53 protein-coding genes (2 of these 53 running past the window's edge) are annotated in these 55,775 nt (G+C 69.7%); 23 read left to right on the forward strand and 30 right to left on the reverse strand.

Translation table 11 applies throughout. From position 1 onward, the window contains the following. The 3 genes in view from AC1DCT_RS09215 to AC1DCT_RS09225 are tightly spaced (each overlapping or abutting the next) and all read right to left on the reverse strand, a layout consistent with a single transcriptional unit that may run on beyond the window. Positions 1–147: the 5' end (the start) of a carbohydrate ABC transporter permease gene (locus AC1DCT_RS09215; protein WP_477428708.1), read on the reverse strand. The gene continues 768 nt to the left of window position 1, outside the view; only the first 147 of its 915 coding nucleotides appear in the window; it begins with the start codon at positions 145–147; its stop codon lies beyond the left edge, outside the window. Continuing rightward, positions 144–1,112, reverse strand: coding sequence for a carbohydrate ABC transporter permease (locus AC1DCT_RS09220; protein WP_477428710.1), 969 nt, complete (start codon positions 1,110–1,112; stop codon positions 144–146). Before AC1DCT_RS09220 ends, AC1DCT_RS09215 begins: the two co-directional genes overlap by 4 nt. Beyond that, positions 1,090–2,397 (reverse strand): extracellular solute-binding protein, encoded by a 1,308-nt coding sequence (locus AC1DCT_RS09225; protein WP_477428712.1) that lies wholly within the window; start codon positions 2,395–2,397, stop codon positions 1,090–1,092. The genes AC1DCT_RS09220 and AC1DCT_RS09225 overlap by 23 nt, the downstream gene beginning before the upstream one ends. 173 nt (positions 2,398–2,570) lie before the next feature. On the opposite strand from AC1DCT_RS09225, the gene AC1DCT_RS09230 reads away from it, so the two are divergent. Then, a complete protein-coding gene (locus AC1DCT_RS09230) occupies positions 2,571–3,998 on the forward strand; it encodes a sulfatase family protein (protein WP_477428714.1) in 1,428 nt (475 codons plus the stop codon). After that, the gene (locus AC1DCT_RS09235) at positions 3,995–5,353 is read left to right on the forward strand and encodes a glycoside hydrolase 5 family protein (protein ID WP_477428716.1); all 1,359 of its coding nucleotides are present in this window, start codon (positions 3,995–3,997) and stop codon (positions 5,351–5,353) included. The genes AC1DCT_RS09230 and AC1DCT_RS09235 overlap by 4 nt, the downstream gene beginning before the upstream one ends. A gap of 288 nt (positions 5,354–5,641) precedes the next feature. Here AC1DCT_RS09235 and AC1DCT_RS09240 read toward each other — a convergent pair whose 3' ends face one another. After that, positions 5,642–6,118, reverse strand: a complete 477-nt coding sequence (locus AC1DCT_RS09240; protein WP_440734325.1) for an adenylyltransferase/cytidyltransferase family protein — start codon at positions 6,116–6,118, stop codon at positions 5,642–5,644. Positions 6,119–6,329: 211 nt separating this feature from the next. Further along, positions 6,330–7,352, reverse strand: coding sequence for a LacI family DNA-binding transcriptional regulator (locus AC1DCT_RS09245; RefSeq protein ID WP_477428718.1), 1,023 nt, complete (start codon positions 7,350–7,352; stop codon positions 6,330–6,332). Between the two features lie 89 nt (positions 7,353–7,441). Between AC1DCT_RS09245 and AC1DCT_RS09250 the strand changes: the two genes are divergently transcribed. Further along, positions 7,442–10,462, forward strand: a complete 3,021-nt coding sequence (locus tag AC1DCT_RS09250) for an alpha-mannosidase (protein WP_477428719.1) — start codon at positions 7,442–7,444, stop codon at positions 10,460–10,462. A gap of 141 nt (positions 10,463–10,603) precedes the next feature. Here AC1DCT_RS09250 and AC1DCT_RS09255 read toward each other — a convergent pair whose 3' ends face one another. Both AC1DCT_RS09255 and AC1DCT_RS09260 read right to left on the reverse strand, forming a co-directional pair. Next, complete coding sequence (locus tag AC1DCT_RS09255) at positions 10,604–11,077, reverse strand: S-ribosylhomocysteine lyase (protein ID WP_440734328.1); 474 nt, start codon at positions 11,075–11,077, stop codon at positions 10,604–10,606. 230 nt (positions 11,078–11,307) lie between these two features. After that, positions 11,308–12,450, reverse strand: coding sequence for an epoxide hydrolase family protein (locus AC1DCT_RS09260; RefSeq protein WP_441978027.1), 1,143 nt, complete (start codon positions 12,448–12,450; stop codon positions 11,308–11,310). A 66-nt stretch (positions 12,451–12,516) separates the two neighbouring features. On the opposite strand from AC1DCT_RS09260, the gene AC1DCT_RS09265 reads away from it, so the two are divergent. After that, positions 12,517–13,473, forward strand: coding sequence for a helix-turn-helix transcriptional regulator (locus tag AC1DCT_RS09265; protein WP_441978026.1), 957 nt, complete (start codon positions 12,517–12,519; stop codon positions 13,471–13,473). A gap of 14 nt (positions 13,474–13,487) precedes the next feature. Here AC1DCT_RS09265 and AC1DCT_RS09270 read toward each other — a convergent pair whose 3' ends face one another. Next, positions 13,488–14,303, reverse strand: a complete 816-nt coding sequence (locus AC1DCT_RS09270) for a serine hydrolase domain-containing protein (RefSeq protein ID WP_477428721.1) — start codon at positions 14,301–14,303, stop codon at positions 13,488–13,490. 107 nt (positions 14,304–14,410) lie between these two features. Between AC1DCT_RS09270 and AC1DCT_RS09275 the strand changes: the two genes are divergently transcribed. Further along, complete coding sequence (locus tag AC1DCT_RS09275; RefSeq protein WP_477428723.1) at positions 14,411–15,007, forward strand: carboxymuconolactone decarboxylase family protein; 597 nt, start codon at positions 14,411–14,413, stop codon at positions 15,005–15,007. Continuing rightward, positions 15,004–15,900 carry an RNA polymerase sigma-70 factor gene (locus AC1DCT_RS09280; protein ID WP_477230236.1) on the forward strand — a complete coding sequence of 299 codons (897 nt, stop codon included), beginning with the start codon at positions 15,004–15,006 and terminating at the stop codon, positions 15,898–15,900. The genes AC1DCT_RS09275 and AC1DCT_RS09280 overlap by 4 nt, the downstream gene beginning before the upstream one ends. Before the next feature lie 353 nt (positions 15,901–16,253). Here the strand turns inward: AC1DCT_RS09280 and AC1DCT_RS09285 are convergent, their stop codons facing one another. Continuing rightward, complete coding sequence (locus tag AC1DCT_RS09285; RefSeq protein WP_477230235.1) at positions 16,254–17,639, reverse strand: glycine--tRNA ligase; 1,386 nt, start codon at positions 17,637–17,639, stop codon at positions 16,254–16,256. 159 nt (positions 17,640–17,798) lie between these two features. Here AC1DCT_RS09285 and AC1DCT_RS09290 point away from each other — a divergent pair, with 159 nt between their 5' ends. Beyond that, the gene (locus AC1DCT_RS09290; RefSeq protein ID WP_477428725.1) at positions 17,799–19,268 is read left to right on the forward strand and encodes a peptide MFS transporter; all 1,470 of its coding nucleotides are present in this window, start codon (positions 17,799–17,801) and stop codon (positions 19,266–19,268) included. A gap of 119 nt (positions 19,269–19,387) precedes the next feature. Here AC1DCT_RS09290 and AC1DCT_RS09295 read toward each other — a convergent pair whose 3' ends face one another. The 4 genes from AC1DCT_RS09295 to AC1DCT_RS09310 form a co-directional block, all read right to left on the reverse strand. Continuing rightward, entirely contained in the window at positions 19,388–20,263 is an 876-nt protein-coding gene (locus AC1DCT_RS09295) for an NAD-dependent epimerase/dehydratase family protein (RefSeq protein ID WP_477428727.1), read from the reverse strand. Positions 20,264–20,346: 83 nt separating this feature from the next. Further along, positions 20,347–20,739, reverse strand: a complete 393-nt coding sequence (locus AC1DCT_RS09300; protein ID WP_477428729.1) for a hypothetical protein — start codon at positions 20,737–20,739, stop codon at positions 20,347–20,349. Positions 20,740–20,984: 245 nt separating this feature from the next. Next, positions 20,985–22,952, reverse strand: a complete 1,968-nt coding sequence (locus tag AC1DCT_RS09305; protein WP_477428731.1) for a M13 family metallopeptidase — start codon at positions 22,950–22,952, stop codon at positions 20,985–20,987. A 105-nt stretch (positions 22,953–23,057) separates the two neighbouring features. After that, the gene (locus AC1DCT_RS09310) at positions 23,058–23,486 is read right to left on the reverse strand and encodes an SRPBCC family protein (RefSeq protein ID WP_440734339.1); all 429 of its coding nucleotides are present in this window, start codon (positions 23,484–23,486) and stop codon (positions 23,058–23,060) included. A 181-nt stretch (positions 23,487–23,667) separates the two neighbouring features. On the opposite strand from AC1DCT_RS09310, the gene AC1DCT_RS09315 reads away from it, so the two are divergent. Continuing rightward, positions 23,668–25,338, forward strand: a complete 1,671-nt coding sequence (locus AC1DCT_RS09315) for a GspE/PulE family protein (RefSeq protein ID WP_440734340.1) — start codon at positions 23,668–23,670, stop codon at positions 25,336–25,338. Between the two features lie 26 nt (positions 25,339–25,364). Here the strand turns inward: AC1DCT_RS09315 and AC1DCT_RS09320 are convergent, their stop codons facing one another. The 10 genes from AC1DCT_RS09320 to AC1DCT_RS09365 form a co-directional block, all read right to left on the reverse strand. Then, positions 25,365–26,603 (reverse strand): type II secretion system F family protein, encoded by a 1,239-nt coding sequence (locus tag AC1DCT_RS09320; protein WP_477428733.1) that lies wholly within the window; start codon positions 26,601–26,603, stop codon positions 25,365–25,367. Continuing rightward, the gene (locus tag AC1DCT_RS09325) at positions 26,603–27,742 is read right to left on the reverse strand and encodes a type IV pilus twitching motility protein PilT (RefSeq protein WP_477428735.1); all 1,140 of its coding nucleotides are present in this window, start codon (positions 27,740–27,742) and stop codon (positions 26,603–26,605) included. Before AC1DCT_RS09325 ends, AC1DCT_RS09320 begins: the two co-directional genes overlap by 1 nt. After that, positions 27,739–28,518: a hypothetical protein gene (locus AC1DCT_RS09330; protein ID WP_477230228.1), complete on the reverse strand. Its 780-nt coding sequence runs from the start codon at positions 28,516–28,518 to the stop codon at positions 27,739–27,741. The genes AC1DCT_RS09325 and AC1DCT_RS09330 overlap by 4 nt, the downstream gene beginning before the upstream one ends. Continuing rightward, positions 28,515–29,177 carry a hypothetical protein gene (locus AC1DCT_RS09335; protein WP_477428737.1) on the reverse strand — a complete coding sequence of 221 codons (663 nt, stop codon included), beginning with the start codon at positions 29,175–29,177 and terminating at the stop codon, positions 28,515–28,517. Before AC1DCT_RS09335 ends, AC1DCT_RS09330 begins: the two co-directional genes overlap by 4 nt. Continuing rightward, complete coding sequence (pilM, locus tag AC1DCT_RS09340) at positions 29,177–30,235, reverse strand: pilus assembly protein PilM (protein ID WP_477428739.1); 1,059 nt, start codon at positions 30,233–30,235, stop codon at positions 29,177–29,179. Before pilM ends, AC1DCT_RS09335 begins: the two co-directional genes overlap by 1 nt. Positions 30,236–30,282: 47 nt before the next feature. Beyond that, positions 30,283–31,149, reverse strand: a complete 867-nt coding sequence (locus AC1DCT_RS09345; protein ID WP_477428741.1) for a prepilin peptidase — start codon at positions 31,147–31,149, stop codon at positions 30,283–30,285. Further along, positions 31,146–32,777 carry a hypothetical protein gene (locus AC1DCT_RS09350; protein ID WP_477428742.1) on the reverse strand — a complete coding sequence of 544 codons (1,632 nt, stop codon included), beginning with the start codon at positions 32,775–32,777 and terminating at the stop codon, positions 31,146–31,148. Before AC1DCT_RS09350 ends, AC1DCT_RS09345 begins: the two co-directional genes overlap by 4 nt. Beyond that, a complete protein-coding gene (locus AC1DCT_RS09355; protein ID WP_477428744.1) occupies positions 32,768–33,301 on the reverse strand; it encodes a prepilin-type N-terminal cleavage/methylation domain-containing protein in 534 nt (177 codons plus the stop codon). The genes AC1DCT_RS09350 and AC1DCT_RS09355 overlap by 10 nt, the downstream gene beginning before the upstream one ends. Further along, positions 33,298–33,708 carry a type IV pilus modification PilV family protein gene (locus AC1DCT_RS09360; RefSeq protein WP_477428746.1) on the reverse strand — a complete coding sequence of 137 codons (411 nt, stop codon included), beginning with the start codon at positions 33,706–33,708 and terminating at the stop codon, positions 33,298–33,300. The genes AC1DCT_RS09355 and AC1DCT_RS09360 overlap by 4 nt, the downstream gene beginning before the upstream one ends. A 72-nt stretch (positions 33,709–33,780) precedes the next feature. Next, complete coding sequence (locus AC1DCT_RS09365; RefSeq protein WP_477428748.1) at positions 33,781–34,182, reverse strand: type IV pilin protein; 402 nt, start codon at positions 34,180–34,182, stop codon at positions 33,781–33,783. A gap of 841 nt (positions 34,183–35,023) precedes the next feature. On the opposite strand from AC1DCT_RS09365, the gene AC1DCT_RS09370 reads away from it, so the two are divergent. Continuing rightward, on the forward strand, positions 35,024–36,637 hold the full coding sequence (locus AC1DCT_RS09370; RefSeq protein ID WP_477428749.1) for an HNH endonuclease signature motif containing protein: 1,614 nt from the start codon (positions 35,024–35,026) through the stop codon (positions 36,635–36,637). 110 nt (positions 36,638–36,747) lie between these two features. Further along, positions 36,748–38,925, forward strand: a complete 2,178-nt coding sequence (locus AC1DCT_RS09375; protein WP_477428751.1) for a M66 family metalloprotease — start codon at positions 36,748–36,750, stop codon at positions 38,923–38,925. Positions 38,926–38,944: 19 nt separating this feature from the next. On the opposite strand, the gene AC1DCT_RS09380 is transcribed toward AC1DCT_RS09375, so the two are convergent. Together AC1DCT_RS09380 and AC1DCT_RS09385 are read right to left on the reverse strand one after the other, a co-directional pair. Then, positions 38,945–40,093, reverse strand: a complete 1,149-nt coding sequence (locus AC1DCT_RS09380) for a sensor histidine kinase (RefSeq protein ID WP_477429648.1) — start codon at positions 40,091–40,093, stop codon at positions 38,945–38,947. A gap of 88 nt (positions 40,094–40,181) precedes the next feature. After that, positions 40,182–40,892 carry a response regulator transcription factor gene (locus AC1DCT_RS09385; protein ID WP_477428753.1) on the reverse strand — a complete coding sequence of 237 codons (711 nt, stop codon included), beginning with the start codon at positions 40,890–40,892 and terminating at the stop codon, positions 40,182–40,184. 143 nt (positions 40,893–41,035) lie between these two features. Here AC1DCT_RS09385 and AC1DCT_RS09390 point away from each other — a divergent pair, with 143 nt between their 5' ends. Next, a complete protein-coding gene (locus AC1DCT_RS09390) occupies positions 41,036–41,509 on the forward strand; it encodes a DM13 domain-containing protein (protein WP_441977990.1) in 474 nt (157 codons plus the stop codon). Next, positions 41,506–42,033: a hypothetical protein gene (locus AC1DCT_RS09395; RefSeq protein ID WP_441977989.1), complete on the forward strand. Its 528-nt coding sequence runs from the start codon at positions 41,506–41,508 to the stop codon at positions 42,031–42,033. Before AC1DCT_RS09390 ends, AC1DCT_RS09395 begins: the two co-directional genes overlap by 4 nt. A 231-nt stretch (positions 42,034–42,264) precedes the next feature. Here the strand turns inward: AC1DCT_RS09395 and AC1DCT_RS09400 are convergent, their stop codons facing one another. Beyond that, positions 42,265–42,828: a DnaJ family domain-containing protein gene (locus AC1DCT_RS09400; protein ID WP_441977988.1), complete on the reverse strand. Its 564-nt coding sequence runs from the start codon at positions 42,826–42,828 to the stop codon at positions 42,265–42,267. Positions 42,829–43,176: 348 nt separating this feature from the next. Between AC1DCT_RS09400 and AC1DCT_RS09405 the strand changes: the two genes are divergently transcribed. From AC1DCT_RS09405 to AC1DCT_RS09415, 3 genes are all read left to right on the forward strand, one after another. Then, positions 43,177–44,691 carry an HNH endonuclease signature motif containing protein gene (locus AC1DCT_RS09405; RefSeq protein ID WP_477428755.1) on the forward strand — a complete coding sequence of 505 codons (1,515 nt, stop codon included), beginning with the start codon at positions 43,177–43,179 and terminating at the stop codon, positions 44,689–44,691. A 269-nt stretch (positions 44,692–44,960) separates the two neighbouring features. Next, positions 44,961–46,292 carry an MATE family efflux transporter gene (locus tag AC1DCT_RS09410; RefSeq protein WP_477429650.1) on the forward strand — a complete coding sequence of 444 codons (1,332 nt, stop codon included), beginning with the start codon at positions 44,961–44,963 and terminating at the stop codon, positions 46,290–46,292. Positions 46,293–46,383: 91 nt separating this feature from the next. Then, the gene (locus tag AC1DCT_RS09415; protein WP_477428757.1) at positions 46,384–46,731 is read left to right on the forward strand and encodes a hypothetical protein; all 348 of its coding nucleotides are present in this window, start codon (positions 46,384–46,386) and stop codon (positions 46,729–46,731) included. A gap of 56 nt (positions 46,732–46,787) precedes the next feature. Here the strand turns inward: AC1DCT_RS09415 and AC1DCT_RS09420 are convergent, their stop codons facing one another. Then, positions 46,788–47,483, reverse strand: coding sequence for a TrmH family RNA methyltransferase (locus AC1DCT_RS09420; protein WP_477428759.1), 696 nt, complete (start codon positions 47,481–47,483; stop codon positions 46,788–46,790). Between the two features lie 136 nt (positions 47,484–47,619). On the opposite strand from AC1DCT_RS09420, the gene AC1DCT_RS09425 reads away from it, so the two are divergent. Further along, entirely contained in the window at positions 47,620–48,909 is a 1,290-nt protein-coding gene (locus tag AC1DCT_RS09425; protein ID WP_440734365.1) for an Nramp family divalent metal transporter, read from the forward strand. An 88-nt stretch (positions 48,910–48,997) separates the two neighbouring features. Here AC1DCT_RS09425 and AC1DCT_RS09430 read toward each other — a convergent pair whose 3' ends face one another. Continuing rightward, complete coding sequence (locus AC1DCT_RS09430) at positions 48,998–49,522, reverse strand: DUF1003 domain-containing protein (RefSeq protein WP_477428761.1); 525 nt, start codon at positions 49,520–49,522, stop codon at positions 48,998–49,000. 382 nt (positions 49,523–49,904) lie between these two features. Here AC1DCT_RS09430 and AC1DCT_RS09435 point away from each other — a divergent pair, with 382 nt between their 5' ends. The 5 genes from AC1DCT_RS09435 to AC1DCT_RS09455 all read left to right on the forward strand — a co-directional run bounded on the left by AC1DCT_RS09435 (position 49,905) and on the right by AC1DCT_RS09455 (position 52,794). Beyond that, positions 49,905–50,255 carry a hypothetical protein gene (locus AC1DCT_RS09435; RefSeq protein ID WP_477428763.1) on the forward strand — a complete coding sequence of 117 codons (351 nt, stop codon included), beginning with the start codon at positions 49,905–49,907 and terminating at the stop codon, positions 50,253–50,255. 112 nt (positions 50,256–50,367) lie between these two features. After that, entirely contained in the window at positions 50,368–51,000 is a 633-nt protein-coding gene (locus AC1DCT_RS09440) for a metal-dependent transcriptional regulator (RefSeq protein ID WP_477428765.1), read from the forward strand. A gap of 226 nt (positions 51,001–51,226) precedes the next feature. Further along, on the forward strand, positions 51,227–52,054 hold the full coding sequence (locus AC1DCT_RS09445) for an HAD-IIA family hydrolase (protein ID WP_477428767.1): 828 nt from the start codon (positions 51,227–51,229) through the stop codon (positions 52,052–52,054). 3 nt (positions 52,055–52,057) lie between these two features. Then, on the forward strand, positions 52,058–52,630 hold the full coding sequence (locus AC1DCT_RS09450) for a YdeI/OmpD-associated family protein (RefSeq protein WP_477428768.1): 573 nt from the start codon (positions 52,058–52,060) through the stop codon (positions 52,628–52,630). Further along, positions 52,627–52,794 (forward strand): hypothetical protein, encoded by a 168-nt coding sequence (locus tag AC1DCT_RS09455; RefSeq protein WP_477428770.1) that lies wholly within the window; start codon positions 52,627–52,629, stop codon positions 52,792–52,794. The genes AC1DCT_RS09450 and AC1DCT_RS09455 overlap by 4 nt, the downstream gene beginning before the upstream one ends. A 107-nt stretch (positions 52,795–52,901) precedes the next feature. Here the strand turns inward: AC1DCT_RS09455 and AC1DCT_RS09460 are convergent, their stop codons facing one another. Together AC1DCT_RS09460 and pyrE are read right to left on the reverse strand one after the other, a co-directional pair. Continuing rightward, the gene (locus tag AC1DCT_RS09460; RefSeq protein WP_477428772.1) at positions 52,902–53,828 is read right to left on the reverse strand and encodes an ROK family protein; all 927 of its coding nucleotides are present in this window, start codon (positions 53,826–53,828) and stop codon (positions 52,902–52,904) included. Between the two features lie 133 nt (positions 53,829–53,961). Then, entirely contained in the window at positions 53,962–54,537 is a 576-nt protein-coding gene (gene pyrE, locus AC1DCT_RS09465) for an orotate phosphoribosyltransferase (RefSeq protein ID WP_441977975.1), read from the reverse strand. A 153-nt stretch (positions 54,538–54,690) separates the two neighbouring features. On the opposite strand from pyrE, the gene AC1DCT_RS09470 reads away from it, so the two are divergent. Next, positions 54,691–55,233 (forward strand): YbhB/YbcL family Raf kinase inhibitor-like protein, encoded by a 543-nt coding sequence (locus tag AC1DCT_RS09470; protein ID WP_440734373.1) that lies wholly within the window; start codon positions 54,691–54,693, stop codon positions 55,231–55,233. A gap of 127 nt (positions 55,234–55,360) precedes the next feature. Next, positions 55,361–55,775, forward strand: partial view of a GlcG/HbpS family heme-binding protein gene (locus AC1DCT_RS09475; RefSeq protein ID WP_441977959.1) — the 5' portion only. 17 nt of this gene lie beyond the right edge of the window; only the first 415 of its 432 coding nucleotides appear in the window; the start codon lies at positions 55,361–55,363; its stop codon lies beyond the right edge, outside the window.

Below are 55,775 nucleotides of genomic sequence, written 5' to 3' on the forward strand. Positions count from 1 at the left end.
GACCAGCACGATCACGAGCAGCACGTAGCGGAAGACCAGCCCGCCCACGGTCGGCTTGCTGATGTCCCCGGCTCCGCCGGTGCGGAACAGCTTCTCCCTGGCCGGCTTCTTCGAACCCTCCTGGACGATGGCTGCGGTGGCGCTCATGAGTTCGCCCTCTTCTCGCGGTTGAGCAGGGCGATCGCGACGAGCGGGATCAGAGTGAGCAGGAAGAGCACGACGGAGATCGCCGCCGCGTAGCCGAGATTGCCGTTCAGGCCGGATCCCGCCTGGCGGATCATCATCACGATCGACATGTCGTACCCGCCGGGTCCTCCGGTGTGATGCGAGAGCACGTCGAGTTCGGTGAAGATCCTCATCGCCGAGACGGCGATGAGGACGGCGATCAGCAGCATCGCCCCGCGCACGCTCGGGATCGTCACGCTCAGGAAACGGCGGAACGCGCCTGCTCCGTCGAGCATGGCCGCTTCGTGCAGGTCCTTGCCGACATTGCCCAGCGCGGCGAGGTACACGACCATGTAGTACCCGACGCCCTTCCAGACGGTCAGCAGGATCGCGCAGGCCAGCAGCCACCAGCGGTCCACGAGGAACGCGACGGGCTTGTCGGTGATGCCCATGAACTGCAGCGTCTGGTTGATGATGCCCTTGCTGTCGAACAGCCAGCCCCAGATCAGAGCGACGACAACGACCGAGGCGATCACCGGGAAGTAGAACGTCGTGCGGAAGAACGCGATACCGGGAATCTTCTTCTCCACCAGCAGAGCCAGCAGCAGCGGCAGGATCGTCAGCAGCGGTACGCACACGATGACATAGATGGCGCAGGTGAGCAGCGCATACCGGAACTGGTCGTCGCCGAACAGCTTCACGTACTGGTCGAAGCCCACGAACTCCGGGGTGCGCAGGGGCCTCGCGTTCGTGAAGCTCAGCACCACCGTGTTCAGGAACGGCCAGAGCGCGAACACCGCCACCCAGATCACCGCCGGACCGATCAGCAGCCACGGCGTGTACCAGCGGTGCGACTGGACCGGCCCGCTGCGCCGGCGGAGGCCGGCGCCCGAGGCGCCGACCGCCGTGCGGGTCAGAGGGCGTTCACTTGTCGATGCGGTTGTCATTCGCGTTCTTCACGATCTTGTCCAGCGCCTCCTTGGGCGTGATGTCGCCGCGCACGGCGAGCGCCATCTGCTGGTTGAGGAACGTGGTGTCGGCACCGGTCCACTGGTAGGGAGTGGCCTTGGCCTCGGGGAGCGCGGCGAACATGATCTTCATGGCCTCGGCCTGCGCGGGCGGCACGTTCGAGTCGCTCTCGACGGCCTTGACGACCTCGTCGGCACCGCTCGCGGTGCCAGGAGCGAAGCCGATCGCGAGCTTCACGAACGCGACCTGGTTCTTCTCGTTCGTCGCGAACTCGGCGAACGCGAGCGCCGCCGCCTTGTTCTTGGAGTCGGCCGAGACGTTCAGCCCCTGCACGAACAGCGGCGGGACCCCCGGACGCGCAGACGCGGCGGTCACGTCGACGAGCGTCGGAGCCTTGGTGCGCAGGTCGCCCGCGAATCCGGATCCGCCGGTGGAGTAGGCGACCTTGCCCTGCAGGTACATCTCCGCGTTGCCGGAGTAAGTGCCGCTCAGCGCCTCCGGCGGCATCGCGCCCGCCTTGTAGGCGTCGGCGTACTTCTGCACGATCTTCTCGGCCTCGGGCGTGTTGAACACGAAGTCGCCCTTGTCGTCCATCACCGGGATCCCTGCCGAGACGAAGGTGTCCAGGCCCGGCATCGAAGAGACCAGCATGACTTTGCCCTGCGAGTCGGTGGCGACCTTCTTCGCCAGGTCGAGCCAGGCATCCGTGGTGGTCGGGAGGTTGTCCTTGGTGACGCCGTAGGCCTTCAGCTGGTCGAGGTTCCACCAGGAGAGGTCGCTGCCCGTGTACCAGGGCAGGCCGTAGGTGCCCTTGATCCCGGTGTAGCTGCTGTACGCCTCCCAGCCGCCCTTGTTGTACTTCGCCTCGAGCTTCGGATCCGCTTCCGCGAGATCCAGGAGCTTGTGCGCAGCGACCAGCGGGTAGCCGATGTCCGGAGGCAGGTTCAGCACGTCCGGCAGGGTGTTCGAGTTGGCCTGGCTGAGGATCTTGTCCTGGTAGCCGTCGCCCGGCTGATCGAGCCACTCGACCTTGACCTTGGGATGCTCCTTCTCGAAGTCCTTGATGAGGCTCTCGAAGTACGGCGAGAACTTCTCGTTCTTGAGCGACCAGGTCTGGAACTTGATCGTGCCGCTCAGCTCGCCGGAGGTGTCGATCGCGCCTCCACCGCCCGCGGCGGAACCGCCGGCGCCCCAGGTGCAGGCCGTCAGAGCGAGGGCTGCGACTGCGGCGATCCCCACCGCGATGCTTGCTCGGAATTTCATGGACATTCTCCTTCGAAGTGGTCCTGCGGGTCCGTCGCCTCTCGGCTTCGGAAGCCCATCGCTAAAACGCTATAGTGTGCCTACTATGCCATAAGGGCAGGACGCCGTCCAACAATTCCGACGCGGGACCCTTCGTCGGACCAAACCCCTTCAGCGCCTCAAGGAGGAACGCGATGAGCAGTCCCCGTCGCCCGAACATCGTGTTCGTGCTGACCGACGATCACGCCTCGAATGCGATCGGCTGCTACGGCTCAGCGGTGAACACGACTCCCGGCATCGATGCGATCGCCGCCGCCGGGATGCGCTTCGACCGCGCCCTGGTGGAGAACGCGCTGTGCACGCCGAGCCGCGCCGCGTTCCTCACCGGCACCTACAGCCACACGAGCGATGTCACGACGCTCACGACGCACCTCGCGAACGACCGCGGGACGTTCATCACCGCGCTGAAGGCGGCGGGCTACCGCACCGCCATCTTCGGCAAATGGCACCTGGGGCACGGCCCCGACCACGACCCCGTCGGGTTCGATCACTGGGAGGTGCTGCCGGATCAGGGCGAGTACTTCGACCCGGAGTTCCACACGCAGGACGGACTCGTACGCTACGAGGGCTACGTCACCGACATCATCACCGAGCACGCGCTGGCGTGGATGGACGCGCAGGGCGATGAGCCGTACTGCGTGCTGGTCTGGCACAAGGCCCCGCACCGCCCGTGGGAGCCGCATCCGCGGCATGCGGACCTGTTCACGGATCCGATCCCGCTGCCCGCCACCTTCCACGACGACTACGAGGGTCGAGGAACCCCCGCGCACCACGCGACCATGCGGATCGCCGACGACCTGAACGACATCGACCTCAAGCAGGATCCGCCGTCCGAGCTCGGCTATGCGGAGCGTGCGGTGTGGAAGTACCAGCGCTACATGCAGGACTACCTGCGTTGCGTGGCCGCGGTCGACGAGAGCGTGCAGGCGCTCACCGGATTCCTGCAGGAGCGCGGTCAGTTCGACGACACCGTCACGATCTACGCCTCGGATCAGGGTTTCTACCTCGGCGAGCACGGCTGGTTCGACAAGCGCTTCATGTACGAGGAGTCGCTGCGCATGCCGCTCGTGCTCAGCTACCCCGCCCGCGTCGCCCCCGGCGGGAGCACCGAGGCCATGGTCTCGAACGTCGACATCGCGCAGACCCTGCTCGACTTCGCCGGTGTCGCGGCTCCCGAGAGCATGCAGGGGCACAGCCTCGTCGACCTGGTGACCGCGGACGACCCCGTACCGGTGCGCGATGCGCACTACTACCGCTTCTACGAGCACGACGACCGATCGCACCACGTGTGGGCGCATTACGGCGTGCGCACCGAGCGGTACAAGCTCATCTACTTCTACGCCGACGGAATGGGCCTGCCGAACACGCGCGATACGACTTATCCTCCGGAATGGGAGCTGTTCGACCTCGAGAAGGATCCGTACGAGCTCACCAGCGTGCATCTCGATCCCGCGTATGCCGACATCCGGCGTGAGCTGACCCTGAAGCTGTGGGATCTCCAGCAGGACCTCGGCGACTCGCCCCACCCGCGCCAGCCCGTCCCGGAAGGACGTACTCGATGACCCTCGGCACCGACGCCGCACTCCCCGCCGTCCCGGACGAGGCCGCCCCGCTGCGGTTCGGCGCGAACTACACCCCGTCGAAGGAGTGGATGCACGCCTGGCTCGATCTCGACCTCGACGCCGTGCGCCGCGACTTCGCCGGACTCGCCGCGCTCGGCCTCGACCACGTGCGGATCTTCCCGCTCTGGCCGGTGCTGCAGCCCAACCGCACCCTGATCCGGGAGAAGGCGATCGCCGATGTGCGGGCCGTGGTCGACGTCGCCGCCGAGCTCGGCATGGACGCGAGCGTCGACGTGATCCAGGGACACCTGTCGAGCTTCGACTTCATCCCCTCGTGGCTGTTCACCTGGCACGACAAGAACATGTTCACCCATCCGCAGGCTCTGAGCGGTCAGGTCGCACTCGTGGAGCGCCTCGGAGTCGCGCTGCACGACGCCCCGAACTTCCTCGGCTTCACGCTCGGCAATGAGGTGAACCAGTTCTCCGCGGCCGTGCACCCGCACCCGTGGCCGGTCTCGCCCGACGAGGCCGCGGGATGGCTGCGCGCGCTGCTGGAGGCGGCGGAGCGCTCCGCCCCCGGGCTGCCGCACGTGCACAGCGAGTACGACGCAGCCTGGTACATGGACGGGCACGGCTTCGTACCGACGCACGCCAGCAGGATCGGCGCGATGACCACGGTGCATTCCTGGATCTTCAACGGCACCGCCCAGCGCTACGGCGGACGCAGCGCCGCGAGCGACCGGCACGCCGAATACATGATCGAGCTGTCCCGTGCGTTCGCGGCGGATCCGCAGCGCCCCATCTGGCTGCAGGAGGTCGGCGCCCCGTCGAACTGCCTGGCGCCGGAGCAGACCCCCGACTTCCTCGAGGCGACGGTGCGCGCGGCGGCGCGCACGGAGAACCTCTGGGGCGTGACCTGGTGGTGCTCGCACGACGTGGGCCGCGAGCTCGCCGACTACCCCGAGCTGGAGTACTCCCTGGGCCTGATCGACCAGACGGGCGCGGCCAAGCCCATCGGGCGTCGGTTCGCGGAGATCATCCCCGAGCTGCGGAAGCGCCGCCCGGCTCCGGCCCGCACGACGGCGATCGTGATCGAGGTCGACGTGCATGAGATCCCGGTCAGCCGCGCGGCGATGAGCCCGGGCGGCGCCATCTTCCAGGCCTGGGTCGATGCGTGCGCAGCCGGCCTCGACGCCACGTTCGTCACCTCGCTCACCGCGGCGGATCCGGCCGCCCTCGCCGCCCGCGGGATCACCGACCTGATCCGCCCCGACCTCGCGACGGGATCCGGCATCTACTCCTCGAACAACACCGTCGTCGACGGCGCGGAGGCCGCCACCGGGATTCCCGCCTGATCCCCCCGGGGATCAGGCGGGATCTGCGCCGACGGCCTCGGCTACGACGAGGTCAAAGATGGATTTCGCTGCTCCGGAACCACCGGGAGCGACGTTTTCCATCTCTGACGCGCGCCCCGCGCCGCGTCGAAGATGGATCTCGTCGCGCCGGATCCCTCGCGAGCCGCGTTTTCCATCTCTCCGCGCGAGCGCGACGCCGGAGATCCAGGCCGCCTCTGGCTCCCGGACGAGGATCCGGACCGGATCCGGGGTCGTCGAGGGAGCACGACCGCAGGCCAGCAGGTCGTGTCAGGCGCGCGCCTCGCGCTCGGCTTCCTTGGCCGCCACGATCTTGCGCAGGCCGGAACTCGAGAAGCGGTGGTCGCGGCTGTTGAAGTACAGCTCGATCCCCGCCTCCTCGCAGTAGGCGCGGCCGGTGAAGTCACGGTTCTCGTACTCGTCGCCGACGATGCGCACGTCGAGCTTGAACGAGCGGAGGATGTCCTCCAGGTCCTGCTCGGTCGAGTACGGCACGATCTCGTCGACGTACTCGCACCCGCGCAGTTGGATGTAACGCTCGACCACGGTCTGGGTGGGAGCGTTCTTCTCCGGGCGGTCCAGGGTGGGGTCCATCTGCAGTCCGCAGATGAGGTAGTCGCACTGCCGCTTGGCCTCGGCGAGCATCATGATGTGCCCCGCGTGCAGCAGGTCGAAGGTGGAGAAGGTGATCCCCACGCGCGGCCCCGGGTTGTAGTCCTGGTGCTTCTTCACGGTCTCCGGCGTCATCTGCGAATCCTCTCGTCGGCCCAGAGCACTCTATCGAACGCGCCCGAATGCACCCTCTGCGGCTGCGTAGCGGGTCGTATCCGGGTGTCGCGCGGTCGACCGCGATCGACCGGACGGCGACGGGGAGCCACACTCGACGAGGGCGGCACCGGAGGGATGCTGCACTCGGCGAGGGCCGCACTCGAGGGGCGCTGAACTCGATGAGCGACACTCAGCGCGACGGCGCCGCCGTGCTCTCCCGGATCGTGAGCGCCGGCGCCGTTCCACGGCGGGACGGCAGCGGCTCCGCGGATCCGATCCGCTCCAGCAGGAACGCAGCGGCCTGCTCACCGAGCGCGAAGGTGTCGCGGGTGAGGCAGGTGATCGAGGGGTGCACGAGCCCGGTGACCACGGAGTCGTCGAACGACGCCACCGACAGCGCTTGCGGGACCGCAACGCCCATCTCCTGCGCGACGCGGAGGCCCGCGATCGCCATCACGTCGTTGTCGTAGACGATCGCCGTGGGTCGCGTCGCGCGGCTGAGCAGCGTGCGGGTCGCCGCGGTCGCGGCGGCCGGGGAGAAGTCGGTCACGAGCGTCTCGCCCGCCGCACCGCGGGCGGCCAGCGCCGAGAGCACATCGGCGCGAATACGCGTGTGCTGGAACTCGGCCGGTCCCGACACGTAGGCGATCTCGCGGTGGCCGAGTGCCGCGAGGTAGTCGAACAGCGCGTGCGCCGCGGCCTCGTCGTCCAGCCAGATGGCGGGCGGATCCCCGGCGCTGTCACTGCTGCCGATCACCACGGCCGGCAGCGGCAGGGTGGGCAGCAGCGTGAGACGCGGGTCGTCATCGCGGGGATCGATCACGATCACGCCGTCGACCTGGTTGGCGCTGCGCCAGCGCCGATAGGTCGCCATCTCCTCCTCGATCGAGGAGACCACGACCAGCTGCAGCGCGACGCCGTGCTGCGCCAGTGCCGACTGCACCCCGGCGATGAGGTCGGTGAAGAACGCCTCCGTGCCCAGGGTGCGCGCCGGACGGTTCACGGCGAAGCCGACCACCCCCGCCCGGGATCCGACCAGGGCTCGGGCGGCCGAACTCGGCTGCCACTGGTGCTCCTCGGCGACGGCGAGGATGCGCTGGCGGGTCTGCTCGCTGACGCCCGGGCGCCCGTTCAGCGCGAAGGAGACCGCGCCGGGGGACACTCCCGCGAGACGGGCGATATCGGCGATGGTGATGCGCTTCGCCTGTGACATAGACTCACCGTACTAGATCGTTTTAGTAGACCCTGCGGAACGGGATTCCCCAGGCGTCCTCACATTCTCGCACCGCGAAGGAGCACCCCGTGCACGAAGAGACCTCGCTCACCGTCGGCCGCGTCACCCGCGTGCTCGGCGAGCGCGTGCGCCCCGCCGTCCACTCCACCCGCATCCCGCTGGAGATCGCCGCGCACGCGCTGCCCGGCGAGCCGATCCCCGCCGCCGACGGACTGGCGCTCGAGTACGCGCCGTTCGCCGCCGGCCAGCAGTGGGGTCCCGCGTGGGGAACCACGTGGTTCCGCGTGCGCGGCACCGTGCCCGCAGAGTGGGCCGGCAAGCGCGTCGAGGCGCTCGTCGACCTCGGCTTCGACATCAACATGACCGGCTTCCAGTGCGAGGCGCTCGCCTACCGCGTCGGCGCCGACGGCGAACCGGTCCCGGTGAAGAGCCTGAACCCCCGCAATCAGTGGCTGCCCATCACGGAGCGGGCCGAGGGCGAGGAGGCGATCGAGCTGTTCCTCGAGGGCGCCTCCAACCCCGTGCTGCTGGACTACCATCCCTTCCTGCCGACGCAGGAGGGCGACATCCTCACCTCGTCCCCGGATCCGCTCTACCGCGTCCGCCACATGGATCTCGCCGTGTTCGAGCCCGAGGTGTTCGAGCTGTCCCTCGACCTCGAAGTGCTGCTCGAACTGCAGGCCGAGCTGCCCGAGACCAGCCCGCGCCGGATGCGGATCCTGCAGGCGCTCGACGACGCGCTCGACGTGCTCGACCTGCAGCGCATCGTGGAGACCGCGGGCGACGCCAGGGCGCAGCTGGCTGACGTGCTGGCCGCCCCTGCCGACGCGAGCGCGCACCGCATCGCCGCGATCGGGCACGCGCACATCGACTCCGCCTGGCTGTGGCCGCTGCGCGAGACCGTGCGCAAGGTCGCGCGCACCACCTCGTCGATGACGACGCTGCTCGAGGAGCAGCCGCAGTTCCGCTACGGCATGTCCAGCGCGCAGCAGTACGCCTGGATGAAGGAGCACCGCCCCGAGGTCTATTCGCGGATCAAGGCCGCGGTCGCCGAGGGCCGCTTCCTGCCGCTCGGCGGCATGTGGGTCGAGTCCGACACCGTGATGCCGACGGGCGAGTCGCTCGTGCGGCAGTTCTCGCACGGCCAGCGCTTCTTCGAACGCGAGTTCGGGATCCGCTCGAAGGGCGTGTGGCTGCCGGACAGCTTCGGCTACTCCCCCGCCCTGCCGCAGCTCATGCGCCGCGCCGGTTTCGAATGGTTCTTCACGCAGAAGATCTCGTGGAACCAGCGCAACGTGTTCCCGCACCACAGCTTCGACTGGGAGGGCATCGACGGGTCGCGGATCTTCACGCATTTCCCGCCGATGGACACCTACAACTCGCAGCTCTCGGGCATGGAGGTCGCCAAGGCCTCGCGCCAGTTCAAGGAGAACCGCGTCGCGACGCGCTCGATCGCCCCGGTGGGCTGGGGCGACGGCGGCGGCGGCACCACCCGCGAGATGACCGGCAAGGCGTCCCGCCTGGCCGACCTCGAGGGCAGCGCGCGAGTGGAGTGGATCCACCCCGACGAGTTCTTCGACGCCGCCAAGGCGGAGCTGCCGGATCCGGCCGTGTGGGTCGGCGAGCTGTACCTCGAGCTGCACCGCGGCACGCTCACCAGCCAGCACGCCACCAAGGCGCTGCACCGCTGGGCGGAGCAGGCACTGATCGAGGCCGAGCTGTGGGCATCGACCGCCGCCGTCCGCCTTGGTGCGGCCTACCCGCACGATGAGCTGGACCGGCTGTGGGAGACCGTGCTGCTGCACGAGTTCCACGACATCCTCCCCGGCACCTCGATCGCGTGGGTGCACCGCGAGGCGGTGTCCGTGCTGTCCCGCGTGCTCGACGAGGCCCGCGCGCTGTCTTCGGCTGCGCGTGCCGCTCTCGCCGGAGACGGGGACGTGGAGCTCGTGTTCACGCCGACGTCGACCGGTGTCGCACCCGGCGCTCGCGCGCTCGGCGCGGCACCCGATCCGGGCACCGCGACCGGATCCGTCTCCCTCTCGGAGACCGGATCCGGCTTCCGCCTCGAGAACGACCTCGTCGCGGTCGTGATCTCGCCCGAGGGTCTGATCACCTCCGCGATCGACAAGGCATCGGGCCGGGAGACCATCCCCGCCGGCAAGTCCGCGAACCTGTTCCAGCTGCACCAGGACTTCCCGAACATGTGGGACGCGTGGGACATCGACAAGTACTACCGCAACCGCGTGGACGACCTCACCGCGGTGTCGTCGATCTCCGCGTCCGTCGACGACGACGTCGCGACGATCGTCGTGGAGCGGCCATTCTCGGTGTCCTCGCTGCGGCAGACGATCACGCTGCGTCCCGGATCGCGCACGGTGCTGCTGCGCAACGAGATCGACTGGCACGAGACCGAGAAGCTGCTCAAGCTCGCCTTCCCGCTGGACGTGTTCGCCCGCGAGACCGCGGCGGAGACGCAGTTCGGCTTCCAGCGCCGGGTCACGCACGTGAACACGAGCTGGGAGGCGGCGAAGTTCGAGACCTCGATGCACCGCTTCGTGCTGGTGCAGGAGGACGGCGGCTTCGGCGCTGCACTCGTGAACGACTCGATCTACGGCTTCGACACGGCGCGCGACGTGGACGGCGACGACGTCACCACCACGGTGCGCCTGTCGCTGCTGCGCGCCCCGCGCTTCCCCGATCCCGACACCGACCACGGCACGCACGAGATCCAGGTGGGCCTCGTGATCGGCGCGGACGCCGCGATCGCGACCGCCGAGGGCATCGCGCTGAACGCGCCGTCGAGCGTCGTGCGCGGCGCCAACGAGGTCGAGCCGCTGGCCGCCGTGTCCGGCGAGGGCATCGTCGTGTCGAGCGTGAAGCTCGCCGACGACCGCTCGGGCGACGTGATCGTGCGCGTCTACGAGTCGCTCGGCCGACGTGCGACCGGATCCCTGTCGGTCGGCTTCGCGCACCGCGGCATCCGCGAGGTGTCGCTCATCGAGGACGAGCTGGACGCACCGCGCACCGGGGAGGCCCTCTCTCTGCGCGCCTTCGAGGTGCGCACGCTCCGCATCGCCCGGGCCTGACGCCGCGTCGCCGCGCGCTCCCCGGTTCGCGCCGAGGCCCCTCGCAGCACCGACGCCCCCTCCCGCTGACACATCCGACAGGGGGCGTCGGCGTGCAGAGGGGGCGTCGGCGCTTACGGGAGGCCCGGACGGCGAAGCAGTTCAGGCCAGGATGCGGGTGAACGCGTCGCGGCTGATCCCCTGCTCGAGGATCCGCGCCGACCATTCGCGTGCGCCGTGCAGGCTGTGGTCGCGGTAGTTGCCGCACTCGATCGCGCTGACGCCGGGGACGTCGCTCCACTCGGCCTTCTCCGCGATGAAGCGCAGGCTGTCGGTGATGGCCTCGACGAGCGCCGGAACCTCGGGGCGACCCCAGGTGATCAGGTGGAAACCGGTGCGGCAGCCGAACGGCGAGATGTCGATGACCCCGTCCACGCGGTCGCGCAGCAGCGAGGCGAGGGTGTGCTCGATCGTGTGCAGTGCCGCCGTCGGGATCTCGCCCTCGTTCGGCTGGACGAAGCGCACGTCGAAGTTGGAGATCTCGTCGCCGCGCGGGCCCTGCTCGACCCCGATCAGGCGGATGTAGGGCGCCTTGACGGCGGTGTGGTCCAGGGTGAAGCTCTCGACCTCGGCCATGGCGGATCTCCTTCGCGGTGCGGGTGGAATGAGGGACGGATACCGATGTCGGAGCCGGCCCGGGTCCGAGGCTACTCCGCTCACCTCGGACGAGGGCCGCCGCCCGCAACACGATGACGGACAGGGTGGCGCCGCTCTGCGCCGTCCCCCAAAGAAGGAAAACGCCGCCGGGGCGCGACGAGCAGCGTTTCCTTCTTTGACCCGGGCGATGGCGGAGCTCAGCCAGCCGCTCAGGCCTCGCGGATCCCCGCGAAGAAGGCGCGGACGTCGCCGGCGAGCAGGTCGGGGCGCTCCAGAGCGGCGAAGTGGCCGCCCTCGTCGAAGCGGCTCCAGTGCACGATGTTGTCGTTGTCGCGCTCGGCGAAGACGCGGATCGTCTGGAAGTCGTCCTTGAAGACGGCGACGCCGGTCGGAGCGTGGTTGACCTGCGGCTCGGCCTGGGCCTGCGCGTTCTCGAAGTAGCTGCGGCTCATGCCCGCCGCGGCGTTCGCGAACCAGTTCACGCTGACCTCGAGCAGGATCTTCTCCAGCGGTACGAGCGAGGTGCCGTTGCCGAAGCTGTTGAACAGCTCGCTGTACGCCAGCAGTCCGATCGGGGAGTCGCTGAGGCCGACCGCGACCGTTTGCGGGCGTGAGGCGTTCATCGTGTTGTAGCCGCCGACCGACTGGAACCACTGCATGTGCTCGAGCCCGGCGTAGTCGGCCGGCTCGAGGCGCTCGAACTCGGATGGGTCGCCCGAGGGGAACGAGAACAACTGCAGCACGTGCAGGCCGAGGAAGCCCTCCGGGTTCAACAGACCGAGCTCGCGAGCGACCATCGCGCCGTTGTCGGACCCGTGCACGCCGTAGCTCTCATAGCGGAGTCCCCGCATGAGCTGGTCGTATGCCTTGGCGACGCGGGGCATCGTCCACCCGGCGTCCGTCACGGGCTGGGAGAAGCCGTATCCCGGCGCGTCCGGGACGACGACGTCGAAGGCGTCCTCCGCGCGGCCGCCGTACGACACCGGGTCGACGAGGCGGTCGATGACGTCGAGGTAGTCGACGGAGGATCCGGGATACGTGTGCGCCAGCAGCAGCGGCGTCGCCCCTTCATGCGCCGAGCGGACGTGGATGAAGTGGATGTCCTGGCCGTCGATCTCGGCGACGAAGTGCGGAAAGGCGTTGATGCGGGCCTCGGCGGCGCGCCAGTCGAAGGCGCGCCAGGCGGCGAGCGCCTCGCGGAGGTAGTCGTTCGGTGTGCCGGTGGTCCAATCGTCGGCGGGGGCCGGCTGCGGCAGGCGGGTGCGCGCCAGACGATCCTGCAGATCGGCGACCTCGGCGTCGGTGACGGAGACGGTGAAGGGGCGGATGACGAGAGCTGCGGTGGTGTTCATGTGTTCCACGGTAGAAGCCCATTAGGCTGTATTCGTTCCTAATGAAAGAACTTCTTCGAGGATCCGATGACAAGCCCGTCCGCCCGCCTGCTCGCCCTGCTCTCGCTGCTGCAGACGGGCTCCGGCCGCACCGGGGCCGAGCTCGCCGCCCGGCTCGACGTGAGTCCGCGGACCGTGCGCGCCGACATCGAGCGCCTCCGAGACCTCGGCTACCCGGTGGACGCCGTGCGCGGATCCGTGGGCGGATACCGTCTCGGATCCGGCGGGCAGCTGCCGCCGCTGCTGCTGGACGACGAGGAGGCGGTCGCGGTGACCGTGGGCCTGCAGATGGCTGCGGGCCTGACCGGCATCGAGGAGTCCGGCGCCAGGGCCCTTGCCAAGATCGAGCAGGTGCTGCCCTCCCGCCTGCGCCCGCTCGTCGACGCCCTCGGCTCGACGATCGACCGCGGCCAGGAGAACGTCGGCACCGACGCCCCCGATCCGGAAGTGGATCCCGCCGTGCTGGCCGCCGCCGCGGCCGCGATCCGCGACGTCGAGTGGCTGCGCTTCGATTACCAGGACTCTCCCGTGCTCGTCGAGCCGTACCGCCTGCTCAGCTGGCAGCGGCGATGGCACCTGGTCGCGCGTGATCCCGTCACCGATGAGTGGCACACCTACCGGGTGGACTGGATGTCGCTCCGTATGCCGACGCGCCGCAGGTTCAACCCGCAGCCGTTGCCGGGCGGCGACTACACGGCGTTCGCGATGCGCACGATCGCCGCGAGCGGATGGGCGGTGCACGCCCGGCTGCGGATCGATGCGCCGGCGCAGGCCGTGCTCGACCGGATCAATCCGACGGTCGGCGTCGTCGAGCCGATCGACGCCGACCACTGCGTGCTGGTCACCGGCGCCGACAGTCTCGACACCGTGGCGGCGTACATCGGGATGCTGATGATGGACTTCACCGTGGAGTCCCCGCCCGAGCTGATCCCGCGCCTGCAGGTGCTGTCGGAGAGGTATGCGCGCGCCGTCGCCGGATCCTGAGGACCGGATCCGGATCAGCCTCCGTAGCGCGTGACGATCTCCTCGGTCAGCGCGGGCCAGATCCGCTTGTGCTCCTCGCCGAACGGGACGCCGGAGAGGAACGCGGCGGCGAGGTCCCGCGAGCGGTCGACGAGCAGGAAGCTGCCGAGGGCTCCGAAATGGCCGGCGGTCTCGGGTGGGAACGAGTCCGCCAGCCAATGCGGCGACTTGACCCCCTTCAGCTCGAAACCCAGGCCCCACTGGTTGTCGGCGTACGAGCCGTAGCCAGGGACGATCCCGCGCAGCCCGGGGTGCGAGACGGTGAGGGCGAGGTCGCGCAGCGCAGCCGGGATCAGTGTCGGCCGCAGTACCTCGCGCCCGAAGATCAGCAGGTCCTCGATCGAGGCGGATGCGCCTGCCGACGGACGTCCGGTGACATCCGTGCGCTCCATGCCGAGCGGCAGCGCGACCTCCCGCAGCATCCAGTCCGCGAAGTCCATGCCGACGGCGTCGGCGACGTGCGCGGCGAGCGCGTCGAAGCCGGCATTCGAGTAGATGCGCCGCTCACCGGGGGCCTTCAACGGCCCCTCCCCCTCCATGGGCAGCCCGCTGGTGTGGTCGAGCAGGTTCAGCACCGTCGCTCCTGCGGGCCCCGCCGGCTCGTCCAGATCGACCAGCCCGCACTCGATCGCGACGAACACGCCCCAAGCGGTCAGCGGCTTGGTCACCGAGGCGAGCGGCAGGACGGCCTGCGGATCCCCCTGAACGGCGAGCGTCCGCTCGGGGCCTGTGACGCCGACCAGAGCCGTGTGCGGGAAGCCGTCGGTCGCTGCGAAGGTCGTCGTGTCCACGGATCCATCGTCCCATGGGACCAATTCGGATCCGGATGTCACACATCGCAGCCGGGCGGTGTCTCCATGTCGAAGGCGCGAGAAGCGCGCCGCAGAAGGAGCAGATCATGACGACCCAGACCCGCGTCCCCGCGACCGAGGTGACCGGACTGTACGGCGCCGTGGTGAAGTTCGCCACGAAGAAGATGTTCGGCCGGGTGCCCGACTCGATCGGGGTGCTCTGGCATCACCGCCCGGTGTTCACCGACATGATGAACTTCGGACGCAAGACCGAGAAGTGGCACGAGCTCGACAAGAGCCTGTCGACACTGGCCACCATGACGGCGGCCGCGACCGTCGGCTGCAGCTTCTGCCTCGACCTGCACTACTTCATGGCGCACGACCACGGGCTCGACGAGGACAAGGCGCGCGAGGTGCCGATCTGGCGCGAGTCCACCAGGTTCACGCACAGGGAGCGGCTCGTGATGGAGTACGCCGAGGCGATGAGCTTGACACCACCCGCCGTCACCGACGAGCTCTCGGACGAGCTGCTCGCGGAGCTGGGCGCCCCGGCACTGCTCGAGCTCGCCGCGAAGGTCGGCTACCTCAACGCGACCGCTCGCGCGAACATCGCGCTCGGGATCCACTCGGACGGCTTCGCGGACGCCTGCGGGCTCGCGCCGCTGGCTACGCTGGCCGAGACCCGCGTAACGTCGCCCGCATGAGCGACGCGAGCCGGCCGGCGCCCGAGGATCCGTTCGTCACGCACCGCGGCCTGCTGTTCACGGTCGCGTACGAGATCCTCGGATCCGCCGCCGACGCCGAGGACGTCCTGCAGGAGTCGTGGCTGCGCTGGGCGTCGGCCGATCGCGACGACGTGCGCGATCCCCGCGCCTATCTGGTGCGCACCGTGACCCGGCAGTCCCTGAACCTGCTGCGGACGGCGTCCCGCCGGCGCGAGGAGTACGTGGGCCCGTGGCTGCCGGAGCCGTTGCTGACGACCGCCGACGTGGCCGAGGACGTGGTGCTCGCCGAGAGCGTGTCGGTCGCGATGCTCACGGTGCTCGAGACGCTGGGCCCGACCGAGCGCGCGGTGTTCGTGCTGCGCGAGGTGTTCGACGTGCCGTTCGACGAGATCGCCGACGCAGTGGGCAAGACCCCGGCGGCGGTGCGGCAGATCGCGCACCGCGCCCGCGACCACGTGGCCGCCCGCCGCCCGCGCATCGCGGTCGACGCCTCCGAGCACGATCTCGCCGTGCAGCGCTTCATCGCGGTGATGAACTCCGGCGATGTGCAGGGGCTCATGGACGTGCTCGCTCCCGACGTGGTGTCGGTCACCGACAGCGGCGGGCTCGTGCGGCACGCGGCACGGCGTCCGCTGCACGGCGCCGATCGTGTGGTGGCGTTCCTGCAGGGCAGCATCGCCAAGCTCGACACGGCCTTCGCGGTGATCCCGCTGCGGGTGAACGGCATGCTCGCCGCGGGGATCCAGGTGGGTGGCGAGCTACTCGCGGCGGTGAGCTTCACCGTCGAGGAGAGCCGCATCACGCAGGTCTTCTCGGTCGCCAACCCGGGCAAGCTCTCCGGGCTGGACGCCGAGGCGCCGCTCGCCCGCTGATCCCGGTGCAGCCCCCCGACCCGCCACAGCGCGAGGCCGGGTACCTGCGACCATCCGCCACGTCTCATTCCTTGCACATTGCGAAGGATCCCAGGTTCTTTCACGACAGATCGCCCAGAAGGGCGGGCGAATGCACCGGAAACTGGATCCAAGCCCCCCTGTCTACAAGGAGCATCTCCATGGAACGCGACCCCGAACTGTTCGACTCCGACGCGCTGCTGCACATCGGCCGCCCCGTCTGGTTCGAGAAGCACCCCTCACAGGCCGAGGGCGAAGACTTCTGAGCGCCCGACGCTGAGACGGCGAAAGGGCCGCGATCCACACGGTGAATCGCGGCCCTTCGTCATGCCCGGTCAGGCGCCCTTGAGGCGCTCCGACAGATAAGTGTCGAGCTCGGCGAGCGGCACGCGCTCCTGCGCCATCGTGTCGCGGTCGCGGACGGTCACCGCGTCGTCGTCGAGCGAGTCGAAGTCGATCGTGACGCAGAACGGGGTGCCGATCTCGTCCTGGCGGCGGTAGCGGCGGCCGATCGCACCGGCGTCGTCGAAGTCGATGGCCCAGTGCCCGCGCAGCTTGTCGGCCACCTCGCGGGCCAGCGGCGAGAGGCGCTCGTTGCGGCTGAGCGGCAGCACCGCGACCTTGACCGGCGCGAGGCGCGGGTCGAGCTTCAGCACGGTGCGCACGTCGGATCCGCCCTTGGCGTTCGGCACCTCCTCCTCGACATAGGCGTCCACGAGGAACGCCATCATCGAGCGGGTGAGGCCGAACGACGGCTCGATCACGTAGGGGGTGTACTTCTCGCCCGAGGCCTGGTCGAAGTAGGTGAGCGAGGATCCGGAGGCCTCGCTGTGGTTGGTCAGGTCGAAGTCGGTGCGGTTGGCGACGCCCATGAGCTCGCCCCACTCCTTGCCCGCGAAGCCGAAGCGGTACTCGACGTCGATGGTGCCGGCGGAGTAGTGCGCGCGGTCGTCCTCCGGCACATCGAACTGACGCATGTTCTCGGGGTTGATCCCGAGGTCGATGAACCAGTCCCAGCACTCCTGCACCCAGTGCTCGAACCACTCCTGCGCCTCGGCGGGCGGCACGAAGTACTCGATCTCCATCTGCTCGAACTCGCGCGTGCGGAAGATGAAGTTGCCGGGCGTGATCTCGTTGCGGAACGCCTTGCCCACCTGGCCGATGCCGAACGGCGGCTTCTTGCGCGAGGCGGTGAGCACGTTCGAGAAGTTCACGAAGATGCCCTGCGCGGTCTCCGGGCGCAGGAAGTACACGCCGGACTCGTCGTCGACCACGCCGAGGTAGGTCTTCACGAGACCCGAGAACGCCTTGGGCTCGGTGTACTGGCCCTTGGTGCCGCAGTTGGGGCAGGGCACGTCGGCCAGGCCGTTCTCGGCGGGACGGCCCTTGCGGGCCTCGAAGTCCTCGATGAGGGTGTCGGCGCGGAAGCGCTTGTGGCACTGGAGGCACTCGACGAGCGGATCCGTGAACGTCGCGACGTGGCCCGAGGCCTCCCACACCCGCTTGGGCAGGATGATCGAGGAGTCCAGACCCACCATGTCGCCGCGGCCGCGCACGAACGTCTGCCACCACTGCCGGCGGATGTTCTCCTTGAGCTCGGTGCCGAGGGGGCCGTAGTCCCAGGCCGAGCGTGAGCCCCCGTAGATCTCACCCGCCTGGAACACGAACCCGCGGTGGCGGGCGAGGGCGATGACCTTGTCAAGACGGGACTGTTCGGCCACGGTGGCTCCAATGGTCGCGATGATGCGGGGAATGCGCACGAAGAGGCGCGACTCAATCCTATCCGGGACCTCTTGTCCTCGACGCGGGGTTCGTGCTCGGGGCGGTGGGCTGAGTCGGGCCTTTCCGCGGCGCGCGCCGGCGCGGCTTACGCTGGAATGATGAGCACCGCACAGGAGACCGAGAAGCACGGCGACCACGACACCCGATTCTTCGGGCAGCCGTGGGCCCTCGCCCACCTGTTCGGGGTGGAGATGTGGGAGCGGTTCAGCTTCTACGGCATGCAGGGGATCCTGCTCATCTACCTGTACTACTCCGTCACCGACGGAGGGCTCGGCCTCGACAAGGGCATCGCCGGCGGCATCGTCGGCGCCTACGGCGGATCCGTTTATCTGGCCACGATCCTCGGCGCCTGGGTCGCGGACCGTATCCTCGGATCCGAGCGCACGCTGTTCTTCAGCGCGATCGTGATCATGGCGGGCCACATCGCCCTGGCGCTGCTGCCGGGCGTCGTGGGCGTGGGCGTGGGTCTGGTGCTCGTGGCGATCGGATCCGGAGGCCTCAAGGCCAACGCCACCTCCGTGGTCGGCACCCTCTACGCGGCCGAGGACCCGCGGCGCGACGCCGGCTTCTCGCTCTTCTACCTGGGCATCAACCTCGGCGGATTCTTCGGACCGATCCTCACCGGTCTGCTGCAGTCGACGCTGGGCTTCCACTTCGGCTTCGGCCTCGCCGCGATCGGCATGGCCGCCGGCCTCGTGCAGTACTCGTTCGGACGCCGTGGGCTGCCGGCCGAGGCCAGCCGCATCGCGAACCCGCTGCCGCGCAACCGCTATCTGACGGCCGTGATCGTCGCGATCGCCGCGATCCTGCTCATCGTCGTGCTCGTGCTCGTCGGCGTGATCCGCGCGGACAACCTGTCGACCATGGTGATCATCGCGGCCACCGTCGCCGCGATCGCCTACTTCGCGGTGATCCTCACGAGCCGCCGCATCGACGCGACAGAGCGCTCCCGGGTGTGGGGGTTCCTGCCGCTGTTCATCACGAGCGTGGCGTTCTGGTCGCTGTACCAGCAGCAGTTCACCGTACTGACGGTGTACTCGGACGAGCGCCTGAACCGCGACCTGTTCGGCTGGGAGATGCCGGTGTCGTGGGTGCAGTCGATCAACCCGGTCTTCATCATCGTGCTGTCGGGGGTGTTCGCCGCGATCTGGACGAAGCTCGGCGCTCGTCAGCCGTCGACGCCGGTGAAGTTCGCGCTGGGCGCCATCATCATGGGTGCCGCGTTCCTGCTGTTCCTGCCGTTCGCCGGCGGCGCCGCGAACTCGACCCCACTGCTGGCGATCATCGGGATCCTGTTCGTCTTCACGGTCGCCGAGCTGCTGCTGTCGCCGATCGGCCTGTCCGCGGCCACGAAGCTCGCGCCGGCCGCGTTCCACACCCAGATGGTCGCGCTGTTCTTCCTGTCCGTGTCGCTGGGCACCGCGATCTCGGGCTGGCTCGTGCAGTTCTACGACCCGCACAACGAGGTGCCGTACTTCTCGATCCTCGGCGCGATCGCGATCATCGTCGGGATCGGGCTGCTGGTGTCGGTCAAGCCCGTTCTCGCGCTCATGAAGGGCGTGCGCTGACGCGGACGCCCGGCTCCCAGGGCTCTAAGCGCCCTTCGTCTTGCTCCGCTCGCTCACGAACCTGTGCGTGAGCCGAAAGGCGGGGCCGGGCGATCAGCGCCCAGCCCCGGCCTTCGTGCTCAGCGCGCGGAGACGCTCTCGCCGAGATACTCGCCCTCGGCGAGCTGCGCGACGAGCGGGCGCGCGGTCGGCGCCCATCCGAGCTCGGCCCGGGCCTTCGCGCCGGTGGCCTGCTCGTCGAGCAGGAGCGCATCGGCGAAGGCCTCGCCCAGACGCTCACGGGTCTCCGTGACGCTCTCGGCGCGGACGCCCTCCGTCACGCCGTAACCGGCGGCGATCGCCTCGCCGAGCTCGCGCACGGTCGGGTTCTGCCCGGACGCCCCGATGTACGTCTCGCCCCGGCCGCCCTTCTCGAGCGCGAGCACGTACAGCGCGGCCAGGTCGTCGACATCGACCGTGGTCCAGTGCTGGCTGCCGTCGCCGATCAGGAGCACTCCGCCGTCGGTCTCGTCGGTGAGCAGCCGCACCAGTCCGCCACCGCGGCCGTACACCGTCGCGGGCGCGACGACGGTCCCGCGGAGGCCGTCCGCGCCCAGGACGCGGGCCTCTCCCGCTCCACGCCAGGCCGTGAGGGCGGGCCGGTCGAGGGCCGTGTCCTCGGTGATGTCGTCCGAGGAGCCGTAGCTCCAGATGCCGCCGGTGTGCACGAACGGCTTGCCGGTGCCCTCGAGCGCGCCGAGCACGGCGTCGATGAACGCCGCGTCGCCTTCGGGCGTGGAGGCCGTGTGGATGACGCCGTCGACCGCGCGCACCGCTTCTGCGATGAGCGTCGCGTCGGTGACATCGCCGACCAGCCCTGTCGCCCCCGCTTCTTCGACCACGCGTGCCTTCGCCGTATCGCGGACCAGGGCGGTGACCGCGTGCCCCTCCGCGAGCAGCCGGTCGAGGACGGAAGTGCCGATGTATCCGGTCGCGCCGGTGAGAAGAACCTTCATACGTTTCGCGAACGCGCCGCACGCAGGGTGGTATTCCCGTCCGCGGCGCGTCGGATCCGTTCCGGTACGGAATGGCGTGCCGGTCAGCGGGTGATCGTGCGCCCGTCCGGATCGTCGGGGCCGAGCGGGCGCAGGCGCGCCGGAAGCGGCCACGTCAGCGTGTACTGCTGCGTGGGCGGGCGTTGCATGTCGCCGAAGTCGTCGACCTTGACCGTGATCCGGCCGTCGCCCTCCGGCACGACCTCCACGATCTGCACCCGCAGCGGCTCCGGTCCCTCGCCCTCCAGGATCCACGGATCCGCGAGCCAGCGGATCCCGTGCTCCTCGAGCGCCGCCTCGGCGTCGAGCCAGTCGATCTCGCCGGTGACCTCGCGCCCGAGCACGTCGACGGCGAGCCAGTCGGCGCCCTCGGGGCGGATCCAGCCCAGGAGTTCGCCGTCCTCGCGGCGATGCGGGGTCCAGTCTGCGGGGATCATGGGGCGAGCCTAGTCGGCGCTCCCGGTCGTTGAGCGAGCCCCGAGCGCAGCGAGGAGCGAGACGAAACGCGGTGCCCAGGGCCTCGAGAGCACATGCTCCCCGCGAGTGCACATGCCCACCGCGCGACGGGGATGTGCGCTCGGCGAGAGGATGTGCTCTCGGCGGGGCGGGGCGGGCAGTGCAACCGCCGAACGACAGAACGCCCACCCCGGAGATCGGGGCGGGCGTTCGCGCGGTCAGACGATCACCAGATCGTGACGCGCTCCTCGGGGGCGAGCCAGAGCTTGTCCGACTCGGTCACGTCGAACGCCTCGTAGAAGGCGTCGATGTTCCGCAGGATCTGGTTGCATCGGAACTCGTTGGGCGAGTGCGGGTCGATGGTCAGCAGGCGGATCGTCTCGGCCTCGCGGCTCTTCTGCTGCCACACCTGGGCCCACGACAGCAGCAGGCGCTGCGCGCCGGTGAGGCCGTCGATGACGGGCGCCTCCTCGCCGCCGAGCGCGAGCTCGTACGCCTTGAGCGCGATGCCGAGGCCGCCGAGGTCGCCGATGTTCTCACCGATCGTGAGGGCGCCGTTCACGTGGTGCTCGGCGCTCAGCCCCTCCGGCACGAGCGCGTCGTACTGCGCGATGAGCGACTTCGTGCGCTCCTCGAACGCGGCGCGGTCCTCGTCCGTCCACCAGTCCTGCAGTTTGCCGTCGCCGTCGTAGCGGCTGCCCTGGTCGTCGAAGCCGTGCCCGATCTCGTGGCCGATGACGGATCCGATTCCGCCGTAGTTGGCCGCCGCGTCGCGGGAGGCGTCGAAGAACGGGTACTGCAGGATCGCCGCGGGGAACACGATCTCGTTCATCAGCGGGTTGTAGTACGCGTTCACCATCTGCGGCGGCATGAACCACTCGTCGCGGTCGATGGGCTTGCCCACCTTGCCGATCGTGCGGTCGTGCTCGAACTGCGCGGCGCGACCGGCGTTGCCGATCAGGTCCCCGGCGTCGACCGTCACGGTTGAGTAGTCGCGCCACACCTTGGGGTGCCCGATCTTGGGCGTGAACGTGTCGAGCTTGGCGAGCGCCTTCTCGCGGGTCTCCGGGCTCATCCACTCGAGCGTCGTGATCGACTGGCGGTACGCCTCGAGCAGGTTGCCGATGAGCTCGTCCATCGCCGCCTTGGCGGACGGCGGGTAGTGCCGCTCGACGTAGACCTTGCCGACCGCATCTCCGAGCGAGCCCTCGACGAGCGAGACGCCGCGCTTCCAACGCTCCCGGATGGTGGGCACGCCGGTGAGCTCGGTGCCGTAGAACGAGAAGTTCTCCTGCACGATGTCGTCGGTGAGGTAGGCGGCGAGACCGTGCACGACCTTGGCCCGCAGCCAGGCCTTCCAGTCGTCCAGGCGCTCTGCGGTGAGCAGGGATCCGAGTCCCTCGAAGAAGCTCGGCTGGTAGACGACGGCCTCGGCGAACGCGTCGGCTCCGGCCGGGCCCGCGACGGCGTCGCGCCACGAGGCGAGGTCCACACCGACGAGAGTCTGGAACTCGTCCCAGCTCTTCAGGTTGTACGTCTTGACCGCGTCGCGGCTCTCCACGTTGTCCCAGTGGTGCCCGGCGATGTCGTGCTCGAGCGCGAAGGCGCGGTCGGCCTGCCCTGCGGCGTCCGCGACGCCGGCAAGGGCCAGGATCCGCTCCAGGTGGGCGCGGTAGGCGGCGCGGGTGCCCTCGAAGCTGTCCAGGCGGTAGTAGCTCTCGTCGGGCAGCGAGATGCCGGCCTGCACCACGAACGGCACGTAGCGCTCGGGGTTGCCCGGATCCGGCTCCACGAACACGCCGATCAGTGCGGCGATGCCCTGGCGGTCGAAGGATCCGACCGTCGCGAGGAACTCGTCGATCGTGGTGATCGCGTCGACGGCCGCGAGCGGTTCGGCCAGCGGAGCGGTGCCGAGCGCGGCGATGCGCTCGGTGTCCATGAAGCTCGCGTACAGGTCGCCGATCTTGCGCGCCTCGGTGCCGGGCTCAGCGCCCTGGGACTCCTCGATGATCGCGCGCACGTCCTTCTCGGACTGGTCGGCGAGGAGGTGGAAGGATCCCCAGCGCGCCTTGTCTGCGGGGATCTCCGTGGTGGAGAGGAACGTGTGGTTCACGTGCCGGTAGAGGTCGTCCTGAGGGCGGATCGCGGGGTCGAAGTCGCCGGTGGCGAGGCCGGAGGGAAGAACGTCGGTCATGAGGCCCAGCCTATGCGGACGCCCCGACAAGAGGAGAGCGGATCCGTGCCTCGGCTGTTCGCTGGTCGCGGACTGCGGGGAGTGCTGCCGGATCCGGTGTCCCCGTCAGGACTCCAGGAGCGCCTTCGCCTTGTCGAACGCGGCCATCTCGCCGTCCATGCTCTTCTGCACCGGCCCGCTCATGAGCAGCTTCTTGAGGCCGCTCAGCTCGACCGACAGCTCGAACGTGACGAGGGTGCCGCTCGGCACCTCGGCGAAGGTGTAGCTGCCGAGGGGGCGCACCGGGCCGGCGATCGTGGCGAACGCGTAACGGCTGGGCGCGGAGTACTCCGTGATCCGGAGATCGGCGTCGATCGATCGTCCGCCCGGGCCCGCGATCACCTGATGCACGGTCGCGCCCACGCCGGGCGCGCCCTCGGCCCGCATCTCCTTGACGGCTGGGCGCCAGGTCGGGTCATTGCTCGGATCGGCGAAGAACCCGAACACGGTCTCGATGGGAGCGGCGATCTCGATCGTCCGCGATGCGGAAGGCATGTGCCCAGTATCGTGCTCCGCTGGCCGGCGGTACAGGACCGGAGCGAGAGATTCCGGACCCGCGATCGCACGCGGAGGCCGCGTCGGGCTGCCGACCGGAATATCGCCCTCCCGCTCGAGCCCGTGCGGCCCTAGGATGAGCACAAGAGCGGCGTTTGGGGCGCTGCGGGATGGGGATCCCATGCGTGGTCTGGGGCAGATGCTCGTGCTGACCGGCGCTGCGCGCGCCGAAGACGTGAACTCCGCGATGTCGGCGGTGGGCGACGGAGACGCCCTGCCCGACTATCTGCTGCGGCACGGCCTGGTGAACGAGGTGCAGCTGGCCGAGGCCGTCTCGGTGGCGACGAGCACGCCGTACGTCGATCTCGGCTCGTATCCGCTGGATCCCGAGGTCATCTCGCTCGTGCCGGGTGTGATGTGCCGGCGCTACCGGCTGCTGCCGCTGCGGCAGTACCGCGACCAGCTGACCGTGGCGATGCTGGATCCGACCGACATCATCGCCCTCGACGACGTCGCCAGCATCACGGATCTGCGGGTGAGCCCGGTCGTGGTCACGGGCGAGGCCCTGAACCAGGCGTTCGAGCGGTTCCTGCGCTCGGATGAGGAGCTCACCGACCTGTCCGAGCAGATCGGCGAGGCGTCCGGATCCTCCTCGCACATCGTCTTCACGGAGCAGCTCGACGATCAGGACGCGGACGCGCCCGTGGTGCGGTTCGTGAACCTGCTCATCACGCAGGCGATCAACGACCGCGCGAGCGACATCCACATCGAGCCGGGCGAGCATCGGCTCACGGTGCGGTTCCGCATCGACGGTGTGCTGCACGAGATGCAGCGCGCCGACCGCAGCATCCAGGACGGCGTCATCTCGCGGCTGAAGATCATGTCGTCGATCGACATCGCCGAGAAGCGGGTGCCGCAGGACGGGCGCATCTCGGTGCTGCACGAGGGCCGCAGCGTCGACCTGCGCGTGGCGACGCTGCCGACGGTGTGGGGCGAGAAGATCGTGATGCGCATCCTCGACAACAGCGGCCAGGTGATGCTGATGTCGGATCTGCTGTTCTCCGACACCAACGCCGAGCGCTTCACGCAGGCGATCTCGCGCCCGCACGGCATGGTGCTGGTGACGGGCCCGACCGGATCCGGCAAGTCCACGACGCTGTACACGGCGCTGCGGGCGGTGGCGAACCCGCGCGTGAACGTGATCACGGTCGAGGATCCGGTGGAGTACCGGATCCCGGACATCAACCAGATCCAGGTGAACCCGCGGGCCGGCCTCACGTTCGCGACCGCGCTGCGGTCGATCCTGCGCGCCGACCCGGATGTGGTGCTGGTCGGTGAGATCCGCGACCGCGAGACCGCGGCGATCTCGATCGAGGCGGCGCTGACCGGCCACCTCGTGCTGTCGACCCTGCACACCAACGACGCCCCGAGTGCGCTCACCCGGCTGGTGGAGATCGGCACCGAGCCGTTCCTCGTGGCGACGGCGCTGAGCGCGGTGATCGCACAGCGGCTCGCGCGGCGGCTGTGCACGAAGTGCCGCCTGCCGATCGACGACGACCGGGCGATGCTCGAGGCCGTCGGCATGCCGGTCGAGCTCATCGACGACGCCACCGTGTTCCGCGCGGTGGGGTGCACGGCGTGCTCCAGCACCGGCTACCGCGGCCGGGTCGCGCTGCACGAGGCGATGGAGGTCACCGACCGCATCGAGCAGGCGCTCGTGGGCCGCGCGACCGGCGGCGAGCTGCGCGAGATCGCCCTGGAGCAGGGCATGATCCCGCTGCGCGACGATGGCTGGGCCAAGGTCGCCCAGGGCATCACCACGATCGAAGAGGTGCTGCGCGTCTCGGTGTGACGCCCGGAGGCGCGCACCGAGCCCGTTCAGTGCTGCTTGGCCAGGTCGCCGTACAGCGTGAAGATCGGCAGGTAGAGCGAGATCACCATGCCGCCGATGACGACGCCGAGGCCGACGATCAGCACGGGTTCGATGAGCGACGACAGCTGCTCGGTGGCGGTCTCGACCTCGTCCTCGTAGAAGTCGGCGATGCTGGCGAGCATCTCGGCCAGCGTGCCCGATTCCTCGCCGACCGCGACCATCTGCGACACCATGGGCGGGAACACCTCGGCCGCGGCCAGCGGCGCGGCGAACGAGCGCCCGCCGCGGATCGACTCCTGGATGTCGCGCACGGTCTGCTCGATCTTCCAGTTGTTCGACGCCTGGCCCACGATCGACAGCGCCTGGATGATCGGCACACCCGCATCGAGCATCATCGACAGGTTGCGGGTGAACCGCGCCACGGCCATCTTCGTCAGCAGCTTGCCGAAGATCGGCAGCTTCAGCAGGAACGGATCCACGACCTTGCGGTACGCGTCCGTATAGCGGTTGCGGGCCCACCAGATCCACACGATGATCGCGAGCACCGCGACGGACGGCAGGATCCAGACCATGTTCTCCGAGATCGTGACCAGGATCTGGGTGGGCAGCGGCAGGGTGGTGCCCAGCCCGGCGAACATGTTCTTGAACACCGGCACGACGAACGTCAGCATCGCCGCGACGCCGAGGACCGCGATGATCAGCACTACCAGCGGATAGGTCGTCGCGGAGCGGATCTTCGCGTGCAGGTCGGCCTGCTTCTGGTAGGTCTCGGCGATCGAGTTGAGCGCCTTGCCGAGGAAGCCGCCCGCCTCGCCGACGCGGATGATCGACACCATGAGCGGCGGGAACACCTGCGGGTGCCGCGCCATCGACGCGGAGAGCGACGATCCCGACTCCACGTCGGTCTGCACGACGATGAGCACCTGCTGCAGCTTCTTGTCGTCGGCCTGCTCGGCGAGCACGGTGAGGGTGCGCAGCAACGGCAGGCCCGCATTGATCAGCGCCGCCATCTGCCGGGAGAAGATCGCGAGCGTCTTCGCCGGAACGCCCTTGCGCAGCGACGGCAGCGAGATCTCCCGATGCAGACCCGTCTTCGCGACGGGCTCGACACGCAACGGCGTGAGGCCCTGGGCCTTGAGCTTGGCGGCGACGGCGCTGTCGCTGGCCGCGTCCATCGACCCCTTGACGGTCTGCGCCGTCGCCGGATCCAGCGCCTGGTATTCGTACTCCTGCACCCCGGCCATCAGGATCCCCATTCGTCGAGCTGCGCTCCGGCGGCGAATGTCGACCACGACTCCGCGTCGAGGTCGGCAGGCTTCACGTGCACGCCGTCGATCGACTTCGGATCGACGGCGAACGTGCGCGCCACGTGCGCCGCGATGAGCCCCTCGCTGACGAGACGGCGCAGGTCCTGGTCGAGCGTGTGCATGCCGACGGATTGGCCCGCCTGCATCGTCGAGTAGAGCTGCGACACCTGCCCCTCGCGGATCAGGTTGGCGACAGCCGGGGTGTTGATGAGCACCTCGGTCGCGATCGTGCGGCCCGCGGTCTGCGCGCGCGGCAGCAGCGTCTGGCTGATGATGCCCTGCAGCGTGTCGCCGAGCTGGGTGCGGATCTGATGCTGCTGATCGGCGGGGAACACGTCGACGATGCGGTTCACCGACTTCGCCGCGCCCTGGGTGTGCAGGGTGGAGAGCACGAGGTGGCCGGTCTCGGCGGCGGACAGGGCGGTGGAGATCGACTCCGGATCGCGCAGCTCGCCGACGAGGATCACATCGGGGTCCTGCCGCAGCACCCGGCGCAGCGCCTCGGCGAACGACTCCGTGTCGGATCCGACTTCGCGCTGATGGATGAGCGCACGGTTGCTGGTGTGATGGAACTCGATCGGGTCCTCGATGGTCACGACGTGCACGGGCCGGGTGTTGTTGATGATGTCGACCATCGCGGTCAGCGTCGTCGACTTGCCGGATCCAGTCGGGCCGGTGAGCAGCACCAGCCCGCGCGGGCGCAGCGCGAGGTCGTGCGCGATGGCGGGAGCGCCGAGCTCCTCCAACGTGAACACCCTGTCGGGGATGTACCGCAGCGCCATCGCGATCTCGCCCAGCTGGCGGAACACGTTCACACGGAAGCGCCCGATGCTCTCCGCCGCGTGCGCGAGGTCGACCTCGTGGTTCGACGCGAACTCCTCACGCTGCGCGTCGTTCATCAACCCGTATGCGGCTCCCTCGACCCAGTCGGCGCCGAGCGGTTCCGCATGCCGCGGCACCGGGATGAGGTCGCCGTCGACACGCATGAGCGGGGCGGCACCGGCCGTGATGTGCACGTCGCTCGCCCCGGCACGGGCGCCGATCGCGAGGATGCGCGTGAGCTCGGTGGCGCTCATTTCGAGGCCCCCGCCGTCGGAGTCGCGGTGAGGAACACCAGCAGATCGACGCGGATCTCCAGTCCGCCGTTGCCGGGGGTGAGCGTGGCCTTGTCCACCGCGAGCAGTCGGGCGGATCCGCGCAGCCCGTCGAGGAATGCCTGCGCCGCGACCGCATCCGGGACGCTCGCGATCACGGCGACCGGGATCTGTTCCCGGGCCGCCGTGGCGACACCGCCGCCGGTGGGCGCGCCCGTTCCGCTCTGTGCGGCGGTGCCTGCCCCTGCTTGAGAAGTCTGGGCCGCGTTGGCGTCAGCCTGTGCAGCGACGTTCTTCGCATCGCCGACCGGACCCGTCCCCGTCGTCGGCTGGGGCGTGGGCTGCGGCTGCGGCGCGGCCTGCGCCTTCTGCTGCGCGGCAGCACCTGGACCCGCAGGAACCGGTGCAGGGCGCGAGGCGAAGACGGCGAGGTCGCCGCGGGTGGCGCTGGTGAGGATCGCACCCGAGGCCTGCGCCGACGTGGCGATGATGTCGAACACCTGATCGAGTTCGGGTGAGGCCGGGATCTGGCTGCGCAGCGCCTCGACCGAGGCATCGATCTCGCTCTTGCGCTGTTTCTGCTTCTGCAATTCCGCGATCTGCGCCTGGTACGCAGCGTTCGTGGAGGCGACCTGGCTCGTGCTGCCCAGCGCCGTGAACGATTGGCCGACCAAGGGGAGCACGCCGAAGACGACGGCGAGCACCACGATCGCGATCGAGACGAGGGCACCGATGAGGGTGATCAGCTGCTTGCTCACTTCGTGGCCTCCTTGCCGAACTGGCCGGAGTACACGGTCTGGTTGAAGGTGATGTCGACCGTGTACGTGTAGCGGCCTGGCGACTGCTGGCTGGCGGTGTTGGCGCTGCCGTCCGCGGCGAGAACCCCGTCCACGCCGCGCAGCGTGCGAGCCAGGACGCCGAGGTCGATCGCGTTCGGGCTGTCGATGGTCAGTGTGCCCGTAAGACCCACGGCCTTCTTCGCCGCATCTTTGTCCTTTGTCGCAGCGTCAGGTGCCGCGCCGGGAGTGAGCTCGAACCCGGTCACGGTGGTCCCCGGGGGGAGGGCGCCGCGAACCCGGTCGAGAACTTCGCTCCAGGCGAGATCGGATCCCATCGCCTGGCTTCGGAACGCGTTCAGCTCGCTCTCGGTCGCCAGGGCGCTGCTGACTTCGTTCAGTTGCCCGATTTGACCGATCAGCTGCGTCGAACGCGCCTGCTCGGCGGCGAGCTGCTGCTGTGTGAACTGGTTCCAGACGAACGCGCCGCCGATGAGCACGACGGCGAGCAGCACAGCCAGTAGCCCCACCCGCACCCAGGCGGCGGAGAGCTTCTCGCGTTCCCGGCGATCGATCTCGGAGCGGGGCAGCAGATCGACCCGGGGCGCACCGCCCGGGGTCGCCACGATGATGCGGGCCATCAGCGGTCCTTCCCGAGGGCGAGTCCGGCGGTGCTCACGAGGTCGAGCGCGAGCTCACCGGTGGGTTCGGCACCGCGCGCCGGCATGAGGTTCTGCAGAGTGAACGTGCGCACCGGCATCTCGACGGCCTCTGCGAGGCCGGACGCGACGCCGTCGACGGCGGATCCCGCGCCACTGAGCAGCACCTGCTCGATCGGCGGCGAACCCGGCTTGTTCAGGTAGAACGCGAGGGTGCTCCGCATCCGTCCGATCACATCGACCACGGGGCGCAGCGCGACGTCCACGCGGAGCGAGCCGCGAGCCACGATCCCCGCGGTCCCGGTGAGATCGTCGGTGAACGCGCGGGTCGGGTCCACCGCTCCGTCGGTGATGAATGTGCCGTCTCCGATGCCATCAGGGGCGAGCATCTGCGACGCTCGGCGCCGCACGGCGCCGGTCTCGAGGTCGACGGGCGTGATCCGCACGAAGTCGGGGATCCCGTCGCGCAGGATCACGATCTGCGTGGTGTGGTCGCCGATGTGGATCGCGGCGGTCGTACCCGTCGGTGCGACGAGCGCGGCGGACCGAGCAAGCCCGAAGGCGGCGAGGTCGACGCCGTCGATGCGGATCTTTGCACGCGCGAAAGCGCCGATCATCGCTTCGACGGTGTCGGAGACGGCAGCCACGAGCAGGCCGTGAAGCTGATCGCCCTGCTGCGAGGTCGGGTAGTAGTCGAGAACCGCCTGGGCGACCGGGACCGGAAGCAGATCCTGCACCTGGAACGGCAGTGCCTGCCGCAACAGCTCGGGAGCCATTGCCGTGGTGGTGTGCTCGCGCACCAGCACGCGCCTGCTCGCGATGCCGAGCGTGGCGGATTTCGACTTGATGCCGGCCGTCCGCCAGAGCTGCTGGATCGCGAATGCGACGGCCCCCTGGTCGAGCACCTCGGAATCGTGCGCGGCGTCGGGCGGCAGCGCGACCTCGCCGAAGGCGGTCACCTGCGGTTGGCGCTCGTTGCTTACCTCGACGGCGCGCACGCTCTCTTCGGTGATCTCGACACCGACGTGACTTTTCGCCATGTTTCTCTCCCCAAGTCCCCAGTGCTTCTCCTGCCCCCACGGCAGATTCAGCTCAGTCCCAGCATTCCGACATACCAGCGCCCGACAGGCTCACCCACTGCGATCCCAGCCCAGGCGCCCGCGATCATCCACGGCCCGAACGGGATCGCCGTCTTGCGTTTCGCTCGGCGGAGCAGGATCAACCCGATGCCGAACACTCCGCCGAACACGAACGCGGCGAACGCTCCGACCACGAGCGTTGCCCAGCCGCACCACCCGAGGTACAGGCCGACGAGCGCCGCAAGCTTTACGTCTCCGCCGCCCATCCCGCGGGGGCTGACAACCCGCACGACGTAGTAGAACGCGTAGAGAATCGCCGCACCGGCCAGCGCCCGCAGGAACGTCCCCCAGTTGGTCGCTGAGCCTGTCGAAGCGCCCACCGCGGCAGCGATGCCGAGCAACGCGATCCCAACGGCGATGCTTGGCAGCACGATCACGTTCGGCAGCCGCTTCGTGTCGAGATCGATCAGCGTCAGTGCGATCGAAACGGCCGCGAAGGACAGAAAGGCGACGAGCACGACCCAGAACACCGGATCCGTGACCGCTGCCCAAACGGGGTCGTTGAGCGAGCGAAGCGAGACGAAACGCCCACCCACGGCCCACCACATCACCGCGACGAACGTCACACCCGTGAGCGCCTCGACGATCGCATACCGCCCGCTGATCGGCGCGGCGCAGTTCGCACACCTGCCCCGCAGCAGCACCCACGACAGCACGGGCACGTTTTGCCACCATCGGATCCCCGCGTCGCATTCGGGGCACCGGCTCTCCCGCATGAGGGAGATCCCGGCGGGCACGCGGTATGCGACGACGTTGAGGAAGGATCCGATGACGAGCCCGAACAGACCCGCGAAGACGAGGAGGAAGGCGGTCATGGCGCGACCTCCTGCTCGGAGGTCAGGGTCGGCGGGAGGATGGTCGTGATCGTGGATCCGGGTGAGCCCGCCGCCGTCGCCACCTTGCAGCCGAGGTCGATGACAGGACTCCAGGTCATCGGCGTGCAGGTGAAGTCGGGGTGCACCCAGTGCGGCGTGCCGTCGTTGTTGGCGTAGTACTGCCCCTGGAAGATCAGCCCGTTCTGCGAGCTGTTGTTGAGCCCGCAGGGTGTGTAGAACATCAGCCGCGCCTGCACCGTGCTCGGCAGGGTCAGCGCATCGCTCGCCGATCCGGATCCGCAGCTGGGCGCGGTGTCGGTCAGGTTCGCGTCAGCATGGATGAAGAACAGCTGCGGCGCCGTCGCCAGCGAAGGGGCGCTCGAGGTGAGCGGCCCGGAGACGTTGACGTTCATCGGCGACCCGGACGCGATCAGCATGACGGCGTCGTTGACGAGCCCGGTCGCGCCGATGTTCACGGTGACCGTGCCGGTGCACGAGCTGAAGTCGATGCCGACGCGCGTGTTGGGCGGAGTCGGCGCGGCCGCGAGCAGGGCGCTCACGTTGGATCCGTTGCACGGTCCGGTGGTCCACTGGATGTTCGATCCCCACGCGGCACGTGCCGAGCCGAGGTTGCGCCAGGTGGTCATCGCCGTCACGGCGACGAGCGTCGGGTTGGTGCGATTGGTGCCGGGCTTCGCCGCGGGCGTTCCGCAGAGTGAGGCGTTGGCCGCAGGCGTCGGGCTCGTCGAGCAGTTCGCGACCGTTTGCGCGGGCTTTCCCACGACGCCGGCGCCGCTGAACCCCTTGCCGATCGAATAGCCGCCCATGATGACGGGCTTGTTGCCCAGGGTGAACGTGCCGTCGGCGTACACGAACCCCGAAGTCGGGACGGCCGAGTCCCCGAGCGAGAAGCCGTTCGCCACGAGGTTGACGTTGCCCGCGGTGATCAAGTTTCCCTTCACGGTCGCCGCGTTTCCGCCGCTGGCCGTGATGTCGCCCAGCGCGTAGACGTTGCCGTTGACTGTGCAGTTCGCGCTGAGATCGACGGCGCCGTTGGGCACCCAGAGGTCGCCCGTGATCACGGACGACGAGTTGCAGCTGTAGTTGCCGCTGCGGATCACCAGATCGCCGGTGTAGTTGGCGTGGGTGGCGAGGAACGATCCGTCGAAGTACGACATCGTCCCGCCCGGCGTGTTCGAGAGGGAGATCGGCCGCTGATAGAGCGCGACGATCTTCGTCGCCGAGCCGTCGGGTCCCTTGCCGCTGGCGGTGATCTGGATCGTCGAGGTCGCGGTCGCGCTCAGGCACGCGTCGGTCAGATGATCCTTGTCGGGCCCGAACAGCGCGCTGACCGAGTAGTAGAGGGGTGCGGACCCGGCGTCCGGGATGGACTTCGTACACGGGTTGGCGAGCACCCTCGCAAGCATCTGGTCGCGTCCCGACTCGGCGGCGACGAACGCCTGGGTCGTGCTCTTGTTCTTGGCATTGGACTGGATCGTGAACATCACGGTCGCGGCCACCAGCACGGCGGCGACCACGCCGACCACCATCACGATGAGCACCGCGACCAGCGCCGCACCGCGGTCGTCACGGTCCGCCGTCTCGAGTCGATCCCGGATCACCAGCATGGGCTGAGGCTTCCTGCTGCGGAGTTGCGCATGTAGGCCGTGCCCTGGAAGTGCACGGGCGCCGCCACCGCCTGGGCCCCCGACTTGCTGAGCGCATCGAAGTTGTACGCGACGCTGTTGCCGCTCTGTGAGATGAACGCCCCGGATCCGGCGGCGACGTCGGCCTGCCAGACGGGCCAGCCCGAGGAAGGGGCGGGCGAGGAGGAGACAGTCATGTGCAGACCGTCCGCGGCGAGCTGGAACGCCTGGCACTGGAGCCCGCCGCCGAGCGCGGTGTTGACCCGGATCGTCGATCCGTCGGCCGAGACGTCGAAGGCCACTGCATTCCGCATCGCTCGCTCCACTTCTGATGCGACCAGCTGCCCCCGGGTCGTCGCCTGACTCTGTGCTTTGACGGCTTCCTGCGAGCGCCAGATGTTGCTGAACAGCGTTCCGAGCACCAGTCCGACGATGCCGAGGATGACAACGACCACCACCAACTCGATCATGGAGAGACCCGCGTCGTCCCGCGTTCGGCTGGTCATGGGAGGGTCACCGCATCGGGCGGAATGATCACCAGCGCATCCGCGGTGGCGAGCGTTGTGCCGCTCTGCGTCGCGGTGACACGGATCGACACCGTCGAACCCTTGGCGCAGGATCCGATCGCCGCCTGAGTCGTGAAGCGGTTGCCACGACCATCGAGGAATGAGCGTGGCGTCGCCGAGGTGCCTAGGACCGAACCCAACGTTCCGCAGTCCGGATTTTGCCTGACCTGGTCGATAAGGCCATTGATCTGCCGTGTCGCAGTCGCAACGGACGACTGCTGAGCGGAGAGCTGCAGTCCATTCATCAATGCCGGAAGGATCGAAACAGCGATGAGGGCGAGCAGGAACATCGCGATGACAACCTCAACCAGGCCGAGACCGTCGTCGTTACGCAGTCGAAGCGGCATGTGAACCCCACAGTGCGAGTGCGGCTGTGGAGGCCCTTGCTACTGCGGGGCCTCCACAGCGGAGTGGGTGGATTAGCAGCCGGGCCCTGAGGTTGCGGTGGCAGCCCCCGCAAGCGCCTTGCCCGCGACGGGGGCCGCCGTAACACAGAAGCCATCCAGGGTGAAGGTGCCGCCGATCGTCAGCGTGGCATCCGCCGACTTGTAAACAGTCGTCGGCACAGCCCCCAGTCCCGTTACTGTCGGCGGCTGCAATGCCATCCCGGCCGCCACTGCGGACGCGGCGCTTGCCGCGATCGACTTCATCGAGTTGTCCTTCGCCTGCTGTTGAATCCCGGCGAAGATCGGAATCGCGATCGCGACCAGGATGCCGAGGATCACCACGACGATGATCAACTCGATGAGTGAGAAGCCGGCCTCTTCGCCGTCTTCCCGTGCCTTCTTCTTCGCCTCGAGGGCGCGCTGAATAGCGAGCATTGCTTGTCCCCATTTCAGAGAGTCGTTTCGGGTTAAAACGCACTCTGTGAACCGGCGCGTCCCCTGCGCCAAACGAACAAGCTCCGGTTGGTTCCGGTCCCCAGATTCGGAGTCGAGCTGTCCCATAGCTCTCGTCCTGGACAAAGGATGGACCCAACGGGGCACCGACGCAAGACCTATGTCGAAACCGCTATTTCGGCATACCGAGACGCAACGGGGCTCCGGAGTCCCACGAGGCACAACCGATCTCCATGGTGTGCGCCCGCCGGACTACCGCTAGGGTGCTCCCCATGGACTTCTGGGGAGTTCTCCGCACGGCCGAAGCTGGGTATCTGTACGCCGGGGCCGTGCTCGGCGCGCTGGTCACGCTCGCCGTCTTCGTCATTGTCAACGCGATCGTTCGCGACTCCCCCGCGCGTCGGATCCGTCGCGCCGAGCGCGCGAAACGTCGCCTCGATCGTGCCGTGCGATCAGCAGCTCGGCACGGAATCGTTCCGCGTCCGGCACAGTCCGCGCCGCGTCCGTTCTCGAAGAGGGTCGGCACCATCGGTCCTCTGGATCGCACGGGGTTCGTGGATTCCGGCGCACCGCAACCGGGTCCGCGCGATTGGGCACCGGGCGGGCACTGAGCAACCACCTTGCCGCGGCTGAAGCCACTGCCGAACTCCGCGCGCGCGTGCAGCGAGCGGTCCGAGCACTCGACCCGACGCGGGCGTTCCCGCAAGGCGGTAGCTAGTCGTTCCGTCCTTCACAGGGAGCGATCCCGACGAGTTCTCCACAGATTCAGTAATCCTGTCTGATCTGGGGTTCAAATGTCGGTGCCCCTGAGTTGAATAGGGGTATGGCATCCACGACGCGAGAGCTCCTGGAGCAGGTCGAGCACCTGCTCCAGGAGGTCGCTGCGTCCGAGGAGATGGGCGCTCAGTTCGACCGCGTGACGGACGGCGAGACGATCGAGACGCTGAAGGCGTTCGGCCGGGTGCAGCGCCTGCTGGATGGCCAGATCACCACGATGACCGTGCACGCCCGGCAGCGAGACGTGGGTGCCGCGTCGACGACGATCAGCACGGCGGCGGGGTGCACGGATGTGACCGAACTGCTGCGCCGGGCGCTGCGGGTCGACGTGGCCACGGCTCGCCGATTTGTGCGCGCTGCGGAAGGGGTGGGCAGGGAGTTCCTGTTCTCCTCAGGCGCGCACGGACCAGCCCGCTACGAACGGCTCGGGCAGGCGCTGCGGGACGGCGTGCTCTCGGTCACCGGACTGCTCGCCGCGATCGGTCCTGTGGAGGCGGCTCGTGCCCGAATCGGTGACGACGCCCGCGAGGCGGTCGACGTGCTCCTCGCGACCACCGCTCGGGGCCTGGATCTGCCCGACGAGCACGGCAACCCGGGGCCCGTCCCGTCGACGGACGAGCTTGCCGACTACGCGAGGGCATTGATGCTTGCGCTCGACCCCGATGGTGCCGAACCGGCGGATCGGAAGGCCGAACGCAACCGCGGGGTCACGATCGGACGCCTCAACGCGAACGGCGTCCATCCGGTGCACGGCGGGTTGCTGCCCGAAGTCGCCGGGGCGCTGCAGCGACTCTTCGACGCGTTCAACAATCCCGCTGCGGCGGACGCACCCGATCTCGATGGGCGGCTCGACCAGGATCCAGAGCGGGGATCCAGGGGGGCGCATCCCCGCGACGGTCTCGACGACGCCGATCCGGAGAAGACGTTCTCCGCAGGCGACGGTCAGGATGAGACAGCCGGGAACGTCCGTTTCGCCGCGGACGACGAAGATGCAGCCGAGTCCGTGTTCCCCGGCGGTCCGGCCGCCCCGGTCGACACCCGCACGCGGCCGCAACGCAATCACGACAATCTCGCCGCGATCCTGCACGCCGCCGCCGGATCCGGTACCGTCCCCGACCTGGGCGGGGCCGCACCGACCCTCGTGGTGTCGGTCACCGCCGAGGCGTATGTGACCGGGGTGGGCCGGGCATTCATCGAAGGCACCAGCGACGACGTTCCCCTCAGCGCGGCACGGCATGCCGCGTGCGCCGGCGGGATTCAACGGGTCCTATTCGACGAGCACGGGCAGATCGTGTCCATCGGCACGACCGCCCGGATCTTCACCGCCCTGCAACGCCGTGCCATCCAGCTGCGGGACCGGGAATGCCTCATCCCCGGCTGCCACGTGCCCGCGACCTGGTGCGAGATCCACCACGTCCAGGAATGGGCCGAGGGCGGCGCGACTCACACCAGCAACGGGGCCGCCCTCTGCTGGCACCACCACCGCACCCTCGAGGTCTCCGGATGGCAGATCCGCATGCGCCACGGAGCACCGGAGCTTCGCGGACCGCGCTGGTGGGACCCCACGCGCACCTGGCATCGTCCCCGCACCCGCGGCGGGGGCCCGCAGCACATCCACCGGATCCCCGCCGACGTACACGCCGGAGCGCCGCCGGGCTGACGCCGGAGCACTCCCGGCTGAGGCCGCCGTCGGCGCCAGATCCGACACATGTATCACCGCGCCCATCGCCGCCTCCTCACCGTCACACACCCACGGATGGAGGCTGCGCCATGCCCGACTTCAACGATCTCGTCCAGACCCTCGAGCGCCTGCGCGATGTGATCGATATGCGCTCGCCCCTGCTCACGCAGCGCCCCACTGGCATCGAGGTGACCCAGGCGGTGCAGTACTACCACGCGTCGGAGCATCTGACGGATCCGGGCGATCGCAAGAAGGACAATGCGGCGCTTCTGGTCGCTTACAAGCCCGCGCTGGTACGCGTGTACGTCGCGCCCTCGGCCCTCGTGAGGACGGGCGACCCGATCGGCGGCACGCTGCTGCTCGAGCGCCGTCAGGGCCTGTTCGGACCGTGGCGCACGATCGTGACGATCGCGCCCTGGCTGCTGTCCACCGTCACGCCCATGGACGACGGCTACGACGACGAGCGCAGCCGCTTCGACCGGACGCTGAACTTCCGGATCCCGGCGGAGCAGTTCTTCGGCGACATGCGACTGACGGCGACGCTGGACGACGGGCAGCAGTACAGCACCACGGTGTCGGCACGTCTCGTGCAGACGCTGCGCGTCCGCGCGATCCTCGTCAGCTACCAGGGCCCCAGTACGGCCAACCCGGCACCCGGAACCATCGCGCCCACCATCTCCCTTGCCGCCCCGACGCTCGCCGACGTGCAGACCACCGCGGCGCTGGCGTTCCGGATGATGCCCGTGCAGCAGACCGGATCCTTCATGACCGCCGGCACCCTCGCCTGGACGCAGCCCCTCGATGACGTGCGCAGCTCCCCCGGCGCCTGCTCGACGAACTGGGGCGCCCTGCTCACGGCGCTGGGCAACATCCGCACGAACGACGGCAACCGCGCCGATGTCGTCTACTACGGGATCCTGCCGTCGGGGATCCCGCTCAACGTTCCCGGCTGCGGCAACGACGGACTCGGAGCCGGCGCCGCGGGTGACACCGCCACGTTCGTGCACGAGATCGGACACGGCTACGGCTTCCCCCACGCCCCTGCAGGCAACGCGGGAACCACGGATCCCGACTACCCCGTCTACGAGCCGAACATGTCCGGATCCATCGGCGAGTACGGCACCGACATCCAGACCGGCGCCGTCTTCAACCCGGCGACCTCCACCGACTACATGAGCTACGGCGCCAACCGCTGGATGTCGCTCTACCACCACGCGAAGCTCATCGAGCATGACCGCCTCGCTCCCAGTTGGATGTCGGAACCGAACCCGTTCGACCGCACCGCCGTGGAATTCGATCCGAAGCACCTCTGGTGGCCCAACCCGCCGTGGAGCCGCGACGAGATCGAGAAGTACGCCACCCACCGGATGATCGTGATGAGCGGCGTCATCGACGAGGCCGGCGTCGTGACCGTCGACTCGGTGGCTCGCGTCGAGGCGAACTCCGCCCTGATCGGTCCGCCGATCAGCTGGTCCGCCCAGCTCGTCGGCGCAACCGGAGAGATCGCTTCGCGCGTGGTCATGGCGCGGGAGCTGCAGTACGGCGAAGACTGCGGCTGCGCTCCCTCGCATGGCGACGACGACCCCGACCGGCTTCCGCTCCGTTTCCGCGCGCTCATGCCCGACACCGAGCTCGGCTCGGCGCTGCGCATCGTCGACGGACGTGGCGTGGAGGTGTGGGTCAGGAAGGCTCCTGCGGATCCGGCGCGGTTCACCCGGGTCACGGCCGAGGTCGTCGAAGGGCGCGCCGTGCGACCGCGCTGGGACATCGCGGGTGAACCCGCGACGGACGTGTGGGCGCAGGTCAGCACAGACGGCGGGCAGACCTGGCGCGGACTGGCGGTGGGGCTCGGAGGCGGGTTCGGTGAGGGACTCGCGGATCTGGACCTCACCGGCCTGCCTGCCGGAGAGGCGCATGTGCGCCTGCTCGCGCACGATGGGTTCAGCACGGCCGTCTCCGACACAGCGTCGATCGACGTGCCCGAGCTCGCACCCTACCCGGCGATCCTCTTCCCGCCCGACGGCAGCGATGTGCCGGCCGGCGTGGAGATGGAGGTGCACGGTAGCGCCGTGAACCAGACCGGGGATCCGATCGATGACGAGCTGCTGAGCTGGGAGGTCGACGGGGAAGCATTCGGGCGCGGTCGCATCGGCACCCTGCGGCTCGAACCGGGCGAACACGTGCTGACGCTGCGCTGCGAGACCCGCCTCGTGGCGGATGCCTCGGTGCGGATCACCGCGCTGCCATTGCCTCGCCGGACGCGGTGACGACGGACCTGCCCGGACCTCAGGATCCGGGCTCGCCCACCGGCAGCAGCACCTTCAGGCAGAAGCCGTCGTCGGTGTGCTCGGCGAACACGTCGCCGCCGTGCGCCCGGGCAAGACCCCGCGCGATCGCGAGGCCGAGACCGGCCCCCGACGCCACTGCATCCGGCGCGGTGCCGCTGGTGCGGGACGGATCCGAGCGCCATCCCACCTCGAACATGCGGTCCAGGTCCTCCACGGCCACACCGCTGCCGTGGTCGAGGACGGCCAGCACCAGCCGGTGCGGCGACGGCGATTCGGCGAAGACGAGGATCTCGGATCCCTCGGGCGCATGCCGCACCGCGTTGGTGAGCAGGTTCACGATCACGCGCGTGAGCTGATGCGGATCCGCCCACAGCACGTGGCCGTCGATGCCCTGCTGCACGATCCGTACGTGGTGCTCCCCCGCGGCGGCGCGCACGTCGGCGACCGCGTCCGAGACCACGTCGAGCAGTTCGACCTGCTCGGTGCGCAGCCGCAGCGAGCCCGAGGTGATCCGCGACAGCTCGAACAGGTCGTCGACCATCCGGCCCATCGTCTCGACCTGTGCGCGGACCTGACCGGGGAACGCCTCCGGATCCGCGAGCCCCTCCTCCGCGGACTCGGCGAGCGCGCGGATCGCGGTGAGCGGGGTGCGCAGGTCGTGCGAGATCCACGCGAGGAAGCGCCGGCGGTCGGAGTCCAGCCGTTCCAGCTCGGCCCGCGCGTCGCTGAGCTTCGCCGACACCTCGGCGAGCTCGACGGACAAGTCGTCGAACTCGCGCCAGCCGCTGGATCCGCGGTCGACGACATCGCCCTCGCCCACCCGACGCACGGCCGCCGACAGCCCCCGCACCGAGCTCCGCGCCGCGCGCGCCGTGATCCACGCCGTCGCGAGCGCGCACAGCAGCGCGGCGCCGAGAACCCACACCAGCACCGTGAAGTCATGCGCCGACAGGTACATCTCGGCCGAGATCGCGAGCACGCCCGTCGCCAGCGCGAGCACCGATGCCACGCCGACGACCACCAGGCGCAGGGTCAGCCCTGCCCGGCGCGCGCGGCGCAGCACCAGCACGGCCGCGCACGTCACGACCGCGGCGCAGACGAGTGCGGTGAGCAGGATGAGCAGCACATCCGCGAGGCCGAGGGGCATCACGAGCCGGATCCGCTCCGCTGCTGAACGCGCACAGCCCGCCCGGGCACGCGCCGGGTCCGCCCCGCAACCGAGCGCAAGCGCACCATCATGAGCCGGATCCGTCCGCCGAGAACCGGTAGCCGGCGCCCCATTCCGTGAGCAGGTGCAGGGGGTGGCGCGGATCGTGCTCGATCTTCTCCCGCAGCCGGCGCACGTGCACAGTCACCGTGCTGGCCTCGCCGAACGACCAGCCCCAGACCTCGCGCAGGATGTCGTCGCGCGAGAGCACCTCCCCGTCGTGCTGCACGAGGTGCGCGAGCAGCTCGTACTCTCGGGCGGCGAGCGGCACCTCCTCGCCGCGCACGTGCACCCGGCGCCGGGCCGGATCCAGTCGGAAGTCGCCGCGCACGATCTCCCGCGTCGGCGCGGACGCCGCCAGGGACCGGCGCAGCAGCGCGCCCACCCGCAGCAGCAGCTCGCGCAGCGCGAAGGGCTTCACGAGGTAGTCGTCGGCGCCGGTCTCCAGCCCCTCGATGCGCTGCTCCACCTCGCCGAGCGCGGTGAGCATGATGATCGGCACGGCTGAGCGCGCCCTCGCATCGCGCGCCAGCTCGTCTCCGCTGATGCCCGGCAGCATGCGGTCGACGATGAGCACGTCAGGCGGATCCGCCTGCACTGCGCGCTGCGCCGAGACGCCGTCGCCGAACCCGTCGACGCGGTAGCCGTTCGCTGCGAGATAGCGCTCGACCGCGGCCCGCACGGTGGGATCGTCTTCGACGAGCACCACCCGGGGCAGAACGGATCCGGGCATCTCCATGCTCAGAGGCTAGCCCCGGCGACCGAGGCGGATCCGACTTCCTTACGGCCCCGAAAGAACTCCCCCGCGGCGATTCCGGCCGTTCTAGCGTCGCCACTGTCCTCGAAACCATGTGGCGGATCCCGCCACGGAATGGAGCAATCATGCGCAAGACCGCTTTCGTCCCCGCCTCGCTCGGCGTCGCCGTCCTCGCCCTGGGCCTGACTCTCGCGGGCTGCAGCTCGACCCCCGCGGCCTCACCGACCTCCGGCGACACCATGTCGTCGTCCACCCCGATGCCGTCCTCCTCGCCGATGGCGTCGGACATGCATGACATGTCGAAGACCGGCACGTTCATGGGCCTGAACGGCAAGAACGTGAAGGGCACCGTGACGATCTCCGGATCCGAGCTGACCCTCTCCGGCTTCTCCTCCGACGAGGGCCCCGACCTGCACGTCTACCTGACCAACGGCACCGATGAGGCCGCGGTCTCCGCCGGCAAGCAGATCGACCCGGTCGCCTTCGACAAGGACTCGCAGACGTTCATGCTGGACGGTGTCGACGCGTCGATGTACACCGACGTCGTGATCCACTGCGACAAGGCCAAGGCGGTCTTCGGGGCCGCTGCGCTGTCATGACCGCGACGGCGGTGCGGACCGGCACGGGGACGCCGGCCCGCACCGCGCCTTGGCTGACCGCCTCGGCGTTCCTCGGTGCGGTGGCTCGGATCGCCGCGGGCGTGCTGTGGCTGAACGAGGGGATCCTGAAGTACCGCGCCGGGTTCGGATCCGCCGACATCCTGCTCGTCTCGCAGAGCGCCGCGGGCAACACGCGGGTGCCGTTCTTCTTCCACCCGCTGGGGGCGCTCATGCAGTCGGCGCCGGGGCTGTTCGGGATCGCGATCCCCGTACTCGAGGTGGGGCTGGGCGTGCTGCTCATCCTCGGCCTCGGGCGGGTGCTCACGACACTCGTGGCGCTCGGATCCGTCGCCACGCTGATGCTCTACTGGTCGTCGGACCAGCTCATCGCGCAGTATCCGGCGATGGTGCTGCTGTCTGCCGTCGTGCTGGCGCTGCCATGGTCGGGGCGCATCGGCGTCGCGTGGTGGTGGGAGCGGCGGCGCGGGCGGGGCTCGGCTACGCCGGCTTCGTCCAGGCGGTGAGGGAAGCCGTATCCGGCCGGGGGCAGGTGGGGCTGGGAACCGCGTTCGGCTGGGTCCGGGAGGTGAGGCTGGAACCGCATTCGGCCGAGTCGGAGCGGTGAGGCGTTCGCTGGTCGCCAGATGCCCTTTCGCGAGGGACGAAAGGGCTTCTGGCGTCAGGTGAGCGCCTCGTTCCAGTGGGGTCCGGAATCAGCGTCCCGAGTGCGGTGACACGGATCCGGATCCGGTCCGTCAGGCTTTCCGGAACCAGCGCTTCTTCCGCTCGGCGGCGGGGGCGGGCTCGACCCTGGCTGCCTCCCGGCGGTCGCGCCGCTCGTGCCAGGCCTCGAGCTCAGCCTCCACGTCGCGGGGCTTCGTCACGACGGGTGGCCCGCCGAGCAGCTGACGCCTGGCCTCGATCACGCGGCGATTGAAGTCCTCCACCACGGCGCGCACGTCGTTCTCGCTCCGCAGGTCGTCGAGCTGCGAGTCGAGTTCGCGGTCCTCGACGCGCAGCATCAGCGCCGGCGGACCGAGGCCGGTGAGGTTCTCCCGCTCGATCTTGCGCCGGATCCACCAGTCCGGATCGTGATGGTCGCCGAGCCCGGGGATGGGCTTGCCCGCTCCAGGGAGGTCGTCGAACTGACCCTGACGGATGGCCACCTGGATCGCGGTCTCGACGATCGCCGGCATCGTCTCGGCGTTCAGGACCGCGGGCGGGGCGGTGGGCGGCGTGGTGGCCGCGCTGGACTCTGGGGGCGTGCGGCCTAGCAAGCGCTCGGCATGCGAGCGGCGCCGGTGCGCTTCATCCGTCATGACGCTCCTCCGGTTCTGGTCGGACCTCGGGTCCTTCCAGACTACGGGGATGCGGGTGGCGCGGCGTCGGGTTCGTTTCGCCCCCTCCTTCTGCGCCCGTTCCTTCCATCCCTCGTTCCTTCATACTTCGTTCCCCCTTCTGTTCGTTTGCCCGCCTGCTCCGCGCGTTTGTCCCTCCGCTCAGTGGTCGCGAATTGCGGTTATTCGGGTCGGAGAACCGCAATCTGCGACCACCGAACACGTCCGGTTCGTCCTCCACAGGTGCGGATTCTGACGAGATCTCCACAAGTTTGGTTCTGCGGCCTGATCTGGGGTTCGAATGTCGGTGGCCCGGAGTTGAATGAGGGTATGACATCCCCGTTGCGTGAGGCTCTGGAGCAGGTTCAGCACCTGCTCCAGCAGGCGAGCGTGCGGAGTGAGCTCGACGCCCAGTTCGAGGGGACAGAGGATGCGGAGACGATCCGGGTCCTGCGCGAGTGCGGGCAGGTGCAGCGCCTGCTGGACGCGGCGATCACCAGCGCGGTGGCGCGCGGGCGCCACCGCGACACGGGGTTGCCCTCGGAGAAGATCACCACCTTGGCTGGGTGCCGGGATGTCACGGAGCTGATCCGGCGGGCGCTGCGGGTCGACGCCGGCACCGCGCGCGGGTATGTGCGAGCCGCCGACGCCGTGGGCAAAGACTTCCTGCTCTCCTCGGGCGAGCACACCGCAGCCCGCTACGAACATCTCGGGCAGGCGCTCAGGGACGGTGAGCTCTCGGTCACGGGACTGCTCGCCGCCATCAGCCCGGTGGAACGTGCCGGTACCCGGATCAGCACGGACGAGCGGGAAGCGGTGGACGCCCTGCTCGCGAACACCGCACGCGGGTTGGACCTGGCCGATGAGCACGGCCGGCCAGGGCCGGCACCGTCGACGGACGAGCTCGCCGATTACGCACGGGCGTTGATGCTCGCCCTGGACCCGGACGGTGCCGAACCCGACGACGCCAAAGCGGACCGGTCCCGCAGTTTCTGGATCGGGAAGCTCCGTGACGGCACGCACCCGTTCGGCGGGCGCGCCCTGCCCGAGGTCGCCGGGCTGCTGCAACGGCTGATGGACGCCTTCAACAACCCCGCCGCACCCAGCTCCCCGAACCTCGACTCCGGGACAGTCACCTTCGAGACCGACGACACGGACCCGGCGGGTCCTGATCCTGCGGTTGATTCGGATCCTGGTCTCTTCGACGGTCTCCCCGCTCCCGAGGACCCGCGCACCCCGGCACAGCGCAACCACGACAACTTTGCCGCGATCCTGCACGCCGCAGCCGCCTCCGGGGCCACCCCCGACCTGGGCGGGGCGGCACCGACCCTGGTCGTGTCCGTCACCGCGCAGGATTACGCCGCCGGGCGCGGGCGGGCGTTCATCGAAGGCACCGGCACCGACGTGCCGTTGTCCATCGCCCGGCACACCGCCTGCACCGGCGGGATCCAACGGGTCCTGTTCGACGAACACGGACAGATCGTGTCCATCGGGACAACCGCCCGTATCTTCACCGCGATCCAGCGCCGCGCCATCCAGCTCCGGGACCGGGAATGCCTCATCCCCGGCTGTCACGTCCCCGCCACCTGGTGCGAGATCCACCACGTCCAAGAACACGCCCACGGCGGCCCGACCCACACCAGCAACGGCGTCGCCCTGTGCTGGCACCACCACCGCACCCTCGACACCTCCGGATGGCAGATCCGCATGAACGCGGGCGTCCCCGAAATCCGCGGACCAGCCTGGTGGGACCCGCACGGCACCTGGCACCGACCGCGCATCCGCGGCGGCGACCCGCAGCACATCCGCCGGATCTTCGCCGACGCCCTCGGCCCACCCGGATGACCGCACGACGGAGACTGCATATGACGCCGGCCGCCGAACCCCACGGGGCGGCCCGCCGACGCGGACGAAGCGGGACGGCGAGACCGATGCGAAGCCGACGCGGGACCGAGGGCGGACCGATGCGGGTCGATGGAGGACCGGCGGAGGCGGACGCCGGACCCGCGCGGGCCGCCGCCGGCCCGCCGCAGACCCGTGTCCCCGCCGGCCCCTAGGCTCGTACAGTGCCCTCCCCGACGCCGAACCCGCAGCCGGGCGACACCCCGCGTGGTGTGCCGCACCCGGACTCGGCGCCGACCCTGAACCGCGAGATCATCCGCCTCGCCGTACCCGCCCTCGGCGCGCTCGTGGCAGAGCCGGCGTTCCTGATGGTCGACGCGGCGCTCGTCGGGCACCTCGGCACGACGCCTCTCGCGGGGCTCGGCATCGCGTCGGCGGTCCTGCAGACCATCGTCGGGCTGATGATCTTCCTGGCCTACTCGACCACGCCGGCCGTCGCACGAAGGTTCGGCGCCGGCGAGCATGGCGATGCCGTGTCGGTCGGCATCGACGGCATGTGGCTGGCGCTCGGCCTCGGTGCGGTGCTCGCGGTGATCGGGTCCCTGCTCACCCCCGCGGTGATCCCGCTGTTCGGCGCCACTCCCGCAGTCGCAGCGCAGGCGGCCGCCTACCTCGCGCCGTCCATGTGGGGGCTGCCCGCGATGCTCGTCGTCTACGCGGCGACGGGCCTGCTGCGCGGCATGCAGGACACCGTCACCCCGCTGTGGATCGCGGGCATCGGCTTCGCCGCGAACGCGCTGCTGAACTGGCTCTTCATCTACGGCTTCGGCTGGGGCATCGCCGGATCCGCGTTCGGCACGGTCGTCGCCCAGTGGGGCATGGTCGGGGCGTACGTGCTCGTGATCGGGCGTCTGGCGCGCCGGCACGAGGCCTCGGTCGCACCGGAGCTCGCCGGAATCCGCGGATCCGCGCGCTCCGGCGGCTGGCTGTTCCTGCGCACCGTGAGTCTGCGAGTGGCACTGCTCGCGACGGTGGGCGTCGCGACCGGTATCGGCACGCGCGAGCTCGCCGGCTGGCAGGTCGTGTTCACCATCTTCTCCGCCGCGGCCTTCGCGCTCGACGCCCTCGCGATCGCCGCGCAGGCGCTCATCGGCAAGAGCCTCGGCGCGACGGATCCGAACGGTGCCAGGCACGTACTCGCCCGCACCGTCGCGTGGGGCGCCTGGTTCGGCGTGATCGTCGGAGTGCTCATCGCGGCGCTGTCCACCGTCATCGGGCTCGCCTTCACCGGCGACCCGGCCCTCGCCGCGCTGATCCAGCCCGCACTCATCGTGCTCGCCGTCGCCCAGCCCATCGCGGGCATCGTGTTCGTGCTCGACGGCGTGCTCATGGGAGCCGGCGACGCGCGCTACCTCGCCCTCGCCGGCGGACTGAACCTCGTACCGTTCCTGCCCGCGCTCGCGATCATCGCGGCGACCGGGGTGAACGGCGTCGCGGGCCTGATCTGGCTCGCCGTCGCGTTCTTCGGCGTCTACCTGTGCGCAAGGCTGGCGACCCTCGGCCTGCGCGTGCGCACCGGACGCTGGCTCTCGATCGAGGTCTGAGGAGGACGGCCTCCGCGGCTCGATCCGGATCCGTCCGCACAACCCGGAAGTTCGCCGAGGTGTGCACCGGTCCCGCGATGCACGGCGCGCGATGCCGTCAGTCCTGGAAACCTGGACGGATACGCGCGAGACTGGAGGGGTGCTGACCATGAATGAACCGCAGGTGTGGACGCTGATCGGCGTGTTCGCAGCCGGAATGTTCGGCATGGTCACTGTCGTGACCACCATGTTCACGCGCGTGCTCCGCAGCGAGATCGGTGGCCTGCGTGCGGAGGTCAGCGGAGAGATCAATGGCCTTCGTGCAGAGTTCAAAGGTGACCTCGCAGAACTGCGCACCGATCTGAAGGGCGAGATCGGTGGCCTTCGTACCGAGATCCGTTCGCTCGACCGAGACGTCAGCGCCCTCATGAAGCACACCTTCGGCATCGACCGCGACTGACCATCGATCCGGATCCGTCCGCACCCAGAGGCCGGCGTGCGACCAGGCGGATGCTCTCAGCCGGCGTGCCTCCGGCACCACTCGTACATGATCACGGCCGCGGCCGCTCCGGCGTTGATCGAGCGGGTGGATCCGTACTGCGTGATCTCGACGTGCCCTGACGCCGCCGCGAGCGCCTCGTCCGACAGCCCGGGCCCCTCCGCGCCGAACAGCAGCACGCAGCGCTCCGGCAGATCCGCCCGGTCCACGGGCACGGCGCCGTCGAGGTTGTCCACGGCGATGATCGGGATGCGCTCGGCCTCTGCCCACGCGGTGAACGCCTGCACGGTGTCGTGGTGCATCACGTGCTGGTATCGATCGGTGACCATGGCTCCGCGCCGGTTCCAGCGCCGTCGTCCGATGATGTGCACGGTGTCGGCGAGGAACGCGTTGGCGCTACGCACGATCGAGCCGATGTTCATGTCGTGCTGCCAGTTCTCGATCGCGACGTGGAAACCGTGCCGCCGGGTGTCGAGGTCCGCGACGATCGCCTCCATCCGCCAGTACCGGTAGCGGTCCACGACGTTGCGCCGGTCGCCGTTCGCGAGCAGCTCGGGATCGAGGTGATCTTCGGCAGGCCACTCCCCCTCCCACGGGCCGACGCCGTGCGTGGGCTCCGGTTCGGGCGCGGGCTCGGGAGCACGCGCTGGCTCGGGTGCAGCAGTGGACTCGGGCGTGGGCTCGGACTCGCCGACGACCTCTGGATCCTGCATCCCGCCAGCGTATCTGCGCGCGATCCCCCACCCGGCGCTGTCGAGCGGGCGCGCCCACCTCGGGTCGTCGAGCACGCACGCCCGCGAACGGGATCCGACTATTTCGGCGCACCTAAAAGTGGGGTAGGTTTTCGGTGTGCCTAAATCCACGGTGACCTTCGCACCCTCGCGCGCCGATGCCGCGGCGTCCGCCCGCGGTGCGGCGCTGCTCGGCCCTGCGCTGGTGGCAGGAGTCGCCTATGTGGACCCGGGCAACGTCGCCAGCAACATGACGGCGGGAGCAGGCTACGGCTACCTGCTGGTCTGGGTGGTCATCGTGGCGAACGTGATCGCGTGGCTCGTGCAGTACCTCTCCGCGAAGCTCGGCGTCGTCACCGGGCGCAGCCTCCCCGAGCTGATCGGCGACCGGCTGCAGCACCGGTTCGCGCGGCGCGCGTACTGGCTGCAGGCCGAGCTCGTCGCGATGGCGACCGACATCGCCGAGGTCATCGGCGGCGCGGTCGCGTTGCAGCTGCTGTTCGGGATCCCCCTGCTGCTCGGCGGCCTCATCACGGGCGCGGTCTCGATGGCGCTGCTCGCCGTGCAGGGCCGACGCGGCGCCCGGCCGTTCGAGTTTGTCGTGATCGGCCTGCTCGCCGTGGTCACCATCGGGTTCCTCGCCGGGCTGCTGGTCGCCCCGCCGGATCCGTCCGCCGCCCTCGGCGGGCTCATGCCGCGCTTCACCGATTCCGGATCCGTGCTGCTCGCCGCCTCGATCCTCGGCGCGACGATCATGCCGCATGCGATCTACGCGCACTCCGCCCTCGCCAGGGACCGATTCGGATCCGCCCCCGTGCACCCGGGCGGAGACCCCGAGCCGACCACGCGCACCCCGATCGCGCGGCTGCTCACCGCCACCCGATGGGATGTCACACTGGCGATGGTCGTCGCGGGCGCCGTGAACCTGGGCATGCTGCTGCTGGCCGCCGCCACGCTGCCCGGCGTGGACGGCACCGACTCCCTCGAAGGGGCGCACGCCGCGATCAGCGCGCAGCTCGGTCCGCTCATCGGCACCCTGTTCGCGGTCGGCCTGCTCGCGTCCGGCCTGGCCTCGACCGCGGTGGGGGCGTACGCGGGCGCCGAGATCATGCACGGCCTGCTGCGGATCCGCATCGCGATGCCGGTGCGGCGACTCATTACGCTCATCCCGGCGCTGCTGATCCTCGGGCTCGGCGTCGACCCCACCTTCGCCCTCGTGCTCAGCCAGGTGGCGCTGTCGTTCGGGATCCCGTTCGCGCTCATCCCCCTCGTCGCGCTCACCGCCCGGCAGCGCACGCTCGGGCGCTACGCCAACCGACCGTGGACCACGATCGCGGGCATCATCGCCGCCGCCCTGCTCATCGCGCTCAACGCCGTGCTGCTCTGGCTGCTGCTGAGCGGGTCCTGACACCGGACCGGATCCGGCGTCCGCGTTTCCTGACCGCGAGACTGCAACGGAGTAACGAGACAGCGACTCAGGCGTGCAGTCTCGTTACTCAGTTGGAGTCTCGCGGTCGAAGGGACCCGGATCCGGATCCGTTCTCGGACACGGCCGGTGAGTCGCTTCCGTCCTCCTGGACGTGCGCCTCCGCCCGGACTTCGGCCCGGGTCTCCGCCGCTCTCGCCGTCGCCTTCGCGGCGGCCACCTCGGTCGCGACGTCCTGCGCATCGACGTCCGTCGCGGCCGCCCCACCGGTCTGCGCCGGTACCAGTGCGCGGGCGATCCCCTGCAACTCGGCGATCATCTCGAGCTGGCGACGATTGATCTCCAGCAGCGCCTCGATGTCGACCCTGGCGGCGACGTTGGTGTCGAAGTCGTGCTGAGCGAGCGCGGCGGAGATCGCGTCCTGCCGCTTCGCGGCGATGAGCAGGATCGCGCCCTGCAGACCGGCCAGCATGCTGAGGAACAGGTTCAGCAGGATGAACGGATAGGGATCCCACGCCGTGCTCTTGATCGTATTGAGGATCCACCACACCGCCATGAACAGCACGAACCCGCCGACGAAACCCCAGCAGCCCATCGCGTTGCGCAGGCGATCGGCAGACCGCTCCCCCCAGTGTGAGGTGCTCCTGCGCCTGTTCGTGCCAGGTGCTCTCCGGCAGCGGGCGTGCGCTGCTCTCCGGCAGTCGCCCGAGGAACGCATCGAGGTCCTCGCTCGAGATGGCCTGCTGGCTCGACATGGTCTGCTCCCTCGCCCGCCCGCGCCGTCGCGGGGTCGGACCCAGTCTCCTGCGTCGTCCCGGCATGCCATGGCGGCGCGCTGGGCGGGGCGACGCGGGGGTCCTGGCGGATCCGGCCCCGTCCCCGGGGCCGGGCCGGGGCGCAGCTCACACGCCCGGGATCCATCGGACGGACGATACGGCGCAGGCAGGACGCACAGCCTCCGCCGGTAGGCTCGAGGGATGGCCAGATCCCGCCGCCCGTCCGCCGCGCAGCGCGCCGCCGAGAAGGCCGAGGCGCAGGCATCCGCACGCCGGGCCGTACGCATCTGCACGTGGGCATCGCTCGTCACGGGCGCACTCGGGATCCTGCTCCTCGCCGTTCCGAAGCTGCTGCCGGCGGGCGGCCCCTGGGTGCAGCTCGCATTGGGTGCCCTGACCCTGATCCTGTCGTTCCGCGCTCGCGCGATCGGCATGCGCGGCGTCGAGGGCTTCGACGGGCGCCTCTCGCTGCTCGGCGCGTTCGCCGGCTTCGGGATCATGTTCTTCGCCGGCCAGGCCGCGTTCGCCGTGCTCTCCGCGATCGGCCACTGACCTCGTTCCTCCGGGGCCCTCGCCCCGCGTGGCCCCGGGGGCTGAGCGCCGGGCGCCAGTCGCGCTCGCGGGGCCGGCTCGTGCCGAGAGCCGTGCCGGTTAGGCTGGACCCGTGGCATCCCCTGCGGCCGACGACTACCTGAAGACGGTGTTCGCGCACACCGAATGGCAGCCGGCGCCGATCACGCCGTCGCAGCTCGCCGCGAAGCTCGGCATCGCCCCGTCCAGCGTCACCGAGATGGTGAAGAAGCTCGCCGTCGCCGGCCTCGTCTCGCACGTACCCTACGGCGCAGTGCGCCTCACCGAGGAGGGGGAGCAGCGCGCCCTCGCGATCATCCGCCGACACCGCCTCATCGAGACCTGGCTCGTGCGCGAGTTCGACTACGCGTGGGACGAGGTGCACGACGAAGCGGAGGTGCTCGAGCACACCATCAGCGACCGTCTGCTGGAGGGCATCGATGCACGCCTGGGACGGCCGCGATTCGATCCGCACGGTGATGCGATCCCCGACGCAGACGGCCGCATCGAGCGCGAGCCGTTCGTGCTGCTCGCCGACGCCGCCACCGGCCACGCGGGCCGGGTGCTGCGCGTGGACGACCGTGATCCCGAGCTGCTGCGCGCTCTGGAATCCGCGGGCCTGGTGATCGGCGGCGAGGTCGTCGTCACCGGCGACGGACTGCGGATCGAGGGTACGGACGTTCCGCTCCCCTCCGACGGCGCCGACGCGGTCTGGCTGTCGGCCTGACGGCGGTCATCAGATCCACGGCACCGGTTCTGCAGCACCCAATCCGCGGCACCGGATCCACGGCGGCCGCTCGGCGGCAGCGGGTGTCGGCGTGCCGTATTCAGGACGGATCTCGCAAGATGGCGTGAACATGGCCGGATCCGGGCCTCCAGAGCAGATCCGACCTGAATTACGCACGGGGCCACGCTGTCATCCCCCCGTAATCCGGGGGTCCTAGGCTGGGCGCATGGCACAACGCGACGACATCGAATGCTGGCTCACCGACATGGATGGTGTGCTCGTGCACGAGAACGACGCCATCCCCGGAGCGTCCGAGCTGCTCGCCAACTGGGAGAGCAGTGGCATCCCCTACCTGGTGCTGACGAACAACTCGATCTTCACCGCGCGGGATCTGTCCGCACGTCTGCGCACGAGCGGGCTGAACGTGCCGGAGGAGCGCATCTGGACCTCCGCGCTCGCGACCGCCGATTTCCTTCAGCAGCAGCTCCCCGGCGGATCCGCGTTCGTGATCGGCGAGGCCGGGATCCTCACCGCCCTGCACGACGCGGGCTTCATCATGACTGAGACGAACCCCGACTTCGTCGTGGTCGGCGAGACCCGCAACTACTCGTTCGAGGCGATCACGAAGGCGATCCGCCTGATCAACGACGGCGCCCGGTTCATCGTCACCAACCCGGATGCCACGGGCCCGAGCGCGGACGGACCGCTGCCCGCCACCGGCGCGATCGCCGCACTCATCACGAAGGCGACGGGCAAGGATCCGTACGTCGTCGGAAAGCCGAATCCGATGATGTTCCGCTCGGCACTCAACAAGATCGGCGCGCATTCCAAGCGCACCGGCATGATCGGCGACCGCATGGACACCGACGTCGTCGCGGGCATCGAGGCGGGCCTGCACACGATTCTCGTGCTCACCGGGATCAGCGACACCGCGGAGATCGAGAAGTACCCGTTCCGCCCGGACGAGGTCGTGCAGTCGGTCGCCGACCTGCTCCCCCGCATCACGGAGACGATCCGCACGATCCCGCAGAAGGCGCCGAAGACGAAGGGCTGATCCATGGGCGCACTCGACGAGGGCGAGCGGGTCGTCGCCACCGACGCCGCCGCCTGGCGGACCTGGCTCGCGGAGAACCATGCGACCGCGACCGGCGCCTGGCTGGTGCGGCCGCGGCCGGGGAACGAGGACGTGCACGTCGGGTACGAGGAGGCCATCCTGCAGGCGCTCTGCTTCGGATGGATCGACGGTCCGGTACGCAGCTTCGATGAGCGGATCGGCGGGCTCTGGTTCGCGCCGCGCCGCGCGTCCAGCGGCTGGGCGGCGACGAACAAGGCCCGCATCGCCCTGCTCGAGGAGGCCGGCCTGCTCGAGGCCGCGGGGATCCGCGCGATCGAGGTCGCCAAGGCCAACGGCGCCTGGAGCGTGCTGGACGGTCCCGAGGCCGGCATCGAGCCGGACGACCTCATCGCCGCGCTCGACGCATCCCCTGCCGGGCGCGCGGGATGGGACGCCTTCCCGCCGTCGGCGAAGAAGGTCGGCCTGACGCAGATCGCGATGGCGAAGCGGGCCGAGACCCGGGCCGCGCGCATCGCCAAGATCGTCGCCGACGCGGCGGAGGGGAAGCGGCCATGACGTCGAATCCGATCATCTGGGTCGCGGCCGTCATCGCGCTCGGCACACTCACCGCGTGGATCGTGCAGTTCGCGCGCAACTGCCGCGGCGGCTCCGCCCGCGACCGCGGCGCGTGGTGGGAAGGCCCCTGGGATGAGGACGACAAGGGCTCACCCGGTCGTTGAGCGCCCCTCGACCACCGGACCGGTGAGCGCGCCATTCCACAGGACTTTCGCACTTCTGTAGGACGGATCCGTGGATTCCGTCCTACAGAAGTGGAGCCTTCCTGGATCTATGCGCGCAGCACGAGCGCCGCGGCGCCGATGAGCGGCCCCTCGTCGCCGAGCCCGGAGCGCACGACGCGCGTGCGGCGGGAGTAGTCGTGCTGCGCGCTCTCGGTGAGCGCCGCCCGGACCAGGTCGATGTAGTCGTCGGCGACGCGGGAGAAACCGCCTCCGATCGCGACGACCTCCAGATCCACGAGCGTCGAGGCGTCGGCGAGCGCCGCACCTACCGTGCGGGCGGAGCGCTCGATCGCGGCGCGCGCGATCGCATCCCCCGCCTGCGCGTCGCGGGCCAGATCCTCGCCCTGCTGTCCCGACCATCCCTGCGTGCGGGCCCAGGCCACGCTCGCAGGACCGGAGGCGACCTGCTCCACGGTGAGCTCGGGTGTCGCATGCACCTGGCCGAGGTGGCCGGCGTTGCCCGAGGATCCGGGCAGGTAGCGGCCGTCCACGACGAACCCTCCACCGACGCCGGTCGACACCACGATCGACAGCGACGCCGCGGCGCCGCGCGTGGCGCCGTACCGCGACTCGGCCAGCGCGAGGCAGCCGCCGTCGTGCGCGAGCACGGTCTCGACGGCGTTCCCGTGCACCTCCTCGGCGGCGGAGCGCACGGCGTTGCGCAACCCGAAGCCGTGCGCTCCGGGCATGTTCACCGGGACGATCGTGCCCTGCACGCGGTCCACCGGGCCCGCGCTGCCGATGCCGGCGCCGACCAGCTCGTCATCCGCGCTCAGCCCGGTGAGGGCGTGGGCGACGACCTCCCCGACCGCGGCGCGCAGCGAGTCGAAGGTCGCGTCGGGGCCGGTCGGGCGGCGGCTGCGCGTGCCGTCCACCACGGTGCCGTCGGCGCGCACCAGGGCGGCCTCGAGCTTGGTCCCGCCCACGTCGACGGCGAGCGCGACCCGGCGGTCTGCGGATCCGGATCCGGTCATGCGATGCTCCTGATGTCGGGGACGGATGCACGATCCGGGGACGGATGCAGGACGGGATCCGGGATCCGATCGTGCAGACGTCGCAACGTCGTGCAGACGTCGCGGAGAGCCGCGGCCGAGGTCGCGGCGAAGGTCACTGCGGGTCGAGCCCGAGGTCGTCGAGGTCGATCGCGGCGAGCCACTGCAGGCCCGCTGCCTCGATCGCGGCCTGCGCGCCGGTCTTGCGGTCCACGATCGAGATGACGGCGACCGGCTCGGCGCCCGCGGCGCGCAGCACCTCGACGGCTTTCAACGGGGATCCGCCCGTGGTCGAGGTGTCCTCGACCACGACGACACGCTTGCCCGTGACGTCGGCGCCCTCGATCTGACGCCCGCGGCCGTGGTCCTTGGGCTCCTTGCGCACCACGAAGGCGTCGACCGGAGCTCCGGCGCGCACCGACTCGTGCAGGACGGCGTTGGCGATCGGGTCGGCGCCGAGCGTGAGACCGCCGACGGCGGCGATGTCGCCGAGTCCCTGCATCAGGTCGAGCACGATGCGGCCGATCGCCGGCGCCGCCCGGTGATCGAGAGTGAGCCGGCGCATGTCGACGTAGTACGTCGCCTGCTTGCCGCTGGCCAGCGTGAAGTCGCCGTGGAACACCGCCTCATCCTTGATCAGGGCGATGAGGGCCTGGCGGTCGGCTTCGAGTTCGGGGGTGCTGAGCGTCACGGCACAAGTCTAGGGCGGCGCTCCCCGGCCTCAGGAGCTCCCGGCGGATCCGGATCCGCGCTGGTCGCGTCCGGCAAGACGGTGCGAGGATGGGCCGTGGCCGCCACGGCGCCGCGAACGACGCGACGGCGCGGCCGTGACTGGAGGTTCCGCATGCTCGACGTCGACACCTACGCCGCCCTCGCCCGGCTCAAGCCCGTGCCTCCGCTGGAGCTCTCCAGCCCCGACTTCGACGCGGACGGCCCGCTGCCGGTCTGGGCGTGGTCCGCGTCCCGCGGCGGGGACGACCGCTCCCCCGGCCTGGTCTGGGGCGAGCCGCCGGCAGGTACGAAGAGCTTCGCCCTCTCGATCTACGACCCCGACGCCCCGACCGGATCCGGCTTCTGGCACTGGGCCGTCGCGAACCTCCCCGCCGACGTGCGCTCGCTGCCCGCGGGCGCCGGCGACGGCGAACCCGGATCCCTTCCCGCCCCGGCGATCACGGTGCCGAACGAGGCCCGCCTGCAGCGCTACATCGGCGCCGCCCCTCCCGCCGGCACGGGCGTGCACCGCTACGTCATCACGGTCGATGCGCTGGACATCGAGCAGATCGACCTCGACGGCGACGAGACGCCCGCCTACCTCGGCTTCAACCGGCACTTCCACGTGCTGGCGCGCGGGATCCTGGTCGGGACGGCGGACCCCGCCGTTCGCTGAACGAACCAGATGGGATACCAATTTCCGCCTCCTTCTTTCGAGATGTGGAACTTAAGCTTCACATTGTGGTAATCTCGCGTCGAGAGGTAATCTCGACATCGAGATAAATCACGCCGAGGAGACGCCGATGTCCACACACCGACAGACCGTCACGATCACGTACGAGACGGCCGCGCGCGCCGTGGCGCTCGCCCTCGAGATCGGCGCCGAGCGCGGCCTGCCGACAGTGGCCGCCGTCGCCGATCCGTCGATGACTCTCATCGCCTACGGCATGGCCGACGGCTCGACGCCGCACAGCGCCGACACCTCGCAGCGCAAGGCGAAGAGCAGCGCCTCGATCCGCCGCCGCACCGGACAGATCGCCGAGGCCCTCTCGGCGACCCTGCCCCTCGGCACGGGCGGCACCATGACCACGATCGACGGGGGCATGCCGATCTTCTTCGGCGAGCTCCACGTCGGCGGCCTCGGCATCGCCGGAGGTCCGCCCGCGCTCGACGCGGAGATCGCCCTGGAAACCCTGAAGCGCCTCGGCGCCCGCACAG

The organism is Microbacterium sp. 10L49 (genome assembly GCF_056395125.1).

Bases quoted from the DNA above. Each gene is read 5' to 3' on its own strand.
- AC1DCT_RS09240 (WP_440734325.1), bottom strand. From the start codon at position 6,118: ATGACGCCGGAGACCGTGAAGAAGCACCAGGACTACAACCCGGGGCCG.
- AC1DCT_RS09400 (WP_441977988.1), bottom strand. From the start codon at position 42,828: ATGACGGATGAAGCGCACCGGCGCCGCTCGCATGCCGAGCGCTTGCTA.
- AC1DCT_RS09350 (WP_477428742.1), bottom strand. From the start codon at position 32,777: ATGCTGGTGATCCGGGATCGACTCGAGACGGCGGACCGTGACGACCGC.
- AC1DCT_RS09260 (WP_441978027.1), bottom strand. From the start codon at position 12,450: ATGAACACCACCGCAGCTCTCGTCATCCGCCCCTTCACCGTCTCCGTC.
- AC1DCT_RS09265 (WP_441978026.1), top strand. From the start codon at position 12,517: ATGACAAGCCCGTCCGCCCGCCTGCTCGCCCTGCTCTCGCTGCTGCAG.
- AC1DCT_RS09420 (WP_477428759.1), bottom strand. From the start codon at position 47,483: ATGCAGGATCCAGAGGTCGTCGGCGAGTCCGAGCCCACGCCCGAGTCC.
- AC1DCT_RS09370 (WP_477428749.1), top strand. From the start codon at position 35,024: ATGGCATCCACGACGCGAGAGCTCCTGGAGCAGGTCGAGCACCTGCTC.
- AC1DCT_RS09235 (WP_477428716.1), top strand. From the start codon at position 3,995: ATGACCCTCGGCACCGACGCCGCACTCCCCGCCGTCCCGGACGAGGCC.
- AC1DCT_RS09390 (WP_441977990.1), top strand. From the start codon at position 41,036: ATGCGCAAGACCGCTTTCGTCCCCGCCTCGCTCGGCGTCGCCGTCCTC.
- AC1DCT_RS09375 (WP_477428751.1), top strand. From the start codon at position 36,748: ATGCCCGACTTCAACGATCTCGTCCAGACCCTCGAGCGCCTGCGCGAT.
- AC1DCT_RS09365 (WP_477428748.1), bottom strand. From the start codon at position 34,182: ATGCTCGCTATTCAGCGCGCCCTCGAGGCGAAGAAGAAGGCACGGGAA.
- AC1DCT_RS09245 (WP_477428718.1), bottom strand. From the start codon at position 7,352: ATGTCACAGGCGAAGCGCATCACCATCGCCGATATCGCCCGTCTCGCG.
- AC1DCT_RS09225 (WP_477428712.1), bottom strand. From the start codon at position 2,397: ATGAAATTCCGAGCAAGCATCGCGGTGGGGATCGCCGCAGTCGCAGCC.
- AC1DCT_RS09415 (WP_477428757.1), top strand. From the start codon at position 46,384: ATGCCGTCAGTCCTGGAAACCTGGACGGATACGCGCGAGACTGGAGGG.
- AC1DCT_RS09450 (WP_477428768.1), top strand. From the start codon at position 52,058: ATGGGCGCACTCGACGAGGGCGAGCGGGTCGTCGCCACCGACGCCGCC.
- AC1DCT_RS09315 (WP_440734340.1), top strand. From the start codon at position 23,668: ATGCGTGGTCTGGGGCAGATGCTCGTGCTGACCGGCGCTGCGCGCGCC.
- AC1DCT_RS09275 (WP_477428723.1), top strand. From the start codon at position 14,411: ATGACGACCCAGACCCGCGTCCCCGCGACCGAGGTGACCGGACTGTAC.
- AC1DCT_RS09310 (WP_440734339.1), bottom strand. From the start codon at position 23,486: ATGCCTTCCGCATCGCGGACGATCGAGATCGCCGCTCCCATCGAGACC.
- AC1DCT_RS09295 (WP_477428727.1), bottom strand. From the start codon at position 20,263: ATGAAGGTTCTTCTCACCGGCGCGACCGGATACATCGGCACTTCCGTC.
- AC1DCT_RS09405 (WP_477428755.1), top strand. From the start codon at position 43,177: ATGACATCCCCGTTGCGTGAGGCTCTGGAGCAGGTTCAGCACCTGCTC.
- AC1DCT_RS09290 (WP_477428725.1), top strand. From the start codon at position 17,799: ATGAGCACCGCACAGGAGACCGAGAAGCACGGCGACCACGACACCCGA.
- AC1DCT_RS09455 (WP_477428770.1), top strand. From the start codon at position 52,627: ATGACGTCGAATCCGATCATCTGGGTCGCGGCCGTCATCGCGCTCGGC.
- AC1DCT_RS09380 (WP_477429648.1), bottom strand. From the start codon at position 40,093: ATGCCCCTCGGCCTCGCGGATGTGCTGCTCATCCTGCTCACCGCACTC.
- AC1DCT_RS09230 (WP_477428714.1), top strand. From the start codon at position 2,571: ATGAGCAGTCCCCGTCGCCCGAACATCGTGTTCGTGCTGACCGACGAT.
- AC1DCT_RS09335 (WP_477428737.1), bottom strand. From the start codon at position 29,177: ATGGCCCGCATCATCGTGGCGACCCCGGGCGGTGCGCCCCGGGTCGAT.
- AC1DCT_RS09355 (WP_477428744.1), bottom strand. From the start codon at position 33,301: ATGACCAGCCGAACGCGGGACGACGCGGGTCTCTCCATGATCGAGTTG.
- AC1DCT_RS09345 (WP_477428741.1), bottom strand. From the start codon at position 31,149: ATGACCGCCTTCCTCCTCGTCTTCGCGGGTCTGTTCGGGCTCGTCATC.
- AC1DCT_RS09385 (WP_477428753.1), bottom strand. From the start codon at position 40,892: ATGGAGATGCCCGGATCCGTTCTGCCCCGGGTGGTGCTCGTCGAAGAC.
- AC1DCT_RS09320 (WP_477428733.1), bottom strand. From the start codon at position 26,603: ATGGCCGGGGTGCAGGAGTACGAATACCAGGCGCTGGATCCGGCGACG.
- AC1DCT_RS09280 (WP_477230236.1), top strand. From the start codon at position 15,004: ATGAGCGACGCGAGCCGGCCGGCGCCCGAGGATCCGTTCGTCACGCAC.
- AC1DCT_RS09435 (WP_477428763.1), top strand. From the start codon at position 49,905: ATGGCCAGATCCCGCCGCCCGTCCGCCGCGCAGCGCGCCGCCGAGAAG.
- AC1DCT_RS09460 (WP_477428772.1), bottom strand. From the start codon at position 53,828: ATGACCGGATCCGGATCCGCAGACCGCCGGGTCGCGCTCGCCGTCGAC.
- pilM (WP_477428739.1), bottom strand. From the start codon at position 30,235: ATGGCGAAAAGTCACGTCGGTGTCGAGATCACCGAAGAGAGCGTGCGC.
- AC1DCT_RS09430 (WP_477428761.1), bottom strand. From the start codon at position 49,522: ATGGGCTGCTGGGGTTTCGTCGGCGGGTTCGTGCTGTTCATGGCGGTG.
- AC1DCT_RS09255 (WP_440734328.1), bottom strand. From the start codon at position 11,077: ATGGCCGAGGTCGAGAGCTTCACCCTGGACCACACCGCCGTCAAGGCG.
- AC1DCT_RS09220 (WP_477428710.1), bottom strand. From the start codon at position 1,112: ATGACAACCGCATCGACAAGTGAACGCCCTCTGACCCGCACGGCGGTC.
- AC1DCT_RS09445 (WP_477428767.1), top strand. From the start codon at position 51,227: ATGGCACAACGCGACGACATCGAATGCTGGCTCACCGACATGGATGGT.
- AC1DCT_RS09395 (WP_441977989.1), top strand. From the start codon at position 41,506: ATGACCGCGACGGCGGTGCGGACCGGCACGGGGACGCCGGCCCGCACC.
- AC1DCT_RS09305 (WP_477428731.1), bottom strand. From the start codon at position 22,952: ATGACCGACGTTCTTCCCTCCGGCCTCGCCACCGGCGACTTCGACCCC.
- AC1DCT_RS09360 (WP_477428746.1), bottom strand. From the start codon at position 33,708: ATGCCGCTTCGACTGCGTAACGACGACGGTCTCGGCCTGGTTGAGGTT.
- AC1DCT_RS09325 (WP_477428735.1), bottom strand. From the start codon at position 27,742: ATGAGCGCCACCGAGCTCACGCGCATCCTCGCGATCGGCGCCCGTGCC.
- AC1DCT_RS09470 (WP_440734373.1), top strand. From the start codon at position 54,691: ATGCTCGACGTCGACACCTACGCCGCCCTCGCCCGGCTCAAGCCCGTG.
- AC1DCT_RS09300 (WP_477428729.1), bottom strand. From the start codon at position 20,739: ATGATCCCCGCAGACTGGACCCCGCATCGCCGCGAGGACGGCGAACTC.